This is a genomic window from Amycolatopsis sp. WAC 01375 (assembly GCF_003947325.1).
GTDB lineage: Bacteria > Actinomycetota > Actinomycetes > Mycobacteriales > Pseudonocardiaceae > Amycolatopsis.
This window is the reverse complement of the sequence record NZ_QHHW01000020.1, coordinates 1-55,076: the sequence shown is the minus strand read 5'-3', so window position 1 is coordinate 55,076 and position 55,076 is coordinate 1. Positions and strand designations below refer to the sequence as shown.

Genomic DNA, 55,076 nt, shown 5'->3' with positions numbered 1-55,076 from the left:
TGCATGCCCAGCCGGGGGAGGGCGACACGGTCAACGGGGGGGCCCATTTGTAACACCGGCCCCCCGCCCGCCGCGCGCAGCCTGTCGCCAAGCCACTCCACGCGGCTCTCGGACAGGGTGAGCATGGCGAAGTCCTCGTCGACCCGACAGGACAACTCGTACCAGGCGCCCGCGTCGTCGAGTTCGGCGGTGATCTCGGCGAGCCGGTCCGGCGGGGTGCGGGCGAAGGATTGGGTCACGGCGTCGGCGTGCTCGACGGCGAAGTACTCCTTGAGGCAGCGGGCGAACTCGGCGGTCAGCCAGACCGCGTCGGAGGTCGACAGCGCCCCGGAGTAGGCGGCGGCCGCCTTGCCGCCGAAGCTGGGGCCGGTGCAGTAGTCCGGACTGACGCCGAACTCGCTCTCCGCCCAGGCCGCCATCGCCAGACAGTTGACCAGAAAGGCGATCTGGGCTTCGGTGCTGTAGTCGCCGTCGGCTTCGGAGAACCGGTCCACCAGCGAGTAGCCGAGCCGGTCGTCGGCGACGGCGACCAGGTCCCGGGCGCTGGGATGGACCACCATGAACCTGGCGACATCGGCGAACCTGGTCGGTCCCATACCGGGGAAGACGAACGCTGCGCGGTCGGTTGCCATGCTCGTCAGTGTCGGCCGCGCGCGCGTGCTCGGACACCCCTACCGGTCCCTAAGTGGTCACCACTGAGCCTTTCACCCCAGTCCCTTCAGGTACTCCAGCATCACCTCGGTGAACCGCTCGGGCTCCTCCAGGTGGGGAAGGTGGCTGGACTCCTCGAAGAGCTCCCACCGGACGTCCGGGATCAGCTCGGCATACGGGCGCACGGTGACGGGGGTGGCCTCGTCGTGCCTACCGGAGAGCACCAGGGCCGGCACAGCGATCTCGGGCAGCTTGTCGACCACGCCCCAGTCCTTGAGCGTGCCGTTGACGTGAAACTCGCTGGGGCCGTTCATGGTGAAGTAGACGGTCGGGTCGTTGTAGATCTCGTAGAAGGACGCCTGGTAGTCGCGCGGCCATGGGGTGAGCCTGCATACGTGGCGCTCGTAGAAGACGCGCATCGCCTCGTGGTACTCGTCGCTGCTGGTCGTGCCGGCCGCCTCGTGCTCGCGCAGCGTCTTCTCGACGCCTTCGGGCAAGGCTGCGCGGAGAACGTCCATCTCCGCGAGCCACAGCGGGTAGGACGCGGGCGCGTTGGCGACGACGATGCCTTTGAGGCCGACCGGTTTCGCGGCGGCATGCTCGGCGACGAGGAGGCCACCCCATGACTGTCCGAAGAGGACATAGTTGTCGGCGATGCCGAGCGCTCGCAGGAGATTGTCGAGTTCGGCCAGAAACAGCTGGACGGTCCAGAAGTCGGCGCCCCGGTCGGGCAGGTGAGTCGATCCGCCGTTGCCGATCTGGTCGTAGTGCACGACCGGCCAGCCGTGCTCGGCCAGGTCGGCCATCGACAGCAGGTAGTCGTGGGTGCTTCCCGGACCGCCGTGGACGACCACGATCGGCGGCGGGCCCGCGGTCAGGTCGCCGGTGACCCGGTACCACGTCTTGTGCTCGCCGAAGGCAATCCGGCCTTTCTTGCTGGCGGCGACGGTCATGTGCTCCTCTTCCCGATCCAGTCCTCGATCACCCGGGCGGTCGCCTCGGCGTCTTCCTCGACGATGGTGAAGTGCGTTGCGGGGACCGTGCGCAGCTCGTGCGCCGGGTCCCACGGCAGCGCGCGCCAATCGTCGCCCGCGTCGCCGGGCACGAACGAGCGGCCCGCGCCGACGAACAGGACGGGCGCGGCGACGGGGTCGAGGGTGAAGTGGGGCAGCAGGTCGAAGTAGCGGGTCATCGCCGACAGGCTCGCGGTGTCGAACAGCCCGAACTCCGAGTCGCGCGCGACGAGCGCGCGGCTCATCTCATCGAAGACTCCTGAGCTGACTCCACCACCGTCGACGCGGTAGGAGTCGATCAGCACCAAACCGTCCGGGCCGGCACCTTCGCGTTCGAGCCGCGCGGTGATCGCGTTGGCCATGAGACCGCCCGATGAATAGGCGAGCAGCACGTACGGCTCGCCGTCGGCGGCGCGCAGGATGGCGTCGGCGAGCACCTCGACGACCGTTTCGGCCGACTCGGGCAGGGCGTCGCCCTCGGTGAATCCCGGTGTCGGCAGGGTGATCACCGGGCGGACACCGCGCAGCGGCGCGGCGAGCCGGGCGTGCTGATGCACGCCGCCGGTGGCCATCGGGGTGCTGAGGCAGACGAGTTTGGGGTGGGCCGGGCCGTCGGCGAGGTGGACGGGTCGCAATCCCAGGTCGGCATCGGAGGTGAATTGGGGGCGTAGGTCGGCGACCGCGCGCAAGAGGGCAAAGCCCGCCGTCGAGCGGCCTTCGAGGATGGCCTGGCGAAACAGGGCGCTCACAAGGTCTTCAGTGGACGGTCGCGGTGTCGGCTCGCCGTCGGTGAAAGCGCCTGCCAGCCACGTGGCCAGGCCCGCGGGCGCCTTGGTGTCGAACACGACCATGGGCGGGAGGGTCAGGCCGGTCGCCGAGGCCAAGGCGGTGCGCAGTTCCATCGCGCTCAGCGAGTCGAAGCCCGCCTCGAGGAAGTCGCGCTCGGCATCGACGGCGTCCGCGTCGGGATGGCCGAGGACGGTGGCGGCGCGGCGCAAGACCAGGTCGAGCAGTTCGCGTTCGCGATCGCCGTCGCTGAGTGCGGCCAGGCGTCGGCGAAGCTGGATCGGGTCCTCGCCCGGGGTGCGCGCCGGGCGGGCACGGACGATGCCGCGCCACAGCGGGGGCAGATCGTCAACGCGGGCCAGTGCGGCGAAGTCCAGGCCCATCGGGACCACGGCGGGCAGGTCGACGGCGATGGCGCGGTCGAACAGCGCCACTCCTTCGGGCTCCGCCAGCACACGGCCACCGCTTCCGGTGATCCGGTCGTTGTCGGTCTCGGTCAGGTGGTCCGCCATGCCGTCGGCCCAGAGTCCCCACGCCAGCGAGTGAGCGGGCCGGCCGTTGGCGCGGCGATGGGCGGCCAAGGCGTCGAGGAAGGCGTTGGCGGCGGCGTAGTTGGCCTGGCCGGGGTTGCCGAGCACGCCCGCGGCGGAGGAGAACAGCACGAACGCGTCGAGGTCGGTGGTGAGCTCGTGCAGGGCCATGGCGGCGTCGACCTTGGGCCGCAGCACGCGGTCCAGGCGATCCGGGGTGAGTGCGGGCAGGGTGGCGTCGTCGAGGACGCCTGCGGCGTGGACGACCACCCGCAGCGGGTGGGCCGGGTCGATGGCGGCCAGGGTGGCGGCGAGGGCGTCGCGGTCGGCGACGTCGCAGGCGGCCGCCGTGGCTTTCGCGCCGAGTTCGGACAGCTCCGCCAGCAGTTCGGGCATACCGTCGGCGTCCGGGCCACGCCTGCTGACCAGCAGCAGGTGGCGGACGCCGTGGGTGGTGACCAGGTGGCGGGCGAAGAGCTTGCCGAGGGCGCCTGCGGCGCCGGTGAGGAGCGTGGTCGCCGCCGGATCGAACGTCGGGATGTCGGCGGGGACGCTGGGCACCCGGGCGAGCCGGGCGGCATGGGCCTTGCCGTCGCGGACGACGACCTGCGGTTCGCCGGTGGCGACGGCGATGGCGATTCCGGCGAGTTCGTCGACGTCGGCGAGGACGAACCGCCCCGGGTTCTCCGACTGGGCCGAGCGGACGAGGCCCCAGACGGCCGCGCCTGCCAGATCGGTGACGTCCTCGCCGACCGCGCCGCTGGTGACCACGACGAGCGGTACGGGGTCGTCGTAATGCTGGAGGTGGGCGAGCACGGAGTGAAGGGTGGTGTGGACGTCGCCGGGTTCGACGATCAGCACCCGGTGGTCTCCTGCCGCGCCGATCGGCTCGACCGGGGTGAAGACGACGTGGAACAGGGAGTCCGGGGCCGCCGGGTGGATGCGGCGCAGGGCCAGGCCGTCGACGGTCGCCAGCGGTTGGCCGTCGCGGCCGGCGATGGCCAGGGATACCGCGCCGTCGCCGGTCCGGCGAATCCGGACGCGAGCGGCGGTGGCGCCGGCGGCGTGCGCGGTGACGCCGGTCCAGGAAAAGGGCACGCGGGGTTGCCTGCCTTCGGGGCCAAGGGCGATCGCGTGCAGGCAGGCGTCGATGAGGGCGGGGTGGAGGGTGAAGCCGTCGACGTCGACGTCGTCGGGGAGCTCGACTTCGGCGTACACGTCCTGGCCGGACCGCCAGGCGGAGCGCAGGCCACGGAAGGCTGGACCGTAGTCGAGGCCGTCGGCCGCGAGGTCGTCGTAGAGGGTGTGAAGGTCGATGGGGTCAGCGGCGGGGGGCCAGTCGGTCAGGGGCTCGCCGGTGGCGGTGGCCGTGGTGAGGAGGCCGGTCGCGTGGCAGGTCCAGGGCGCGTCGGGCTCCGGTCGGGAGTGGATGGTGACCGTCCGGCCAGGTGTGGTGACGACGCGGAGGAAGACGGTGCCGCGCTCGGGCAGGATCAGCGGGGCGTCGAGGGTCAGCTCCTGGATCGTGTCGCCGGCGGTGATGGCGAGGTCGACCAGGGCGGCGCCGGGGACGAGGACCGTGCCGCCGAGGGCGTGGTCGGCCAGCCACGGGTGGGTGGCGAGGGAGAGTGCGCCGGTGTGGACGACTGTGCCGTCTTCCGGAGCGACGACTTCAGCGCCCAGCAGCGGATGGCGTGCCGGGTCGACGCCGATCGCGGCGAGGCCGCCGATGTCGGCGCCCAGCCAGGAGTCGGCGAGGAAGCCGACCGGGTCCAGCCAGTAGCGCCGGCGTTGGAAGGCGTACGTCGGCAGGGGGGTCAGTGCCGCGTCGGTGAACAGGGGGCTCCAGTCGACAGCGGCACCTGCGGTGTGGAGGTGGCCGAGCGCGGTCAGGAAGGTCGCGGGCTCCGGCCGGTCCCGGCGCATTGTCGGCGTGCTGACATTCGCTTCGACGGTCTGCGACGCCATCGCGGTGAGCACGCCGTCGGGGCCGAGTTCGAGGAAGCGGGTGGCCCCGGCGTCGCGCAGAGCGCGGACAGCGTCGGCGAAGCGGACGGGCTCGCGCACCTGGCGGACCCAGTAGGCCGGGTCGAGCAGTTCCTCACCCGCGCGCTCGCCGGTCACCGTGGAGACGAGCGGCCGGTTGGCGGGGCTGAGTGTGACGCGGGCCAGGACGGCGCGGAAGTCGGCCAGCATCGGGTCCATCAGCGGCGAGTGGAACGCGTGCGACACCGCGAGCGTGGTCGTCTTGCGGTCGGCGAAGTGAGCCACCAGGTCGGCCACGGCGTCCGCATGGCCGGAGACGACGACAGCGGCGGGACCGTTCACCGCGGCGATGACCACGCGGTCTGAGCAGTGGGGGGCGACTTCGTCCTCAGTGGCCTGGATGGCCGCCATCGCGCCGCCCTCCGGGAGGGCACGCATCAGCCTGCCCCGGGCGGTCACGACCGCGGCGGCGTCGGCCAGGGTGAACACCCCGGCGACGTGCGCGGCGGCGAGCTCGCCGATGGAGTGCCCGGCCAGGAAGGCTGGGGTGACGCCGAAGGATTCGACCAGCCGGTACAGCGCGACCTCGACGGCGAACAGGCATGGTTGGGCGTAGCCGGTGTCGTCGAGCAGCGCCTGGTCATCGCCCCAGATGACGTCCCGAAGCCCGCGGTCCATGTGTTTGTCCAGTTCGGACACGACACTGTCCAGCGCGGCGGCGAACACGGGGAACGAGTCGGCGAGCCCCCGTCCCATGCCGATCCGCTGGGCGCCCTGGCCGGTGAACAGGAACGCGATCGCGCCGCCGGAGCGGGCCGGGACCGACTCGCCGAGCGCGGTCAGGCCACGGACGAGTTCGTCTCGGTCGGCCCCGACGACGACAGCGCGGTGGTCGAGCCGGGCTCGGCCGGACAAGGTGTAGGCGACGTCGGTCAGCATCGGATCAGCCGAAGAAGTGGGGTATGCGGGCCTGACCCCTCGGCCACCCGGCGCGCGGTCGTCGAGCGCGGGGTCCGCGTCGGTCACGGTCAGGTCCGACGACGACAGGTGAACGGCGAGACGGTTCGCCTGGGCGCGGAGCGCGGTCGCGTCCTTTCCGGACAGCAGCAGGGGAACGACGGGCAGTGGCCGGGTGGGCGCGCGCTCGGTGTGCGGCGCCTGTTCGAGGATCACATGCGCGTTGGTGCCGCTGATCCCGAACGACGACACCCCCGCCCTGCGCCGGCCGTCGGGCCATGGCAGGGCTTCCGTCGCGAGTCGGACCTTGCCTGCCGTCCAGTCCACGTGCGAGGTCGGCTCGTCCACGTGCAGTGTGGGCGGAACGATGCCCTTCCCGATGGCCTGGACCATCTTGATCACCCCGGCCACCCCCGCCGCCGCCTGGGTGTGACCCATGTTCGACTTCACCGAGCCCAGCCACAGTGGTGCGGATCGGTCCTGGCCGTAGGTGGCGAGCAGGGCCTGCGCCTCGATCGGGTCACCGAGAGTGGTCGCCGTTCCATGAGCCTCGACAACGTCCACCTCGGAGGCGACAAGGCCCGCGTTCCGCAGTGCCGCGCGGATCACCCGCTGCTGCGCGGGGCCGCTCGGGGCCGTCAAGCCATTCGACGCGCCATCCTGGTTGACCGCGGAGCCGCGGACGACAGCGAGTACGGGGTGGCCGAGACGCTGGGCGTCGGAGAGGCGTTCGACCAGCAGGACGCCCGCCCCTTCGCCCCAGCCGGTGCCGTTCGCGCCCGCCGCGAATGAGCGGCAGAGACCGTCTGGGGACAATCCGCGCTGACGGCTGAACTCCACGAACGTCTCCGGGGTGGCCATGACGGTCACGCCGCCGACCAACGCGAGAGTGCACTCCCCCGCCCGCAGCGAGCGGGCCGCGAGGTGCATGGCCACCAGCGATGACGAGCACGCGGTGTCGAGGGTGACCGATGGACCGGTCAGTCCGTACACATAGGACAGCCGGCCTGCCACGACCGAGCCGGTGTTCGCGTTGGCCGGGTAGTCGTGGTACATGACGCCGGCGAACACGCCGGTGTCGGTCCCCCGCAAGGAGAGGGGGTCGATGCCCGCGCGCTCGAAGGCCTCCCAGGAGACCTCCAACAGCAGCCGCTGCTGCGGGTCCATGATCCGGGCCTCGTTGGGGCTGATGCCGAACAGTCCGGCGTCGAAATCGGCGGCGTCGTGCAGGAAGCCGCCTCGGCGCACGTAGGTCGTGTTGGGCCGCTCACCCGTCGGGTCGAATAGGCGTTCGACCTCCCAGCCGCGGTCGGAGGGAAAGTCGGAGACGACGTCGACGCCGCCGGCCACGACACGCCACAGGTCTTCCGGCGAGGCGATCCCGCCCGGGTAGCGGCAGCCCATGGCCACGATGGCGATGGGCTCGGCAGCCGCGTCGGTCAGCTCGCGGTTGCGAACGCGCAGCCGCTCGGTCTCCTTCAGCGAGGCCCGCAGTGCCTCGACCAGCCGATCGTCAGCGGTCACGACCCGATCACCCTTCCTGCAAGCCGAGTTCGGAGTCGATGAAGGCCAGCACATCGTCGGCGGAGGCCGACGCGAGGTCGACATCGACGGGCGCGGCGAGGGAGTCGGCCAGCGCGCGCAAGCGGGCGGCGATGCGGTCCTGCTCCCCCGCCGCCGGCGGGGACTCCGCCAGCCGCTGCCGCATCCGGTCGAGTTCACCGTCGAGATCGATGGCGTCGTCCTCGGCCAGTCGGGCGGACAGGAACCCGGCCAGGGCGGTCGGGTTGGCGTGGTCGAAGACCAGCGTGCTGGGCAGGCTGAGCCCGGTGGCCGAGCCGAGCCGCCCGCGCAGGTCGACCGCGGCGACGGAGTCGAACCCCAGGTCGGTGAAGGACCTGGCGGTGTCCAGCGCGCTCGGGTCGTCGTAGCCAAGGAGGGCGGCGACGTTGGTGCGCACCAGGTCCAGCACGGTCCGCTCCCGGTCGGCGGGGCTCAGCCCGGCCAGGCCCGGGTCGACGGCGGGCTTGTCGTCGGCGACGGCCGCCTCGGGGATGCCGTCCAGCAGCGGGTGCGGGCGGGACATGCGGAACGTCGGCGCGAACCGGGACCACTCGAAGTCGGCGACCACCAGGTCGGTCTCGTCGTGATCGAGCGCCTGCCGCAGCGCGCGGACCGCGAGCCGGGGCGACATCGGCGGAGCGCCGACCCGCCGGGCGGCCGCCGCCACCGCGGCGTCGACCATGCCGCCCTCCCACGGACCCCAGGCGATCGCGGTCGCGGTCAGGCCGCGGGCGCGGCGCGAGTGGGCAAGGGCGTCAAGGCAGGCGTTGGCGCTGGCGTACGCGGCCTGGCCGCCGCTTCCCCACACCGCGGCGCCGGAGGAGAACAGTACGAACGCCGACAGCGGGCGGTCGCCGAGCAGGTCGTCGAGCAGCAGCGCTCCGCCGACCTTCGCGGCAGCGACGTCAGCGAACTCGTCGATGCTCTGCCCTGTCACCGGTCCCAGGTGCTGCATGACGCCCGCGGCGTGGAAGACGGCGGTCGGCGGCTCGGGTAGCCCGTCCAGGAGTGCGGCGACGGACGCGCGGTCGGCCATGTCGCAGGCCGCGACGGTCACCTTCGCGCCGAGCCCGGTCAGCTCGGTGACCAGTTCGTCGTCGGCGAGGCCGCGCCTGCTGACCAGCATCAGGTGGTCCGCGCCGGCGGCGGCCAGGTCACGGGCAACGTGGGCGCCGAGTCCGCCGGTGCCGCCGGTGATCAGGGTCAGGCCGTCGGGGGTCCACGTCCGGACCGGGGGTGCGCCGTCGAGCGGGGCGCGCTCCATGCGGCGGGCGTACAACCCGGACGCGCGCACGGCGACCTGGTCCTGGGTCCCGTCGGCGATGGCCGCGAGCACGCGGGCAAGGGTGTCCGGGCACGTGGCCGCGGGCAGGTCGACGAGGCCGCCCCAGGTGTCGGGGTGGTCGAGCGCCAAGCCCACGCCGAGGCCCCACAGTCCCGCGCGGCGCGGGTCGACGGGCTCGTCGGTGCGCTCGGCCGCGACCGCGTCCTGGGTGAGGCACCACAGGCGCGCGGTGATCCCGGTGTCCGCGAGGGCCTGCACGAGGGCGACCGTGCGCAGGGTTCCGGTCGCCACGCCGGGGCGGTCGGCGGCGTGCTCGAGAGCGAGCAGGGACAGCACACCCGCGAACGGCCCGGACGGCAAGGCGATCGCGGACCGATCGGCGGTGTCGACTGAAACGACCACAGTGGACAACCCGCGAAGGCCGTCGACGAACTCACGGGGAAGCCCGGGCGGGACGACCACGAGCCAGGTCCCGTCCGGCGTGGCGGGCGCTTCGGGAACCGGACGCCACACCACCCGGTACCGCCAGCCGTCCACAGTCGACTCTTCTCGATGCCGTTCTCGCCACCGCGTCAGCGCGGGCAGCACCGCCCGCCACGCCTCGGGAGCGACGTCGAACCGCTCGGCGAGCACGTCCGCGTCGGCGAGGGCCACGGCCGACCAGAACGAGCCGTCGACCGGATCGGCGGTGGCGGGCGAGGTCTCCCAGAAGTGCCACGAGCGCTGGAAGGGATACGTGGGCAGTTCGACCCGCCTCCCGGGGCACGCGGCGGCCCAGTCGACCCGGGTGCCCGCGACGTGGGCGGCGGAGAGGGCGGTCATCAGCTGCGCCGCCTCGGCGTGGTCGCGGCGCATCAGCGGGGCGACCACGGCGCCGGGAGCGCAGTCGGGCACCGTGGCCGAGAGCGCGGCGTCCGGGCCGACCTCGATGAACGTGCCGACGCCCTGCTCGGCCAGCCACGCGGCCGCATCGCCGAAGCGGACGGCGGCGCGGGCCTGCCGCACCCAGTGCTCCGGCGATGCCAGGTCGGCGGACCGGTCCCCGGTGACCGTGGAGACGACCGGGATGACCGGCTCGGCGTAGGTCAGGCTCGCGGCGAGCCGGGCGAACTCGGCCAGCATCGGCTCGATCCGCGCGGAGTGGAAAGCGTGGGACACGGCGAGCCGCTTGGTCTTGGCCCCGTCCGCGTCGAAGTGCGCTTTCACGGCGAGCACGGCGTCGACGTCGCCGGAGACCACTGTGGACATCGGACCGTTGACGCCTGCGACGGTGGCCCCGTCGACCAGCACGGAAAGCACCTCGTCCTCGCCTGCCTGGATCGCGACCATCGCGCCGCCCTCGGGCAGTGCCTGCATCAGCCTGCCGCGGGCGGCGACGAGCGCGGCCGCGTCTGCGAGGCCGAGCACCCCGGCGGCGTGCGCGGCGGCGAGTTCGCCGACCGAGTGGCCCGCGAGGTAGTCCGGCCGCACGCCCCACGCGGACAGCAGCCGGAACAGGGCCACCTCGACGGCGAACAGCGCGCACTGGGCGTATCCGGTCTGGTTCAACCGCTCCGCGGCCTCGCCCCAGATCACCTCGCGCAGCGGACGGTCGAGATGCGGGTCTATCGCCGCGAGTGCGTCGTCGAACGCGGCGGCGAACTCGGGGTAGGCCCGGTGCAGCTCGCGGCCCATGCCGATCCGCTGCGCGCCCTGGCCGGTGAACAGGAACGCGGTCAGCCCGTCCGGCTGGACGACCCCGCGCGCCAGGCCCGGTGCGGGCCCGTCGGCGGCGAGCGCGGTCAGCCCACGCACCAAGTGGTCGCGGTCGGCCGCGATGACGACGCCACGATATTCCATCTCCGCGCGAGTGGTGGCCAGCGAGTACGCGATGTCCTCCAGTTCGACATCGCGGCCGGCACGGTCGGCGAGGTGGGCGAGCAGCCGCTCGGCCTGCGCCCGCAGCGCGGCCGGACTCCGGGCGTGCAACGGGAAGGCCAGCGTGGCGCACGACCGGGGTTCGCGCTCGGACACCGGCTCCGCTTCAGGCGCCTGCTCCAGGATGACGTGGGCGTTGGTTCCGCTGAGCCCGAACGACGACACGCCCGCGCGGCGCGGGCGCCCTCGGTCCGGCCACGGGATCGAGGTGTCGAGCAGCCGGATGCCGCCGGCCGTCCAGTCCACTTTGGACGTTGGTGCGTCCAGGTGCAGGGTCCGGGGCAGCACGCCATGGCGCAGCGCGCCGACCATCTTGATGATGCCGGACACGCCCGCCGCTGCCTGCGCGTGCCCGATGTTCGACTTGACCGACCCCAGCCACAACGGCTGGTCGGCGGGCCTGCCCTGGCCGTAGGTGGCCAGCAGCGCCTGCGCCTCGATGGGGTCGCCGAGCACAGTGCCGGTGCCGTGGCCCTCGACCGCGTCGACCTCGGCCGCGGCCAGCCGCGCGTCGGCCAGCGCGGCTTCGATGACCCGCCGCTGGGACGGACCGTTGGGTGCGGAGATGCCGTTGGACGCGCCGTCGGAATTGACGGCGGTGCCGCGCACGACCGCGAGCACGGTGCGGCCCTCGCGCAGGGCGTCGGTGAGGCGTTCGACCAGCAGCAGGCCGACGCCCTCGCCCCAGCCGGTGCCGTTGGCGGCCGCGGCGAAGGATTTACACCGGCCGTCCGGGGCGAGACCGCGGTCCTGGCTGAAGCCGACGAAGGCGTCCGGTGTGCTCATGACGGTGACCCCGCCGACCAGGGCGAGGTCGCAGTCGCCCGCGCGCAGCGACCGGGCGGCGGTGTGCAGGGCGACCAAGGAGGACGAACAGGCCGTGTCGATGGTGACCGCCGGGCCCTCCAGGCCCAGTGCGTAGGCCACGCGTCCGGAGACGACACTGCCGAGGGCGCCGATGCCGCGCTCGCCGTAGGGCGCGCGACCCGCGTAGTCGTGGTAGGCGACGCCCGCGAACACCCCGGTCCGGCTTCCCATGAGGGAGGTCGGATCGATGCCCGCGCGCTCGACGGTCTCCCACGCGACCTCCAGCAGCAGGCGCTGCTGCGGGTCGGTCTCGCGAGCCTCGCGCGGGCTCATCCGGAAGAAGTCGGCGTCGAACTCGCCCGCCTGGTGCAGGAATCCGCCGTTGACGGAGTACGTGCGGCCAGGCGTGGCGGGCTCTGGGTGAAACAGCGCGGCGGCGTTCCAGCCGCGGTTCTCCGGGAACGCGCTGATCGCGTCCCCACCGGAGTCGACCAGCGCCCACAGGTCCTCGGGAGTCTCCACACCGCCCGGGAACCGGCAGCCCATCGCGACCACCGCGATCGGCTCGTGGGCACGCTCCTCCGCCTCCCGCAGCCGCAGCCGGGTCTGCCGGAGGTCGGCCGTCGCGCGCTTCAGGTAGTCCCTGAGCTTGTCGTCGGCGTCGCTTGTCATGGGAAGAACCACCGTTTCCTTCAGGACAGGCCGAATTCGCGATCGAGGGCGTCGAACAGCTCGTCGTCGGTGGCGCTCGCCAGGTCCGCGTCGGGTTCGGCGGGAGCGCCGCGGTCGTCGCGAAAGCGACGCAGCATCGCCTCAAGGCGGGCGGCCACCCGGTCGTGGTCGCCGTCGACCGGGGTCAGCGTGGCGAGCGCGGCGTCGAGGCGGTCCATCTCCGTCAGCACGGACCGCATCGGGTCGGTCGGGGCGATGAGCCCGTCGGCGACCACCCCGGCGACCGCGCGGGCGGTCGGGTGGTCGAAGACGAGCGTGGCGGGCAGGTCGAGGCCGGTCGCCTCGGACAGCCGCTTGCGCAGTTCGACCGCGGCGAGCGAGTCGAAACCAAGATCGGTGAACGGGTCGTCCGTGCCGACCGCGTGCGGGCCGTCGTGGCCGAGGATGTCGGCGACCTGCCCGCGCACGGCGTCCAGCACGACGCGGTCACGTTCGCCGTCGGTCAAGCCGTCGAGCCGGTCCCGCAACGACACCGGAGCCGGGGCGCTCGGTACCTCGGCGCGGGCGGCGATCTGGTCCAGTACCAGCGGCATGAGCACCGGGTCGGGCCTGCGGACCGCATCGTCGAAGACGGCGAGCGCCTGGGCGGGGGCAAGTCCGGGCGAGCCGTCGACGCTCCACGGGCCGAGCGCCAGCGACAGGCCGGGTAGCCCGGCGGCGGCGCGGTGGCGGACGAGCGCGTCTTGGAAGACGTTCGCCGCGGCGTATACGGGCTGGGCCGGGCCGGGGAGCAGACCGGCGGCGCTGTAGACGAGGACGAACGCCGACAGGTCCATGTCCCGGGTCAGCTCGTGCAGCCGCCAGGCCCGCTCGGCGCGCGGAAGCACCACGGTGTCGACGACCGCGTCGTCGGCCGCTGGGTCGGCCGCCCCGTCGGTGTGGATGACGCCCGCCAGGTCGGGCAGCTCCGGAAGATCGTCGGAGATGCGGACTTCGGCGCCCGCGGCGGTCAGTTCCGCCACGAGGTCCGGGGCGGGCGGGCCGGTGAGGATCAGCTTGCGTACTCCGTGCGCGGCTACGAGGTGTCGGGCGATCAGCGCGCCTGGACCGGTTGCGCCGCCGGTGATGAGGACCGTGCCGCCCGTGCGCCAGGGCGCGGGGTTCGCGTTGTCGGGCGCGGGAAGCAGGCGCGGGGCGAAAACACGGCCTTCCCGCAGGCCCGCCACCGGCATGCCGGTCATGGCGACGGCGGAGAGCAGGGCGTCGCTCTTGTCGTCGGTGTCGAGCAGCATGAACCGGCCGGGGTTGGCGTCCTGTGCTGACCAGCAGAGACCCCAGAGCGGCCCCTGCGCCAAGGTGATCGGGCTGTCCTCGATAACGACGCCGCGGTCGGTGGCGATGACGAGCTTGGCGTGGGCGTAGCGGGGGTCCGACAGCCACTCGTCCAGCACCTCGTGCACCTCGCGGGCCACCGCGGTCGCGGCTTCCGCGGGCGTCCCGTCCGCGTGGGGGCAACGGTAGATGACGACGGCAGGCACGGTGTCGAGCCCGCGTGCCTCCTCGATGGTGACCAAGTGCGTGCCGTCCGGGGCGGGCGGGTCGGCGAGGACCTCCCACCGCAGGCCGAACAGGGACGGGGCGGGCGAGTCGTCGGGCACGGCGACCTCCTCGGGGGTGACCGGGCCGGACACCACGGATTCCACGGTGAGCACGGGCGAGCCCGTGGCGTCGAACACGGCGACGCCCACACCGTCGTCGGGCGGCGAACTCCTCCGAACCCGGGCCGGATGTGCGCCCGGGGAGTGCAGGACGACCCGGCGCCAGCGACGAGCGATGACGCCGTCCCCGGCGAGCACGGCGTCGAGCACGGCGGGGTGTAGCCCGTACCCCGACGGGTCGATGCCGTCGGGAACGTCCACGTCCTCGCCGGTCAGGTCGACGGGCGCGTCGTCCGCGGCGGCGAGCGTGCCCACGGCGTTGCGCACCCATGACCCGCCTTCGCGGCGGGAGTGCAGGGAGACCGGCCGGACGCCGCTTTCCCCTGCCGCTCCGACCGCGACCTGGACCGAGACCAGGTGGGCGGTGACGAGCGGCCGCTCGACGGTCAGCTCGGCGAGCATGGGAGTGTCCACATAGGAACCCGCGTGCAGGGCCAGCTCGACCAGGCCTGCCGACGGGAACACGGGCACGCCGTGCACGGTGTGGTCGGCCAGCCACGGCTGGTTGGCGACGCCCAGCCTGCCGGTCAGCACGACCCCGCCGGTCTCCGGCAGGGTGACGACCGCGGCGAGCAGCGGGTGCACGGCGGCCGTCTGCCCGACGGCGGTCGCGTCGCCTGCCGCTTGCGCCTCCAGCCAGAACTCCCGGTGCCCGAACGCGTAGGTGGGCAGGTCGACGCGGCGGGCGCCGCGGCCTGCGAAGAACGCCTGCCAGTCGACGGCGTGACCGCGGGTGTGCACGGCGCCCACGGCGGTCACGACAGCGCGTTCCTCACCGCGGTCGCGGCGCAGGGCGGCGATGAATCCGCCCAGGTTCGAGTCGGCGCCCATCGCCGTGAGGACCGCATCCGGTCCCAGTTCGAAGCCGGTGCCCGTGCCGAGACGGTCCACGGCGGACAAGGCGTCGGCGAACCGCACGGGCTCGCGGACCTGGCGAACCCAGTAGCCCGGGTCGTTCCAGTCCTTGAGCAGGTCACCGGTCACCGTCGAGACGATCGGCACGGCGGGCTCGGCGAACTCCACGCCCGCGAGGACGGCGGCGAACTCGTCGAGCATCGGCTCCATCAGCGGCGAATGGAAGGCGTGCGAGACCGCGAGCCGCTTGGCCTTGCGGCCGTCGGCGACGAACCGTGCAGTGATCTCGGCGATCGCGCCGGCCTGCCCGGACAGCACGACGGAGGCTGGCCCGTTCACCGCGGCGACGCTCACCTGGTCGGTACACAGCGTCAGGGCCTCGGCCTCGGTCGCGGTCAGCGCGACCATGGCACCGCCCGGCGGCAGCGCCTGCATCAGCCTGCCGCGGGCGGCCACGACGCGGGCGGCGTCCGGCAGCGTCCAGACACCCGCGACGTGCGCGGCGGCCAGCTCGCCGATGGAATGCCCGGCCAGCAGGTCCGGCGTCACGCCCCAGGACCGGAACAACCGGTACAGCGCGACCTCGATGGCGAACAGGGCGGGCTGGGCGAACTCGGTGCGGTCGAGGGTGTCCTGGTCGTCGCCCCACACGACGTCGCGCAGCGGCCGGTCCAGATGGCGGTCCAGCTCGGCGACGACGGCGTCGAACGCCTCGGCGAACACCGGGAACACGGCCGCCAGCTCCCGTCCCATGCCCAGGCGTTGGGCGCCTTGGCCGGTGAAGAAGAACGCGAGCCCGCCGGTCGTGACCGGCTCCCCCGTCGTGACCGCGTCGAGGCCACGCGACAACTCCTCCCGGTCCGCGCCGACGACGACGGCACGGTGGCGCATCGGAGTGCGGGTGGTCGCCGCGGCGAACGCGACATCGAGCGGACGGTTCTCGGCCAGCGGCTCGCGGAGTGCGGCGGCCTGGCCGGCGAGCGTGTCCGCGGTCCGTGCCGAGATGACCAGTGGCACGACGTCACCCACTGGGTGGGCCTGCAGGCCCAGGAGAGTGAACGCGGTGTCGAGCGCCTGCGGGTCGCGGCTGCTGACGGCCGGGACGAAGACGCCGTTTTCCACGCTGGCGGGTCCCGCCGCGGACAGTACGGCTTCGGGCCCCAGCTCGACGAAGCGGGACACGCCCTCGGCGGCGAGGGTGCGCAGGGCGCCGGCGAAGCGGACGGTGGCGCGGACTTGGCGCACCCAGTAGTCGGGGTCGCACAGGTCGGTGGCGATCCTGCCGGTGACCGTCGACACCATCGGGATGCGCGGCTCATGGAAGGTCATCGACCGCGCGACCTCGGCGAGATCGGCGAGCATCGGCTCCATGAGGGCGGAGTGGAAGGCGTGCGACACGGCGAGGCGCTTGGTCTTGTGGTCCTTGAGCGCCGCGCGCGCCGCCTCGACGGCCGCTTCGGCGCCCGCCAAGACGACGGCGTCGGGGCCGTTGACGGCGGCGAGCGCGAGGTCCGGTCCGCACAGGTGCGCCACATCGGCCTCGCTCGCCTGGACCGCCAGCATCGCGCCACCCGGCGGGAGCGCGCCCATGAGTCGTCCACGCGCGGCGACGAGGCGGGCGGCGTCGGGCAAGGTCAGCACTCCGGCCACGTGCGCGGCGGCCAGCTCGCCGATCGAGTGCCCGGCCAGGAAGTCCGGCGCGGCGCCGCGCGACTCCAGCAGCCGGTAGAGCGCGACCTCGATCGCGAAGATGGCGGGCTGCGCGTACTCGGTGCGGCCGAGGGCGGAGTCGTCGTCGCCCCACATGACGTCGAGCAGCGGGGTCGCGAGGTGGTCGTCCAGTTCGGACACCGCCGCCGTGAACGCGGACGCGAACTCCGGGTACCGGTGGTACAGGTCGCGGCCCATGCCAAGGCGCTGGGCGCCCTGCCCGTTGAACAGCAGCGCGATCCGGTCGAGGGCGTCGGCCTGCTCGATGATGACATGGGCGTTGGTGCCGCTGATCCCGAAGGACGACACCCCCGCGCGCCTGGCCCGGTCGACGTGGGGCCATGGCTGTGGCTCGGCGAGCAGGGCGACCGCGCCCGATGTCCAGTCGACCTCGGGGGTGGGCTCGGTCAGGTGCAGGGTGCGCGGCAGGGCGCGGCGGCGGATGGCCTCGACCATCTTGATCACACCGGCGACCCCGGCGGCGGCCTGGGTGTGGCCGATGTTCGACTTGATCGAACCGAGCCAGAGTGGCTCGGTCCGGTTTTGGCCGTAGGTGGCGAGCAGGGCCTGTGCCTCGATCGGGTCGCCGAGGGTCGTCGCGGTGCCGTGCGCCTCCACAGCGTCCACATCGGAGGGTTCGAGCCCGGCGTCGGCCAGCGCCTGAGTGAGCACCCGCTGCTGCGCGGAGCCGTTGGGGGCGGTGAGCCCGTTGGACGCGCCGTCGGAGTTGACGGCGGTGCCGCGGACGATCGCGAGGATCGGGTGGCCGTGCCGCCGGGCGTCGGAGAGGCGTTCGATCAGCAGCAGGCCCGCGCCCTCGCCCCAGCCGGTGCCGTCGGCGGCGGCGTCGAAGGAGCGGCAGCGGCCATCCGAGGAAAGCCCGCGCTGGCGGCTGAACTCGATGAATGTGTCCATGGTGGCCATGACGGTCGCACCGCCGACGACCGCGAGCGAGCACTCGCCAGACCGCAGCGAACGAACCGCGAGGTGCAGCGCGACCAGCGACGACGAGCACGCCGTGTCCAGCGAGATCGCGGGCCCCTCCAGGCCGTAGTTGTAGGCGAGGCGGCCGGAGACGATCGAGCCGATCGCACTCGCCAGCGGGTAGTCGTGGTACATGACGCCGGTGAAGACACCGGTGTCACTGCCTCGCAGCGTGGCCGGGTCGACACCCGCCCGCTCGAACAGCTCCCAGGACAGCTCCAGCAGCAGCCGCTGCTGCGGGTCCATGCCGATCGCCTCGGCGGGCGAGATGCCGAAGAAGGCGGGGTCGAAGGCGCCGGCGTCGTGCAGGAACGCGCCGCGGCGGGTGTAGGTGCGGCCGGGGGTGCCGGGCTCGGGGTGGTAGCGGCCGTCGACGTCCCAGCCACGATTCGCCGGAAACGGGGAGGTCGCGTCGACACCATCGTCGACCAGGCGCCAGAGGTCTTCCGGCGAGCGCACGCCGCCCGGGTAGCGGCACGCCATCGCGACGATGGCGATCGGCTCGTCGGTCTTGGCGGTCACGACGGCCTGGCGGGCGACTGGAGGCGCGCTGATCCGGTCGCGTAGGTGCTCGGCGACGGCGCGGGAGCTCGGATGGTCGAACACGAGGGTGGCGGCCAGCCGCTCCCCCGTGTCCGTCTGGAGGCGGTTGCGCAGTTCGACTGCGGCGAGGGAGTCGAAGCCCAATTCGGAGAACGCGCGATCGGGCTCGACGGCGTCCGTGGTCTCATGTCCCAGCACGGTGGCGACATGGGCGCGGACGATGTCGAGCAGAGCCCGGTCGCGGTCGGCGCCGGTCAGCCCGGTCAGCCTGCGGGCCAGGTCGGAGTCGGCGGTCTGGGTCTGGCGGGCCCGGACCAGGTCACGGAGCACCGGCTGACTCGCTCCGTCGGCGCGCAGTGCCGGAATGTCGAGCTTGAGCGCGAGGACGACCGGGGTGTCGGCACGCAGAGCGCCATCGAAGAGCGCCAGACCATCCTCTTGGGACAGTGCGGGGAAGCCCTGGCGGCGCAGCCTGCTCAAGTCGGTCTCGGTCAGGTGCGCGCCCATGCCGTCGCCCGCCCAGAGACCCCAGGCGATGGCGGTGCAGGGCAGGCCCTGTGCGCGACGGTGCGCGGCGAGGGCGTCGAGGAATACGTTCGCGGTGGCGTAGTTGGCCTGGCCCGCCGCGCCGAGGACGCCGGCAGCCGAGGAGAAGACCGCGAAGACGGCGAGGTTCTCGGTGAGTTCGTGCAGGTGCCAGGCGGCGTCGGCCTTGGCGGCCAGCACGGTGTCGAGCCGTTCGGGTGTCATCGACTCGATCACCCCGTCATCGAGGACGCCCGAGCAGTGCACGACGCCGGTCAGCCGGTCGATGCCGCCTAGCAGCGCGGCGACCGCGTCCCGGTCGGCGAGATCGGCGGCGGCGATGGTGACCTCCGCGCCGAGCGCGGTCAGGTCGTCGCGGAGTTGGCCGGCACCGGGGGCGGCGGGGCCGCGGCGGGAGACCAGGTGCAGCCGTGTCACACCGTGCGCGGCGACGAGGTGGCGGGCGACGACCGCGCCGAGTCCGCCGGTGCCACCCGTGACGAGAATGGTGCCGTCAGGGTCGAGCCGTGGGGCCGAGCCGGTGGGCGCGCGGCGGGCTGCCCTTGGCACCCGGACCTCGCCCGCGCGCAGGGCGAACTCGGGCTCCCCGAGCGCCAAGGCGTCGTGCAGGGCGGCGGTGGACTCGGCGGAGCTGTCGGTGTCGACGAGGACGAACCGGCCGGGGTGTTCGGCTTCGGCGGCGCGGACGAGTCCCCAGATGGGCGCAAGGGCGGGGTCACCGGACTCGGCGGGGCCGGCCGCCATGGCCTCGGCGGTGATGACGACGAGACGGGCGGCGTGATCTTCGGCCAGCCAGCGCTGGACGAGCTCGAGAACGCGGGCGGCGCTCGCCCGGACGGCGTCGGGGACAGCACCGCCGGACCGGGTGATGGGACAGAGGACAAGCTCGGCGTCCGGGACCTCGGTGTAGCCGGGGAGTTCGAAGGGGTTCGCCTCGTTCAGCGAGGCCAGGCGGAGGGAAGCGGCGGGCTCAGGCAGGGGGACGGGGTTCCAGACCAGGCCCAACGGGGCGGTGGTGGAGCGGCCCGCGGCGATTCGGTCGGCGGTGACCGGGCGGGCCGACAGCGAGGTCACCGACAGGACCGGGCGGTCCGCCTCGTCCACCGCTGTGATCTCGGTCTTGTCCTGCCCAGCCGGGGCGAGGCGCACGCGCAGAGTGGTCGCGCCGGTCGAGTGGGCGGTCACGCCGTGCCAGGCGAACGGCAGGACCGGCCCGCTGTCCGGGCCCGCGACCAGGTCGGCGTGGAGGGCGGCGTCGAGCAAGGCCGGGTGCAGCACGCACCGGACCGCGTCGGGGTGGGTCCACTCGGGGAGGGAGACCTCGGCGAACAGAACATCGTCCTGTCGCCACAGGGCGCGCAGGCCCTGGAATGTGGCGCCGTAGGCGTAGCCACGCTCGCGCAGCAGGTCGTAGGCGTCGGCGAGGTCGAGGCGCTCGCCGCCGGGCGGGGGCCAGGCCATCGCGGCGGGGACGTCGGCGGAGCGGGAGGTCAGGGTGCCGACGGCGTGGCGTACCCACGCACCGTCCGCGACGCGGGAGTGGATGGCGACGGTGCGGCCACCGTCGGGCTCTGGGGCGCCCACCATCACCTGTAATCGGACGGACGTCACGGCGGGCACCGGCAGCGGCGCCTCCAGGGTCAGCTCCGCGAGCGTGCCCGCGTCGAGGCGTTCGCCCGCGCACAAGGCCAGTTCGACGAAGGCGGTGCCTGGGAGCAGCACCGTGCCCAGCGCGGCGTGGTCGGCCAGCCATGGGTGGGTTCGCGTCGCGATGTCGCCGACGAAGAGGTGGCCCGCGCCGTCGGCCAGCTCGGCGACGGTGGCAAGCAGCGGGTGGTCGATCGAGTCCGCCCCGTTGACGGCACGGTCGCCGCGCGTCGCGTCCATCCAGTAGCGCTTGCGCTGAAATGCGTACGTCGGAAGGTCGACCGGCACCGCGTCGGCGCCCGCGAACCAGGCCGGCCAGTTCACGGCGACGCCCTTCACCCACGCCTCGGCAAGCCCGGTGAGCAGGTCGGAGCCTGCTCCGATGACCAGGTCGGCACGGGCTTCGGCCAACGCGTCCGCCCGGCGGGACGGCTCGTGCAGGCCGCGGTACCAGTGGTCGGCGTCGAGGGTGGCCTTCTCCTCCCCTGCCAGCCCGGAGTACAGCGGAATCCGGCCTGTCGTCGTCCGCACCTGGCCCAGCAGCACCGACATCGCCTCGCGCACCGCGACCGTGGCACCCGCGCCCGCGGCGACCATCTTCGACCGCACGACCGCGATCCGCGCACCGTCCGAGAGGGACAGAAGGCCGGCGACACAAGCGGCGGCGACCTCACCGGAACGGTCGCCAAGGACGGCGTCGGGGACGACACCGAACGACCGCCACAGTTCAGCCAGCGCGACCTGGACGGCCCACGTGGCGACGCCGGCCACGTCCGGGGAGTCCGCGCCCGACCGCAGCACCCGCTCCAGATCCCAGTCGACGACGTCGGCCAGTGCCCGTCCGCACTCGGCGATCCGCGTGGCGAACGCCGGGTATGCGTCGAGCAGCGCACCCGCGTTCACCGGTTCCCCGTCGGAGTAGTCGATGAGGACCCGAGGACGGTCTGCCACGACGCCGGCGATGACGCCGGGCCGGCCGGCGGCCACCGCGTCCAGCGAGGCCAGCATTTCCTCCGGATCGGACCCGATCACCGTGGCGCGGTGCCGCAGCGCCGACCGGCTGGTCAGCGTGAGCCCGACATCGACCGGACGGAAGATGTCGCCGGTGAGGTGCTCCCGCAGCCGGGCGGCCTGCCCGCGCAGCGCAGCCGCACCCGCCCCTGACACCACCCAGGGAAACCGGTCACCGCCCACGGGGCACCCCCTTGGCATTCATTGGAAAGTGGACAACCGGAAACGTCACAGAAGGTCGCCGAACTCCGGGAAGTTCGCGACGGCGGCCTCGGCGGTCAGCGGCGCCGCGGTCGGCCCGCGCTCGATCAGCTCCAGCAGGCGGGGCGTCATCATCTCCGCCTGCGGCGTGATGAGCGTGTAGACGCCGAACAGGGCGTTGGCGACCTCGGGCTCGCTGAGCGCGGTCTGCGCCATCCGGGCCAGGAAGTCCAGTTCCTGCTGACTCGGCGGCGGCGACGGCCGCCGATTGGTGCGCACGTCGGGGAAGGCGAGGTCCTGATCCCCCGCCATCGCCCACGGCGTCTCCACCCGGGCGGCTATCGCGGCCTGCGCGGCGGCGGCCAGCCCTGGCTTGACGCCGATACTGTCCAGCTCGTCGCGCAGCGCCAAGGCTTCCTGGGCCGCAACGGACATGCCGTGCGCGTACACCGGGTTCAGCGCGGCCAGCGCGTCGCCGAGCACCACGAAGCCCTCCGGGCCATCGATCCGCTCGAAGTGGCGCCGCCGGTTGACGGTGCCGCGGTAGGGCGCCACGTCGGTGATCGGCTCGGCCTTGGCGAACAGCTCGGCGATGAGCGGGCTCGGCAGCGACCGGGCGAACTCGACGAAACCCGCGTCGTCGGTCGGTGGCTCGCCGCCGCGGGTGCCGGTCATCGTGACAATCCACCGGTCGCCCTCGATGGGGAACAGCGTGCCGCCCCGGCCGGGCTCGCCGGTCCCGGCGCGCGGCTGCACCAGCACAGCGGGTAGTTCCGGGCTGGTGCCCTTCGGCGCGGTGAACAGCCTGGTCGCGTAGGCCAGGCCGGAGTCGACGAACTCCTCGTCGACCGTGTCCACCCCCAGCTCGGCCAGCCACTCCGGCGCCTTGGAGCGCCTGCCGGTCGCGTCGACGACGAAGTCGGCGGGCAGCGCCCGCTCCACGTCGTCCGCCCCGGACACGCGGGCACCGGTCACCCGTGCGCTGTCGCCCGTGAGGCCGACGACGCGGGTGGCGGGGACGAGGCTGATCTTGGGGTCGCGCAGCACCCGGTCGCGCACCACGTGGTCGATCAGGTCGCGGCTGCACACCACGATGTACGAGGGGCCCTCGTGGCGGGGGAACCAGCCACCCGCGGAAAGGGTGAGCATGGCCCACGGCATCCCGCGCCGGTTCGCGCCTCCGGCGACGAGCGCGTCGACCGCGCCCGGCACGAGCGCGTTGAGCGCTTCCACGCCGCCCGCCATGAACATGTGGCTGTGCTTGCCCTGCGGCAGGCCGCGACGCGGCGCGGGCTCGGCGGGAAACGTGTCGCCGTCGACGACGGTGACGGTGTCGCAGTGGCGGGCCAGCGCCGCGGCGGCGAGCATCCCCGCCAGTCCACCGCCCAGCACGACGGATCCGGTCATGGTCGGGCTCCCTCTGATTCGGCCGCGCCGCGCAGCAGGATCGCCGCGACGGGGCACACGTCGACCGCCTCTTCGACGGCCTCACGCTGGTCTTCGCCGGGATGGTTGTCCCGCACGACGACCCGTCCGTCCACTTCGGACTGACTGAACACCTCGGGGGCGGCGAACACGCAGGAGCCGGTGCCGACGCACCGCTCGCGGTCCACCTCCAGGTGCGGCCGGCTCACCAGGTCACCGGCAACGCGTACATGCCATAGACGAGCGCGTCTTCCTTGAACGACAGCTCATCGAACGGCGCCGCGAGGCGCAGCCCGGGGATTCGGGCGAACAGCGTGTTGAAGACGATCTCCAACTCCAGCCGGACCAGGCTCGCGCCTGGGCACTGGTGCACGCCGCCGCCGAAGGCGACATGGCCGCGGGTGTCGCGGTGGATGTCGAAGGTGTCGCCGTCGGGGAACACGTCCTCGTCGCGGTTGGCCGAGCCGTAGAGCAGCACGACGCCCTCGCCCTCGCGGATCAGCACGTCACCGATCTTCGTGTCGGCGGTGGCGACCCGGCCGCTGGCGGAATCGTTGATGCTCAGGTAACGCAGCAGCTCGCCGATCGCCTTCGGGGTGAGCGACGGGTCGCGCTTGATCTGGTCCAGCTGGTCGGGATGGCGCAGCAGGGTGAGCGTGCCAAGGGAGATCATGTTGGCGGCGGTGTCGAAGCCGCCGAACATGAGCATGCGGGCGATGGCGACCATCTCGTGGTGCTGGAGTTCGCCGTCCTCCCTGTTCTTGCCGATGATGCGGCTGAGCAGGTCGTCAGTGGGGTGGCTTGCCTTCTCGGTGACCAGCTTGTCCAGGTGCGCTTCCATGCGCGTCTGGAGGTGGTCGAGGGCTTCGGCGTCGATGCCGCGGGTCATGGTGGCTTCGGCGTGCCGCCGGAACATGGCCGAATCCTCAGGCGGGGCGCCCATCAGCTCGGCGAACAGCAGGGTGGGGACGGGGACGGCGAGGGCCTGGACCAGGTCGATCGGGCCGCCGTCGGCCAGCATCGCGTCGATGCGGTCGTCGACGATCTGCTGCATGCGGGGGCGGAGGTCCTGCATGCGCTTGACGGTGAACTCCGGGATCAGCAGGCGCCTGCGGACCGTGTGGGCTGGGGCGTCGAGGGCGAGCAGGGGGAGTTCCACGTTGGCGAGGAAGTCCTCGGAGAGGGGGACTTGGTGGGGGTAGCCGGGGTTCTTCCAGCTGGAGCTCATGGTGGGGCTGTTGAGGACGTCCTTCACCAGGTCATGGCGGGCCACCACCCAAGCGGGCTTGCCGGTGACCGGCATGCGGACTCGCTTGACCGGCTCTTCGGCGCGGAGGCGGTCGTACTCCGGGGTGCCGCTGAATGGGCACTTGCGGGCCAGCGGGAAGGTAGGCAGATCGCTGATGCTGGGATCGACGTTGGCGAGATCAGTCATCGTTGCCTTCTCAGTCAGGGATTCCCGGTGTGTGCGAGCCATGAACGACGCTATTCGCGTAGTGGCGGTGTCCCCACCCCTAAGTGCCCCTAGGGCCTCCGCTTGGCGTGGCGCGGGCGCGTCGCTCGGGTGGTGATTCGGCGTGGCGCCGAAGGATCTTGTTTCTTGTTTCGTGCGGTGACGATGCCGGCTGAGGCCGCGAGCATTTCGCTGACTTCAAGGTAGCCAGGAAGCCTTCATGGCGAGGTTCCGGACCGCCACGGGAGCCGGCCCCGTGCGGAGTGTCCAAGGACAGGGGGCCGCTGGGTGGTCGTGAGTGTCATGTGTCGTTCTAACGCAATGCCACTCAGCTTGAGTTGATCATGAGCGGGGATCTTCAGCGGCCGCAGGTCAAGCGCTCGGTTGCCCTGCCTGACGGGAGCTGCCACGCCGAGCGTCCATTGTGGACACATTTCCTTGACTGAATGTCCGATTGATGACGAAATGGGGGGTTCTGCCAAGGGGTCGTGAGTGGCAAAGGTCGCTCTAACGCTCATTGTCACTCACGACCCCTGCACGCAGCCGCGCAAAGCACCCAAATCGGGCACACGGATCCCGATCGGTGTCCCGTGTGGACAGTCGCACGCCGGGTCCGCTGCCGGTGACTTATCCGACTTGATCAAGCAGACCGGCGGCCACTGAAGACCCCCGCTCATGATCAACTCAAGCTGAGTGGCATTGCGTTCTAACGACCCGAAACACTCACGACCACCCAGCGGCCGCGTCGCGAAAGCCACTTTCAGGACATCAGGCGTCGCGAAAGTGGCTTTCGCGACACACCTTGGCATCACGCCACCTTCGCCTTACCCCTCACTAGAACGCTCATTAACCCGGACCAGGCGCGAAACAGCCGGATATCGATACGGACTCACGGCGCGAATTCCGATGCAGGACCCTAGGGCCTCCGCTTGGCGTGGGTCGCGCACTCGGGTGGTTACGTTGCCTTCATATGCGGATTGTCTTGCCGTGCCTTGCTTTCTCTTGCCGGTCAGTTGTCGCCGAGGGCCATGGCGATCAAGTCCTCCGCGGCCAAGGTGTCCAGGTCCGCGGTGCTGGCCCCGGGGAAGGTGTCCGCAGTCGGCGGCTCGGTCGCCAAGGACAGCAGACGGTCGATGAGGCCCTCGGCGCGCAAACGTTCGATCGGGACCGAGTGCAGCAACCTGCGGATGCGGTCGTCGTCCTCCGACACCGGTTCGGACTGGGCCAGAATGGTGGCCAGTTCGTCGGCAAGCGCGTTGGCGTTGGGGTAGTCGAACACCATTGTCGCGGACAGGCGCAGACCGCTCGCCCTGTGCACCGCGTTGCGGAACTCCACCGCGGTCAGGGAGTCGAAGCCCAGTTCGCTGAACGCGCGGTCAGGTTCGATCCGTTCGGCGTCGGCGTGGCCGAGGACGATGGCCGCTTGGCCGCGGACGAAGTCGACCAACGCCGCGTGCAGGTCCGAACCTGACAGGCCCGCGATACGGGACGACAGGTCAGCGACGGCGGCCGTCTTGCGACGGGTGGGGCCGAGGGCCAGCGAACCGAGCACAGGGGGCAGGTTCTCGACAGCCGCCAGCTTCACTGGATCGACGCGCATCGGGACCACAGCGGCGCGGTCGGTCGGAGCATCGAGCAGGGCAAGGGCCTGCTCCGTGGTCAGGCTGACGATGCCGGACTCGGCCAGCCGACGGCGGTCGGTGTCGGCGAGCGCGTCCGCCATCCCCGCCGCGTCCCACGGGCCCCATGCCAGGGACCGCGCCGCCAGGCCGTGCGCCCGGCGGTGCACGGCGAGGGCGTCGAGGAAGCTGTTCGCCGCCGCGTAGTTGCCCTGGCCCGCGTTGCCGAGAACGCCTGCCGCCGAGGAGAACAGGACGAACTCGTCCAGGTCCTCGGTCAGTTCGTGCAGGACAAGCGCGGCGTCGACCTTGGGGCGCAGGACGGCCTCCACCCGCGATGGGGTGAGGCCGGTCACCAGGCCATCGTCCAGCACACCCGCCGCGTGGACGACGGCGCGCAGGTCGTCGATGCCCGCCAGCACCGCGGCCATCGCCTCGCGGTCGGCGGCGTCGCAGGCGGCGACAGTGACCGACGCGCCGAGGCCGGACAGGTCGGCGACCAACTCGGCCATGCCGGGCGCCTGGCCACCTCGCCTGCTCACCAGTACGAGGTCACGGACTCCGTGCGCGGCCACCAGGTGCCGGGCCACCAGCCCGCCGAGGGCGCCCGTCGCGCCGGTCACCAGGGTGGTGCCTGCGAAGCGCGGGGCCTCCCCGCCCGGGGCGACACGGGTCAGCCGTGGGACCCACACCGCTCCGTCTCGGACGGCGCCCTGGGGTTCGCCGGAGGCGACGACCAGGCCGACGTCCTCGGGGGCGCAGTCGGCGAGGACGAAGCGGCCGGGGTTCTCCGCCTGCGCGGACCGGATGAGACCCCAGACAGCGGCTCCGGCGAGGTCGGTGATGTCCTCGCCGTCCAACGACACCGCACCGCGGGTTCGAATGACCAAGGCGCCGCGTTCGTCGGACAGCCAGTCGCGCACGTGCTCGACCGCGCGGTGCACGGCGTCGTGCACGCCGGGTTCGATGTCCACTACCGCGGCGGGTTCGGCTCGGCTCCTGACGTCGACTTTGGACCAGGTGATCGCGTGCAGGGAGTCGACGCGCCGGGCGAGGGCGGGTGGCCGGCGCAGGACCAGCGAATCGACGCTCAGGACCGACTGTCCTGTGTGGTCGGTGACGGTCACGGCGACCTTGTCGCCGTCGACCCTCAGCCTGGCCCGGACGTCGGTGGCTGCCGTGGCGTGCGCGGACACACCGGTCCAGGCGAACGGCAGCCGCACCGAGTCCTGGTCCAGCCCCAGCGCGTGCAGACAGGCGTCGATCAGGGCGGGATGCGCCAGGAAGCCGCCTGTGACCGGCAGGGAGACCTCGGCGTAGATCTCGTCCCCGCTGCGCCAAGCCGCTCGGAGGCCCTGGAACGTCTGCCCGTAGCGCAGACCCGCTTCGGCGACCGTCTCGTAGAAGCCGCCGAGGTCGATGGGCTCGCCGGGCGGGGGCCAGCGCAGCGGGTCTGCCGTGCCGAGTGCGTCGCCGAGCATTCCGCTCGCGTGCAGGGTCCAGTCAGGTTCGCCGTCGAGCCGGGAGTGCACGGTGATCGAGCGGTCTTCGGCGACCACGACGCGCAGTGCCGCAGCACCGGTCTCGGACAGGGCGAGCGGGGCGTGCTGGGTCAGTTCGGCGAGCGCGGCGGCGCCGACTTGGCTTGCCGCGGTCAGTGCCAGGTCTACGAAACCGGTGCCAGGGAACAGGATTGTGTCGCCGAGCGCGTGGTCGCGCAGCCAGGGCTGGGCCGCGACGGAGATCTGGCCGGTCATGATCGTCTCGTCGGAACCGGGCAGTTCGACCACCGCGGTGAGCAGCGGGTGGGCGATCGGGTCCAGTCCGGCGGACGCCGCGTCGCCGAGGCCTGCCGCGCTGCCCGCCCACGCCTCACGCCAGTAGTCCTGGGCGCTCATCCAGTACCGGGAGCGCTGGAAGGCGTAGGTGGGGAGGTCGACCCGTGTCGCGCCGCGGCCCGCGAAGAACGCCTGCCAGTCGACTGCGACCCCGCGGGTGTGCGCCGTCGCCGCGGCCGTTACGACGGTGGCCGGCTCTGGCCGGTCGCGGCGCTGGACGGGCACGAAGGCCGCGTCAACGCAGGCCGAGCCGAGTCCACTGAGGACACTGTCCGGCCCGATCTCCAGGTGCGTGCGGACTCCCGCGGCGGCGGCCGTCGTTACGGCGTCGGCGAAGCGCACAGTGGCGCGGACCTGCCGAACCCAATAATCGGGATCGGCCCAGTCCACCGAACGCTCGCCGCTCACCGTCGAGATGACGGGAAGAACGGGCGCGGCCAGGGTGACTTTACCGAGCACCGCGGCGAACTCGTCGAGCATCGGGTCCATGAGCGCCGAGTGGAAGGCGTGTGAGACGGCGAGTCTCGATGTCTTGCGCCCGAGTGCGGCGAAACGCTCCTGTGCGTCCGCGATCGCCGACTCGGGGCCGGACAGCACGACGGCGCCCGGACCGTTGACCGCGGCGATGTCCACCGGACCGTCGATCTCGTCCTCGTCGGCGGCTACCGCGAGCATGGCCCCGCCATCGGGCAGCGACTGCATCAGTCTGCCCCGGGCGGCCACCACGGTGGCGGCGTCGGACAGGGTGAACACCCCGGCGACGTGCGCGGCGGCCAGTTCGCCGATCGAGTGCCCGACCACGAAGTCCGGGCGCAGGCCCCAGGACTCGACCAGCCGGTAGAGCGCCACCTCGAAGGCGAAGAGCGCGGGCTGCGCGAACTCGGTGCGATTGAGCGCGGCCTGCGCGCCACCCCACATCACCTCGCGCAGCGGTGTGTCCAGATGTTCGTCCAGTTCGGACACCGCGGCGTCGAAGGCGGCGGCGAACACCGGGAAGGTCGCGAACAGCTCTTGGCCCATGCCGACGCGCTGGGCGCCTTGTCCGGTGAACAGGAACGCGGTGCCGCCGATCTCCCTGGCGAGCCCGGTCACGACGTGCGGGGTGGTCTCACCGGCTGCCACCGCGGCCAGTCCGGCCAGCAGGCCATCGCGGTCCTCGGCGACGACGGCTGCCCGGTAGTCGTGGGCGGACCGGTGCGCCGCGGCCGTGTAGGCGAGGTCGAGCAGCGCGGTGTCACCAGCGACAGCCAGCCGCTGGGCCTGCTCGCGCAGGGCTGCCGCGGTCTTGCCTGACACGACAACCGGTACAGCCGGAAGTGGCAGCACCTCAGCGCCGGCGATGTCCTTGGCAGGCGGCTGTTCGACGATGACGTGCGCGTTGGTGCCGCTGATCCCGAATGAGGAGATCCCGGCCCGGCGCGGCCGGTCGACCGCGGGCCAGTCCCTGGGCTCGGTGAGAAGCCGCACCTGCCCGTCGGACCAGTCGACGTGCGGCGTCGGCTCGTCCACGTGCAGGGTCTGGGGCAACGTCCCGTGCGAGATGGCCTGCACCATCTTGATCACTCCGGCGACACCGGCCGCGGCCTGGGTGTGACCCATGTTCGACTTGACCGATCCCAGCCACAGCGGCTCGGACCGATCCTGCCCATACGCGCTCAGCAGTGCCCGCGCCTCGATCGGATCGCCCAGCGTCGTGGCCGTCCCGTGCGCCTCGACAGCGTCCACTTCGGACGGAGTGAGACCGCCGTCCGCCAGTGCAGCGGCGATCACCCGCTCCTGGGCGGGACCGCTCGGCGCGGTCAGCCCATTCGACGCGCCATCCTGGTTCACGGCGGTGCCCCGGACGATGGCCACCACCGGATGACCGAGGCGACGCGCATCCGAGAGCCGCTCCACCAGCAGCACGCCCGCGCCCTCGCCCCAGCCCGTGCCGTCCGCGCCCGCCGCGAACGTCCGGCAGCGTCCGTCCGGGGACAGTCCGCGCTGGCGGCTGAACTCGACGAACATCTCCGGCGTCGCCAGTACCGACACACCGCCGGCGATGGCCAGCGAGCACTCCCCGTCCCGCAGCGACCGGACAGCCAGGTGTAGTGCCACCAGCGACGACGAGCACGCCGTGTCGACGGTGATCGCCGGGCCCTGCAGACCGAACACATAGGACATCCGGCCGGACGCGATCGCGCCGGTGCTGCTGTTGGCGGCGTAGTCGTGCGACATCAGGCCCGCGAACACGCCGGTGTCGCTGCCGCGCAGGGACACCGGGTCGATGCCTGCCCGCTCGAACGCCTCCCACGCGACCTCCAGCAGCAGCCGCTGCTGCGGGTCCATGGCGCGGGCCTCGTTGGGGCTGATGCCGAAGAAGTCCGCGTCGAAGTCGGCCGCGTCGTGCAGGAACCCGCCCTGGCGCACGTAGCTGGTGTTGGGCCGCTCTCCGGTGGGGTCGTAGAGCCGCTCGACGTCCCAGCCGCGGTCGGCCGGGAAGTCCGAGACCACATCGACGCCGCCTGCCACCATCCGCCACAGGTCCTCGGGCGAGGTCGTCCCACCCGGGTAGCGGCAGGCCATCGCCACGATCGCGATCGGTTCGTCGGCGGCCGAACCGCCGGTGGTGGCCGGCCGCCCGGCGACCGCCGTTCCGGTCGACTCGGCGACGAGGTGCCGGGCCAGCGCGCGCGGGGTCGGATGATCGAACACCAGGGTGACAGGCAGCCGTCTGCCCAACGCCTCGCCGAGGTGGTTGCGGAACTCCACGGCGCTGAGCGAGTCGAAGCCCAACTCACGGAAGGCCCGCTCGGGGTCCACCGCGGAACCGGAGCCGTAGCCGAGGACCACGGCCACCCGGCCCAGCACCAGGTCCAGCGCGGCGGCGACCTGATCGGCCTCGGGCAGCCGGGCGATCGTCTCAGCGAACGAGCCACCGGTTGCCGAGCCACCCGCGGCCGTGCGGCGCACGGCAGGAACCAGCCCGCGCAGCACCGACTGCGGTGGCTCGCCGCGGGCGCGCAGACCCGCCAGGTCCAGCCTGGCGGGCACCGCGACGGCCACGCCCGCGCCGAGCGCGGCGTCGAACAGGGCCAATCCCTGCGTGGCGGCCAGCCCGAGCAAACCGTTGCGGGACATGCGGTCGCGGTCGGCGGCGTCAAGGTCGCCGGTCATGTCACCTGCCTGCTCCCAGAATCCCCACGCCAGGGCGAGTGCGGGCAGCCCGAGAGCGTGCCGGTATGCGGCCAGCCCGTCGAGGAAAGCGTTCGCGGCGGCGTAGTTGCCCTGACCGGGAGCGCCGAGGACGCCCGCCGCGGAGGAGAACAGGATGAAAGCGTCGAGGTTCAGCTCGGCTGTCAGCTCGTGCAGGACCAGCGCGGCGTCGACCTTCGACCGGAACACCGCGTCGACGCGCTCGGGGGTCAGCGAGGACACGACTCCGTCGTCACGTACGCCCGCCGCGTGCACTACGGCGCCCAGGTCGTCGATGCCTGCCAGGACCTCGGCCACCGCGGACCGGTCGGCGACATCGCAGGCCACGACCGACACCTCCGCGCCCGACGCGGCAAGGTCCGTGGTCAGCCCGGGTATGCCTGCCGCGTCCGCGCCGCGCCTGCCGAGCAGGACCAGCTTTCGGACGCCGTGCTCGCTGACGAGGTGCCGGGCGAGCAGGCCGCCGAGCAGCCCGGTCGCGCCCGTGATCAACACGGTGCGGTCGGCGTTCAGCTGCCCCGCCACACCGGGCAGGCGGGCGAGCCGGGCCGCGCGGATCTCTCCGTCCCGCACCGCCACCTGCGGCTCACCGGAGGCGAGGACGGCAGGCAGCACAGCGTCCACGTCCGTGCCCGGCTCGATGTCGATGAGGACGAACCGACCGGGGTTCTCCGACTGGGCTGAGCGAACCAGGCCCCACACGGCCGCGCCCGCCAGGTCGGTGATGTCCTCGCCGCGCACCGCGACCGCGCCATCGGTCACGATGACCACGGTGGACTCGTCGTCCGCGATCGGCTTCTGCAGCAGGGCCAGCGCCCGGTGGGCCGCGGCGTGGACCGACTCGGCATCGGTGCCCGGCGCGGAACGGAAGACCTCGAGGGCGACCGCGTCCGAGGACACCGGAGGGACCGGGACCCAGCCGAGATGGAACAAGGCGTCGTGGTGGGCGGGGCGGGCTCCCGCGGCGTCGGCCGCGGGCCGCAGTGCCAGTGTCTCGATGGTGGCGACCGGCGCGCCGGTCGCGTCGGACACCGCCACCCGCGCGACGCCCTCACGCAGTGGCGTCAGCCGTACCCGCAAGCTGCTCGCCCCGACCGCGTGCAGGGCCACGCGGGACCAGGCGAACGGCAGGGCAGCGGCATTGCCGACGACGTCGGTCAGCGCGACGGTGTGCAGGGCGGCGTCCAGCAGCGCCGGATGCAGGCCGAACCGGGCGGCCTGGTCGGCGGCGGCCGGAGGCAGCACGACCTCGGCGAGCACGTCGCCGCCGTCGCGCCAGGCCGCGGTCAGCCCCTGGAACACCGGGCCGTAGGCCAAGCCCGCGGCGGCGAGGTCGTCGTAGATGCCGTCGACCGGCAACGCGGTCGCGCCCGGCGGCGGCCACACCGTGTCTTCCGTGGCGGGGGCCGTCGCGCCGGTCGTGAGCACGCCGTCGGCGTGCTGGGTCCAGGGCAGGTCGTCGGGGGCGTCCTCGGCGCGGGAGTACACGGCGACCCGCCGCGCGCTGCCCTCCGGCTCGGCCACGACGACCTGTACGCGCACGGCCCCGCGCCGGGGCAGCTCGAGCGGCGCGGACAGCGTCAGTTCCTCGACCAGGTCACACCCGGCCTGGTCACCCGCGCGCAGCGCGAGTTCGACGAAGCCCGTGCCCGGAAAGAACACGTTGTCGCCCACTTGGTGGTCGGCGAGCCAGGGGTGCGTGGCGAGGGAGAGCCGCCCGGTCATGGCGATTCCCCCGCCCGGCGCCGACAGGACGGCGCCGAGAAGCGGGTGGCCTGCCGCCGCCAGTCCCGCCCCGGCCACGTCGGCGACGGCGCCGGGAACCGGCTCCAGCCAGTGGCGGTCGCGGCGGAACGGGTACGTCGGCAGATCCACCCGCCGGCCGGGGCGGAGGGCGACGAGTCGAGTCCAGTCGACGCGGGCACCCCGCACCCAAGCCTCGGCCAACGCCGCGGCGAAGCGATCCAACCCGCCTTCGCCACGGCGCAGCGATCCGATCGCCGCGCCCTGGGCGCCGAGGTCGGCGAAGGTTTCCTCAAGACCGACCCGGAGCCCCGGGTGCGGGCTCGACTCGACGAATACGCCGTACCCGTCGGCGACCAACGCGCGGGTGGCGTCCTCGAACAGCACGGTCTGACGGAGGTTGCGGTACCAGTAGTCGGCGTCCAGCGAGGCGGTGTCGATCGGCGCTCCCGCCACCGTCGAGTAAAACGCCACGGCCGCGGTGCGCGGCCGCACCGGGGCCAGCACATCGAGCAGGCGCTCGCGGATGCCCTCGACGAACATCGAGTGTGACGCGTAGTCCACCGGGATCACCCGGGCCCGCACGCCGTCGGCCTCCAACCGGTCGCGCAGCTCGTGCAGGGCGTCGACGTGCCCGCAGACCACGGCGGAACCGGGACCGTTGACCGCGGCCATCGACAGCCGGTCGGCGTAGGCCGCCAACCGCTCGCGAGTGTCCGAAGCAGACAGTGCGACGGACATCATCCCGCCGAGCCCGGCCAGTTCCTCGGCGATCACCTGGCTGCGCAGCGCGACGACGCGTGCGCCGTCGGACAGGGTGAGTGCGCCGGCGACACAGGCCGCGGCGATCTCGCCCTGCGAGTGGCCGACGACAGCCTCCGGCGCGACGCCGAAGTGCTCCCACAGCGCGGACAACGAGACCATGACCGCCCAGAGGGCGGGTTGCACGACGTCCACCCGGTCGTAGCCGGGGGCCCCGTCGAGCCCGCGGATGACGTCGATCAGGTCCCAGTCGACGAACTCGCGCAGCGCGTCCGCGCACTCGGCCATGCGGCGGGCGAAGGTGGGCGCGGTGTCCAGCAGGTCCACCGCCATGCCCGCCCACTGCGAGCCCTGGCCGGGAAAGACGAACGCGACGCGGTTCGCGTTCGGGCGATGCACCGAGCCGCGCACGACGCTCGGGGCGACCGCGTCCGCGGCCAAGGCGTCGAGCCCGGCGCGCAGGTCGGCGGTGGTGGCGCCGAGCACGACGGCGCGGTGGTCAAGGCCCGCCCGGGTGGTGGCCAGCGCGTGGGCGACGTCGGTGGGGTCGGCGTCGACGGTCGCCAACGCACTTGCCTGCGCCCGCAGGCCGTCGGCGTCGCGGCCGGACAGCGGCCACGGCACTACCGGAGTCGCGACCGGGTCCGGGTCCGAGTCGGCGGGCACGTCCACCGCGAGCTGTGCCTGTTCGATGATCACATGCGCATTGGTGCCGCTGACGCCGAAGGAGGACACGCCCGCGCGGCGCGGCCGATCGGCCTCCCACAGACGGGACTCGGTCAGCAGCCGCACCGCGCCTGCCGTCCAGTCCACATGCGACGATGGCTCGGTGACATGCAGGGTGGGCGGCATGACCCCGGCGCGCAGGGCCATCACGGTCTTGATGACCGCGCCAACGCCCGCCGCGGCTTGGGTGTGGCCGATGTTGGACTTGAGCGAACCCAGCCACAGCGGCTGGTCGGCGGCGCGCCCCTGACCGTAGGTGGCAAGCAGTGCCTGTGCCTCGATCGGGTCGCCCAGGGTGGTGCCGGTGCCGTGTGCTTCGACCAAGTCGACGTCGCCGGCCTCAAGACCCGCGTTGGCCAGCGCATGGCGAATCACCCGCTGCTGGGACGGCCCGTTCGGCGCGGTGAGCCCGTTGGACGCGCCGTCGGAGTTGACCGCCGAGCCGCGCAGCACGGCCAGCACCTGGTGGCCGTTGCGCTCGGCCTCGGAGAGCCGCTCCAGCACCAGCAGACCGGCGCCTTCGCCCCAGCCGGTGCCGTCGGCGGTGTCGGAAAACGCTTTGCAGCGCCCGTCCCGGGCCAGCGCGCTCTGCTTGGAGAAAGCGACGAAGACCCCGGGTGTGCTGATCACCGTCGCACCGCCGGCCAGCGCCAGGGTGCACTCCCGCTGGCGCAGCGCCTGCGCCGCCAGGTGCAAGGAGACAAGCGACGATGAGCAGGCGGTGTCGACGGTGACCGACGGGCCCTCGAGGCCGAGGGTGTAGGAGATCCGTCCAGAAAGGACGGCGGCGGCGGTCGCGGTCGCGCCGTAGGCCGCCGTGCCCTCCGGGTCACGCTCGTGCAGGTACTCGTAGTCCTGCGCGCCCGTGCCGACGAACACGCCGACGCGCTCGCCGCGCAGCGCGTCCGGCGGGATGGCGGCTCGCTCGCATGCCTCCCACGCCAACTCCAGCAGCATCCGCTGCTGCGGGTCCATGGCCACGGCTTCGCGCGGGGAGATGCCGAAGAAGCCGGCGTCGAAGCTGCCCGCGTCGGCGAGGAACCCGCCTTCGCGCACATAGCTCGATCGCGACGGGTCGTCGGAGAACAGCGCGTCGAGGTCCCAGCCGCGGTCGTCCGGGAAGGAGCCGATGGCGTCGCCGCCCTCGGCCACCAGCCGCCACAGGTCCTCCGGCGAGCGGACGCCGCCGGGGTAGCGGCAGCTCATCCCGACGATCGCGATCGGCTCCCTTTCGGCGCCCTCGGCCGCGCGCAGCCGCGCGCGAGCCTGGTGCAGTTCCGCGCTGACCTTTTTCAGGTAGTCGAGCAGCTTCGCGTCTGTCGCCATGGTCATCACCCAATCGCGGGAAGTGGGGCGTCAGCGGATTCCGGCGGTTTCCAGGACTAGGCGCATCCGGTGCTCGGCGAGGTCCGCGTCGGGGAACAGGCCCAGGCCGTCGGCCAGGCGGTACGCCTTCGCCAGGTGCGGCACCGATCGGGCGGACTGCTCGCCCCAGATCATCCGGAAGTGTTCCTGGTGCCCGGAAAGCCAGGCAAGGAAGACGAAATCGGTCTTGAAGAAGCGCATCGACAGCGCGTCGCCTTCGAACAGGTGCTGGGCCAGCGGCAGCGTCGACTTCAGCTCGGCGCGGTAGGTCTCGGTGTCCCCGGCGTCCAGCGCGCGGAATCCCCCGGCGATCACCGGGGCCAGCGGCCCGAACACCGATGCCAGCGCGTCGGAGTGGCCCTGCTCGTCGCCCTCGATCAGCTCGGGGAAGTCGGTGATGTCGCCGTTGTAGACGTGTACACCCTCGGGCATCACCCGGCGCAGCTGGATCTCCCGCTCACGCGAGACCGGCCAGACTTTGACCCCGTCCACCTTGTCCACATTGGACTTCACAACGGCGGCGAAGGCGTCGAGCGCGGCGTCCCAGTCGGTGTGGCCCCAGTAGCCGGTAAGGCGGGGGTCGGACTCGGGCAGGACCCAGTGCAGGATCACCGGCGTCGTGGCCTGGGCCAAGAGATGCCGGTAAACGGCGGCGTAGTCGTCGGGACTCGCCGCGGTCTGGGCCAGCTGCGGACTCGCCATGATGATCGTCTGCGCGCCAACGCCCTCGACGAACTCGATCTGCTCCTCGTAGGCGGCGGTGATGTCGGCGATGCTGTGTGGGCGCATGGGGTCCAGCTGATCGGTCCATACCCCACCCGCGATCCGGCCCCCCACCGCGTGGGCCTCCTGGGCGCTGCGGCGGATCAGCTCGGCCGACGCGCTCCAGTCCAGCCCCATCGCGCGGTTCTGTGTGTCCAACGCCTCGGCGACGGCGAACCCTTGCGCCCACAGGTGACCGCGGAACGCGATCGTGGCGTCCCAGTCGATCGCGGGCGGGCGGAATGGCTCGAAACCGAGCAGCAGCGTGGTGTTCGCTGCCATCGGATCGGCCACGACATGTGCGGTGGAGAACACCACGCGGCTGGTGAACGGCGCGTTGCTCGGGGTGAACCCACGCGGGACGGTGGACGGCTCGTACGGCGCCAGTGTGCCGTCCGGCTCCGGAAGTTCGATCACGACATCAGCTCCAGGGCTCGGGTTCGCCGGACTCGGCGGACGACGGCGCAAAGGGGGGCTTCGCCATTGAAGGGCCGCGGCGACCGAGCCACCACGGCTACCGGCCCCTAAGCCGTCGGGACGGCCCCTACTGGCGGCCGGCAACCCGAGCCGAAGCTGCGTGCTTTTACGAAACAGGCCTCGTCCGGTAAAGTATTCATACGTACAATTCATACGAACGAGTGAATAGCGAGGTTCGATCGATGGCCTTAGCCGACCGGCGCCCCGCCCCGCACCAAGCGCTCGACCCCGCCGACCAGCTCCCCACCGGGAGGCCGTGGTGCTTCACCAGGGCCGCCGACCCGGTCGAACTGCGGCTGACCCCGTTCGAGCAGCGGATCGCGACCCTCGCCGCCCGAGGCCACACGGCCGACGCCATCGGCGCCCGGGCACGCGCCACCGGCGCCGAGATCACCTCGGACCTGGTGGACATCCTGCGTAAGCTCCACGACCTCCCGTGCGACCAGCCACCGGTCGAACTGGCGGTCAAGCGCGTATATCTGCCATAGGACGCGCCTGGTGAACTCATGGTGGGCGGGATCAGCAGAAGGGACGGCATCCGTGCTGACCCACCAGACTCCTCATCCGGGCAGGCCGACCCGGCGGGCCGCGATATCCCACAGCCTGCCGGCCACGTCGGCATCCTCGGCGCTGCGGCCCGCGTCGGTGCGCCGGGAGTCGGCGTAGTAGTCGCCGCGCAGCGGGGACTGGGTCTCGGCGAGGTGGATCATCGTCTTCGCCCCCTCCTCCGCCGTGCTGACGAAGAACTCCACCACGTGCCGCATCGGAGGCATGGCGAGGACGCGCTGCATCGGCAGCTCCCGGGCCAGTCCGGCGACGTACACCCCCGGGTGGAAGTCGGCGATCGGCAGCTCCGGGTAACGCCGGGCGAACTCCCGGGTCAGCAGCGCGAGCGCCAGCTTGCTCAGCGAGTATGCCTCGTACGGCTCGTACTCGCCCGACACGTCGAGGTCGTCGAGGTCGATCTGCTTGCGGTCCTCGACCGTCTGGGATGAGGTGTTGATGACCCTCCCACCACTGGCGAGCACCCGGTCGAGCAGCAGCCGGGTCAGCAGGTACGGTGCCAGCGCGTTGACCTGGAACGACTTCTCGTTTCCGTCTTCGGTCATGATCCGCCGGGGCCAGATCCCCGCCGCGTTGTTCACCAGGACGTCGATCTTTGGACATCGGTCGAGCAGCGTCGCGGCGAGGCCGCGGACCTCGGCGAGATGGGCGAAGTCCGCCGTCAGGGGCTCGACGCCCAGGTCGACGGCCACGGCCTGGGCCTTGCGCGGTGACCGGCCGATCGGGACGACGACGGCGCCACGGCGCGCGAACTCGCGCGCCGCGGTCTCGCCGAGCCCGGAACTGGCACCGGTCACCACGATGGTCTTCCCCGACAGGCTCATCAAGCTCTCCCCAACTCCCAAGATGGATCTGTACGGAAGTACTATACGCGCGTACCTGACATATGTATAGTTTTGTCATGCCTCCTACTGCAGCCAAGGCGGGGTGCAAGGCGTGGATCGGGCTTGCGGTCCTGATCCTGCCCGTACTCCTCGTCTCCATGGACATCACGGTTCTGTACTTCGCCCTTCCGTCCATCAATGCCGACCTTCATCCGACCAGCACCCAGCAACTGTGGATGATCGACATCTACGGCTTCATCCTCGCCGCGCTGCTCATCACCATGGGAGGTATCGGCGATCGGATCGGCAGGCGCCGCCTGCTGATCATCGGCACCATCCTCTTCGGCGCCGCGTCCGTGCTGGCCGCATTCTCCGGAAGTCCGGAGACCCTGATCATCGCTCGTGCGCTGCAGGGCGTCGGCGGTGCGACGCTGATGCCGTCGACCCTCGGCCTGATCCGCAGCATGTTCAACGACGCCAAGCAGCGCCGCACCGCCATCGCGGTGTGGACGATCGGCATGGGCGCCGGCTCCGCGCTGGGGCCGGTGTTCTCCGGTCTGCTGCTCAACTGGTTCTGGTGGGGCTCGATCTTCCTGGTCAACCTGCCGTTCGTGATTCTGTTGCTGCTGCTCGCGCCTGCGTTCGTGCCGGAGTACCGGGCGGAGGGGGCGCGGCTGAACTTCGTCTCGGCCCTGCTCTCGCTGACCGCCGTGCTGCCGATCGTCTGGGGCTGCAAGGAACTGGCCGTGCACGGAGCCTCACTCGGTTCCATCGCGGCTATCGCGGTCGGTCTCGTGCTGGGGGCGATGTTCCTGCGACGCCAGGTCACCCACCCCGATCCGATGATCGACCTGAATCTGTTCCGCACCCGCGGCTTCGGCCCAGCGATCAGCATGAACCTGGTCGTGTACTTCACGATGGTCGGTTTCGGCATCTACATGACGCAGTACCTCATGGAGGTGCTGCGGATGAGCCCGCTGGAAGCCGCACTGTGGACGATGGCCAGTCCGATCGGCATCACCATCACCGGGCCACTGGTGGCGTACATGGTCGGTCGGATGCGACCCGCCTACGTCATCGCGATCGGTTTCGCGATCGCGGCGAGCGGGTGTTTCATGATGACGCGGCTGACGCTGGAGAAGGACCTGCCACTGATCGTCGCGGCCGCGGTCTGTATGGGCTGCGGTGTGGTGATGGCCAGCACCGTGGTCACAGACTGGATCGTGGGCACCGCGCCGGCGGCGCAGTCCGGTCGGATCTCGGCGCTGCTGCAGACCGCGCAGGAACTCGGGGCCGCGCTCGGCATCGCCGTGTTGGGCACCATCGGCGCCGCGGTGTTCGGCCGCACGTTGGCCGCGTCTATCCCTTCCGGACTCCCGCAAGGGACCGTCGACGCGGCTCAGCAGACGCTGGGTGGCGCGCTGAACTCCGCCGTCACGCTCCCTGAGCCGGAGCGCGGCGAGTTGGTGCGGGCGGCGCAGGAGGCGTTCGTGGCCTCGCTGAGCCCAGCGTTGTTCACCGCGGCGGGCGTGCTGATCGCCGCGGCGATCTTCGCGCTGGTCCGGCTGCACCACATCACCGACGTCCCGACCGATGCGGACGCCGACGACGAGGTCGAGCCTCCCGCCGAGACCGGGCCGGCCGCGGCGGCCGCGCAGAACGTCGCCGGCGGAACTTCCGCGCCCACCCATTGAGCCCGGAAAAAGGGGAACACGGTCAGTCGACAGCCGTGTTCCCCTTTTTTGTGACCGACCCGGAGGCACTTCCGGAAAACACGAACGGCCTGGCCGGATCTCCGGCCAGGCCGTTCGTGTTTTCGGCTTCTTTCAGGACTGGCTGTCGTGCTCCTCTTTCAGAAAACGCGCCAGGCTCGCCAGGCCGGTGCGAATCTCATCCTCGTTCACCGCACTGATCGAGATACGGATCTGATTGCGCGGGACGCCGTCGCCGTAGAAATGGTGCATCGGCGTCCACAGCACGTCGTGGTCGCGGCCGCAGCGGGCCAGCATCTCGTCGGTGACGGCGAACGGCACGGTCAAGATCACGAAGAACCCGCCCCTTGGCACATTCCAGGTGACCTCCGGGGTCGAGCCGTCCGGGAACAGCTCGGTCAGCGTCTTCAGCGCGACCTCCAGGTTGCCCAGGTAGATGCGAGTCTCGCGGACGTTGGCCGCGCGCAGGCTGAAGTCGTTCTCGATCAGCTTGCCGCCGATGACGGCCTGCGCGATCGGCGAGGTGTTGACCGTGAGCATGCTCTTGATCCGGGCCAGCTGGTCCGACAGCGTCTCCGCGCCCTGCTTGCCGCCGGTGACGACCTGGTCGGCGATCACGTAGCCGACGCGGGCGGCCGGGATACCGGACTTGGCGAACGAGCTGCAGTAGACGACGCGGCGGTTGGTGTCCATCGCCTTGAGGGTGCGCGGCTGTTCCGGGTCGTCGGTGAGCAGACCGTACGGGTTGTCCTCGATGATGAGGAAGTCGTGCTCGTCGGCCAGGGCGAGCAACTTCTCCCGGACCGGCGCCGGGATGGTGGTGCCGGTCGGGTTGGCGAAGTCGGGCACCAGATACAGCGCGCGCGGCCGCAGGCCGTCGGCCTTGGCCTTGGTCACGACCGCGACCAGGTCGTCGACATCGACGCCGTCGGCGGAGTCCTTGACCGCCAGGACCGGCATGTCCGCCAGCTCCGCGGCCCCGGAGACGCCGAAGTAGCAAGGGAAGACGGCGAGCAGCGCGTCCTTCTCGGTGCGGCGCAGCGCGCGGACGGTGAGGTAGAGGGCCTCCTGGCAGCCGACTGTCACCACTATGGTCTCGGGATCGACAGTGATCTTTTCGTCGATCTCGAGGTGCTTGGCGATGAGGTCGTGGATGACGCCCTTGGTCCGGCCGTACTGCAGCAGGGTGCGATTGACCCAATACTCGTTGCCCTTGAACACGGCGCGCAGGTGCTCGCGGAACGTCTCGATGTAGCGGGGCAGCACGGCGGGGTCGAAGAAGCCCTCGTGCGGACGGCCCGCGGCCAGCGAGATGGAGTGCAGGTACCGGTAGGAGACTTCGTTGAGCAGGTTCATCGACTCGGTGAACGGGGTGTCCAGCGAACCGTGCAATTCGTGGAGCGCCAGTTCCACGGCTTTCTGATCGGTCGTCATAACTGCCTTCCGTCAGGGATGTCGGGCACACCTGGCCACGTCGTGAAAACAATGGCCGAACGGACGCGGTAAATCCGACCGCACACCGTCATGAACGAAACGGACCGGCCCGTTTCCAAAAACTGCGGCCAGCCTAATGACGGCCTTCCGTCCCGGTCAACGCGCATACCGGCGGAAGCACCCCAGAGCGCGCGCTTGCTCACCCCTAATCGGCCGGCCGTACCCCTACATTCGAAACCGGACCCGCCAGAGTGCTGCGCGCACAGGTCCTCGGATGAAATCATTTGCTGAACACCCGCGGCCGCCCAAGCCGGTCTGCCACCTCGACATCGACACGGTAACGGGTGCCATGCCCGTCTGACGTGCGTATAGGACATGAGGTAGGTTGAGCCGATGGGACATCGCGAGGATCTCCTGGCAGGCGCCAAGCGCTGCCTCATCGAGAAGGGGTACGCCCGTACCACCGCCCGCGACATCGTGGCGGCGTCCGGAGCCAACCTGGCCTCCATCGGCTACCACTTCGGCTCCAAAGAGGCGCTGCTCAACGAGGCGCTGATCCAGTCGAACAGCGAGTGGGGCGAGGCCCTTGACCAGGCGATGGCCGCCGGGGTGAACATCGACGGCGGCGCGGCGTCCCTGGAGCACTTCGAGGCCGTGTGGACCAGGATCGTGGAGCTGTTCGCCACGCACCGGCAAATGTGGGCCGCCAATTTCGAGACCTTCGCCCAGATCCAGCACGTTCCCGAGGTCCGCGCCGTCCTCGCAAGCGGTCTCGACGAAGCCCGCCTCGGCATGGCCGACACGTTCCTCGACCGGCGCCCGGAAAACGACGACGTCACCGTCCGCGCCGTCGGCTCGTTCTACCAGGCCCTGCTGACCGGCGTGATGGCCCAGTGGCTCATCGACCCGGAGAACGCGCCGACGGGCAAGGACCTGGCCATCGCGGCGCGCACGATCGTCGGCGGGATCACGACGGCGGCACTGCACCGCTGATCTTGCCGCACATACGTACGTATTGCTAACGACCCAGGACCCTAGGCCGTGTCCTGCATGCTCTCTTGCGCGGTGACCGTGTGGATATAGGGACACTCAACGTCCCTATATCCACACACCGCTCCCGCGACACCAAAGGTCCCCCGCTCCCTTTCCGCAGTTCAGCACGCCAGGCGAAACTCACAGGACACGGCCTAGGGGCCGCTAGGGGAAGTGGCGTCTCTCGGACCGGTCTAGCGTCGAAGCCGCACCGCATCGCCCGCGCCGACAAGGAGCGCAATGACCCGGCCATTCAAGCTAGTGAACACACTGCACCCGCGACTGCTCGTCGACGACTTCGCCGCCGTGTTCCGCTTCTACGACACTGTGCTGCCCCAGGTGATCGGCGCCAAGCTTGCCGAGGGCTCGGCGGAGGGCCCATACGCCCGCTGGGACACCGATCTGGACAGGCAGCCCGCTATCGCCGTCCTCGACCGCGCCGCAATGACCGGTATGCTCGCGGAGACCACGGGATCCACCGGCGACCAATCCATCATCGTCCTCCGACTGGCCGACGTGGACATCGCGCAGAACGTCTTCACCGCCGCAGGCGCCACGATCGTGAGCGCGGCGGCCGCCCGCCCGGAGTGGGGCTCTGACGTCCGGATCGCGTACCTGCGGGATCCGGCGGGGACCCTGGTGGAGCTACAGGCCTCTCCGGACTGAGTGACCTATTCCCAGGGGGCGCCCAAAAGCCGATTTGTGACGGCAAACGCCGGATGCCCTCGCGACGGCGCTGCGCGTCAAAGTGGATGGCCTGCTGAAGCAGTCGGGCGTTTGGGCGGCATCGGGTTGATCGACCTCGGTCGGACACTGAAGAGCCCTGACGACAGAAACCTTGGAGAGCCCGGTGTTCGGCGAGCGGTCTGAGGAAACGGATCAAGAGCAATCTCGATACCGGGCCTCAGACCGACTCGTCCGTGCCGATCGGGTTCGCGTCGACCGGTGCGAAGGCCGGCGAACATCAGGCCCCGTCCGGATAACTTCCACAACGACCCCACGCTGACCGGCCGGGCCAGACCATCATCGGGATGAGAACTACTTCGGTGGCGAGTCCGAGGCGTTACTGGCCGATGCCGGTTCTTCGATGATCACATGGGCGTTCGTCCCACTGATCCCGAACGACGACACCGCGGCTCGTCGCGGCCGCTCCTTCCGCGGCCACGGACAAGGCTCGGTGAGCAGTGAGACGGCACCGGATTCCCAGTCCACCTGGGGCGTCGGCTGATCAACGTGCAGCGTCTTCGGCAACTTTCCGTGTCGCATCGCCATGATCATCTTGATGACCCCGGCGACACCAGCGGCTGCCTGCGTGTGACCCAGGTTCGACTTGATGGATCCCACCATGAGCGGATCGGCCCGCCGATCCCGCCCGTACGTGGCCAACAACGCTTGCGCCTCGATCGGATCGCCAAGGCGGGTGCCGGTGCCGTGGGCTTCGACGGCGTCGACGTCGGCGCCGGTCAGGCCGGCATCGGACAATGCTTGGCGGATGACACGCTGCTGGGAAGGGCCGTTCGGTGCCGTCATACCGCTGGACGCGCCATCCTGGTTCGTGGCCGACGAGCGCACCAGTGCCAGCACCCGCCTGCCATTACGGACAGCGTCGGAAAGCCGTTCCAGCAGGAGAATCCCGCACCCCTCTCCCCAGCCGGTCCCATCCGCGGCAGCCGCGAAGGACTTGCACCGCCCGTCTGGAGCCAGGCCACGCTGTTTGCTGAAGTACTGGAACGTCTCCGGCGTGGCCATGACGGTCACCCCGCCCGCCAGCGCCAGCGGACACTCACCCGACCGCAGCGCCTGCACCGCCAGGTGCAGTGCCACCAGTGACGAGGAACAAGCGGTATCCACCGACACCGCGGGCCCTTCCAGCCCGAACGTGAACGCGACCCGCCCGCTGACCAAGCTGCCGCCGCCATCGGCGCCGGTGTAGTCGTGGTACATCACACCGGTGAAGACCCCGACCCGACTCCCCTGCAGCCCCAACGGATCGATCCGGGCACTCTCGAACGTCTGCCAGGCTGTCTCCAACAACACCCGCTGCTGCGGATCCATCTCCCGCGCTTCGCGCGGCGAGATGCCGAACAGCTCGTTGTCGAAGTCGGCGGCGTCGTGCAGGAACGCTCCTTCCCGAGTGATGATCTTGCCCGGCTTGCCCGGCTCCGGGTCATAGAGCGTCCCGATATCCCAACCGCGGTCGGTGGGGAACTCGGTCACCGCGTCACGGCCGTCAGCGACGAGCTGCCACAGGTCCTCTGGCGACTCGACACCGCCAGGGAAACGGCAGGCCATCCCGACCACTGCGATGGGCTCGGTCAGCCGGGTCGTCTGCTCGCGCAGCCGTTCGTTGTCCGCGACGGACTTGCGCAGCGCCTCGACGATCTGGTCGACAGACGCGTCCATGTGCTTGCCTCCCAGACCAGTCATCGAATCGGTGGTGCGAGGGCGGGCACGGCGGACCACTCCTCGTCGTCAAGGCACTCGCTCAGCGCCGCGATGATCTCGTCCACGGTCACTCCGTCGCCGCGAGCGCCGCGCGGACCAGGTCGTCGATGCTGCCTTCGGCAGGCTGCGGCGACGCGGGGCCGGCGAGGCCGAGCAGGGCGTCGAGCAGGCCCGCCGCCCGCAGCCGCTCCAGCGGAATCTCCCGCAGCACAGCGCGGATCTCGGTCTCGCCCATGGGGTCGTCCTCGGCCGCTTCCGGCAGTTCGTCGGCTAGTTCGTCGAGCAGGTACCGAGCCAGAGCGGCGGCGGTCGGGTAGTCGAACATGAGCGTGGCGGGCAGGCGAAGACCGGTGGTCTCGGCGAGCCGGTTGCGCAGTTCGATGGCTGCCAGCGAGTCCAAACCCAGCTCCGTGAAGCCACGATCGTGGTCGATCGGGCCGGACTGGTGCCGGACGCCCGCGACGTGGGCGCACACCACGTCCAGTACCTCCCGCCCCCGCTGATCCGCCGACAGCGGGGCCAGGCGGTCCAGCAAGCCGACCTCGTCGCGCGCCACCGCGACGGTCGCGGCCGCCCGCTCGATCCGGGCCGACCCGCCCGCGACGAGCTCAGACAGCAGGACCGGCGCATCCGACGCCGCGACGGCAGGGAGGTTCAGGCGCATCGGCACCAGCACGGGCGCGTCCAGCGCCATGGCGGCGTCGAAGAGCCGCAGGCCATCGTCGGGCTCGATCTCGGGCGTGCCGCGCCGCCGCTGCCGGTCGACGACCGACCCGTCCAGCCTCGAACCCATGCCCTCGCCCGCCCAAAGGTGCCAGGCCAGCGAATGCGCGGGCAGCCCGGCCGCCCGGCGGTGGCGGGCGAGCGCGTCGAGGAAGACATTCGCCGCGGCGTAGCCTGCCTGGCCCGCGTTGTCGAGGATGCCGGTGGTGGACGAGAACAGCACAAACGCGGTCAGCGCCATACCGTCGGTCAGCTCGTGCAACCGCCAGGCCGCGTCCACCTTCGGCCGCAACACGGTGTCGAGCCGCTCTGGTGTCAACGAGTCGAGCACGCCGTCATCGACAACGCCCGCGGCGTGCACGATGGCGCGCGGGGGATGACAGGCGACCAGGCGGTCCAGCGCCGCCGGGTCGGTCACGTCGCAGGCCACGACGACGACATTCGCGCCCGCCTCGGTCAGTTCGGCGCGCAGGTCGGCCGCGCCGGACGCGTCCGGTCCGCGCCTGCTGGTCAGGACGAGTCGGCGCACGCCGTGCTCGGCGACCAGGTGCCGGGCGACAAGCGCGCCAAGACCGCCGGTGCCGCCGGTGACGAGCACTGTGCCGTCCGGATCCCAGCTGACGTCCTGTACGGACGCTTCGGCGGCGGCCAGCCTTGGCACGGAGGCGACGCCCGTGCGCAGCGCGATCTCCGGCTCGCCGCAGGCCACGGCTCGGCCGATCAGCGCGTCGGACTCCGGGGTCCCATCGGTGTCGACGAGCACGATCCGTCCGGGCCGTTCGGCTTGAGCGGCGCGGACCAGGCCCCACACCGGGGCCTGCACCAGGTCGACCCGTTCGTCGGTTACCACGACCGCGTTGTGGGTCAGTACGACCAGGGTCTCGGCCGGGTCGGTCGCCAGCCAGTCGCGAACCGCGTCAAGGGTGTCGGCGACGACCGCGCGGGCCGCCGACGGGATTTCGCCGTCGGACGCGACCACCTGGTGTACCTCGTGGCCGGTCGCGTCGGCCGGGAGCTCGACCGGTCGCCACGCCACCTCGTACAGCGAGTCGGCGCGAGTAGCGAGCTGCCCGGCGGTCACCGGGCGGGACACCAGGCTCGCGACGGTGGCGACCGGCTTGCCCGCCGCGTCCGCGACGTGCAGGGCGGTCGTCTCGCTGCCGCGCAGCCTGCGCAGCCGCACCCGCAGCCGGGTCGCGCCGATCGCGTGCAGGGTGACGCCGTGCCAGGAGAACGGCAGGATGGTGTCGCCGCCATCGCCCGCGAGCAGGTCGACGTGGCTGGCGGCGTCGAGCAGCGCCGGGTGCAGGCCGTAGCCATCGGGGTCGGTGGTCTCGGGCAGCTCGACCTCGGCGTAGAGGTCGTCGCCGGACCGCCAGGCCGCACGCAGGCACTGGAAAGCCGGGCCGTAGGCGTAGCCGCGACCAAGCAGTCTGCCGTACGGGTCGTCCAGGGGCAGCGGGTCAGCGCCCGCGGGCGGCCACGCGGTCAGCTCATCCCCTTCGATCGCGACGGCGGTCAGGAGCCCGGTCCCGTGCCGGGTCCACTCCCCCGCCGCGTTCTCCGGGCGCGAGTACAGCCGGACCGCCCGCGCGCCGTCGCCACCCACGGCGTCGACCACGATCCGCAGCGCGAGCGCACCCTCCGCGGGCAGCACCATAGGCGCTTCGAGCACGAGTTCGTCGAGCGTGCCGAGGCCGACCTCGTCCCCAGCCCGGGTGGCCAGGTCCACCAGGGCGGCGCCGGGTAGCAGCACGCTGCCGAGAACCGTGTGGTCGGCGACCCACGGGTGGGCGCCGGTGGAGACGCGGCCGGTGAGCACCACCGCCCCGGACTCGGGCAGTTCGACGGTGGCGGTCAGCAGCGGGTGACCGGTGCCCGTGGTGTCGGCGGGCGCGGGCCGCAGCCAGAACGGCCGCCGCTCGAAGGCATATGTCGGCAGGTCGATCCGCCGTGCACCGCGACCGGCGAACACCGAGGACCAGTCGATCTCGGCGCCGGACACGTGCAGCCTGCCCAGCGCGGCCATCAGGGCCGCGGTCTCGGGCACGTCGGCACGCTGTGCCGCGACGAACGTCGCCGACAGCGTCTCCGCGCCCATCGGGGCGAGGACGGCGTCGGGTCCGAGTTCAAGACCGGTGGTGACGCCAGAGGTGTCCAGAGTGGACAGTGCGAGGGCGAAGCGGACCGGCTCGCGCACCTGGCGCGCCCAGTACGCCGGGTCGCCCCACTCGGTGAGCAGCGCACCGGTCACCGTCGACACGATCGGAATCCGGGGCCGCTCGGCGGCAGCACCGGCGACCACCGCCTCGAACTCGGCCAGCATCGGCTCCATGAGCGGCGAGTGGAACGCGTGCGACACCGCGAGCCGCTTGACCTTGCGGCCCCCGGCCCGGAACTGCGCCTCGATCTCGAGGATCGCGCCCTCGGCCCCGGACAGCACGACCGCGGTCGGACCGTTCACGGCCGCCAGCCCGACACGCTCGGTGCACAGCCCGAGGACCTCGTCCTCGGTGCCCGCGACGGCCAGCATCGCACCGCCCGGCGGCAGCGCCTGCATGAGACCGCCGCGCGCGGCCACGATCCTGGCCGCGTCCGGCAGCGACCACACGCCCGCGACGTGCGCGGCGGCCAGTTCGCCGATCGAGTGCCCGACGAGGAAGTCCGGGAGCACGCCCCAGGACTCCATCAAGCCGAACAGGGCGACCTCCACGGCGAAGAGCGCGGGCTGCGCGAACTCCGTGCGGTTGAGCAGATCCTGGTCCTCGCCCCACACGACCTCGCGCAGCGGACGCGGCAGGTGCCGGTCCAGCTCGTCGGCGGCCGCGTCGAACGCGTCAGCGAACACCGGGAACACCGCATGCAGCTCACGACCCATTCCGATCCGCTGCGAGCCCTGTCCGGTGAACAGAACCGCGCTCAGCCCGGTGGACCGGCCGGTTCCGGTGCTGACGCCGGAAGCGGACTCACCGGCGGCAAGAGCGTCCAAAGCAGACAGTGCGGACGCACGGTCGGCGGCGACGATCACCGCCCGGTGCTCCAGCGCGGCACGCGACGTGGCCATCGAGTACGCGGTGTCGATCAGATCCGATCCACGCAGGTGCGCGGCGAGCCGGGCCGCCTGCTCGGGCAGGGCATCGGCGGTGCGCGCGGACACGGTCAGCGGCACGACCGGCAGTGACTCGCCTGCCTCGGAGACCGTCGCCGGCTCCGGCGCCTGCTCCAGGATGATGTGCGCGTTGGTGCCGCTGAGTCCGAAGGACGACACTGCCGCGCGGCGCGGGCGCTCGACGCTCGGCCAGTCCCGCGACTCGGTGAGCAGCCGGACCGCGCCGCTGTCCCAGTCGACGGCCGCGGACGGCTCGTCCACGTGCAGCGTCTTGGGCAGCACGCCGTGGCGCAGTGCCATCACCATCTTGATGACGCCGCTGACACCCGCGGCGGCCTGCGCGTGGCCAAGGTTCGACTTGATGGAGCCCAACCACAGCGGTTCCGCGCGGTCCTGCCCGTACGTGGCAAGCAGTGCCTGCGCCTCGATCGGGTCGCCGAGGCGGGTGCCGGTCCCATGGCCCTCGACTGCGTCCACATCGGACGGAGAGAGTCCGGCGGCGGCCAGCGCCTGTGCGATGACGCGCTGCTGCGACGGCCCGTTCGGCGCGGTGAGCCCGTTGGACGCGCCGTCCTGGTTGATCGCCGAGGACCGTACGGTGGCCAGCACGGTGTGGCCGTGCTCGCGGGCAACGGACAGCCGCTCGACCAGCAGCAGCCCGATGCCCTCCGACCAGCCGGTGCCGTCGGCGGCGGAGGCGAATGCCTTGCACCGGCCGTCGGCGGCGAGCCCGCGCTGCTGGCTGAAGTCGACGAAGATGTCCGGGGTGGGCATTACCGTGACGCCGCCCGCGATCGCCATGCCGACCTCGCCGGACCGCACCGCCTGGCAGGCCATATGCAATGCGACCAGCGACGACGAGCACGCGGTGTCGACGGTGACGGCCGGGCCCTCCAGTCCGAGCGCATAAGCGACGCGACCGGAGGCGATGCTGCCCGCGCTGCCGTTGCCGAGATAGGCGGCCAGGTCGTCGGGCACACGGCCTGCCTGCGCACCGTACTCGTGGTACATCAAGCCGACATAGACGCCGGTCCGGCTGCCGCGCACCGAGAGCGGGTCGATGCCCGCGCGCTCGAAGACCTCCCACGCACCCTGCAGCAGCAGCCGCTGCTGCGGGTCCATGGCCAGCGCCTCACGCGGCATGATCCCGAAGAACTCCGGGTCGAACTCGGCGGCGTCGTGGAGGAATCCGCCGCGCCGAGCATAGGTCTTGCCTGGGGTGCCGGGTTCCGGGTGGTAGATCGCGGCCGGGTCCCAGCCGCGGCCCGCGGGGAAGTCCCCGGTGGCGTCGACGCCATCGGCCACGAGCCGCCAGAGGTCCTCGGGCGAGCCGACCCCGCCGGGGAACCGGCAGCTGATGCCGACGATGACGACCGGGTCGTCGTCCGCGGCGGTCACGGCTTTGGCGGTCACCGCTGCGGGCTTGACCGGCTGGATGCTCCCCGCCACCAGTTCTGCGACCTCGCGCGAGGTCGGGTGGTCGAACACGAGGGTGGCGGGCAGCCGCAATCCGGTCGCGCCGTTCAGGGCGTTGCGCAGTTCGACCGCGGCGAGTGAGTCGAAGCCGAGCGCGGAGAACGCCTTGTCCGGCTCGACCGCGTCCGGCCCACCGTGGCCGAGGACGACCGCCACATGCGTGCGGACGAGGTCGAGCAGCATCCGGTCCCGCTCGGCGGGGGTGAGCCCGGCGACGCGCGCGGCGAGCCCGCCGGGGGCGGCGTCCTCGGTCGCGGCGCGGCGTACCGGCCTGGGGACGAACGCCCGCAGCAGGGCGGGGATCTCATCGGCCCGCGCCCGCAGGGCGGCCGGGTCGACCGGCAGTGGCACGGCCACCGGGTCATCACCGGCGACGGCGGCGTCGAACAGGGCCAGCCCGAGCTCTGCGGACATCGCCGGGGTGCCGAGGCGGCGCATGCGGTCTCGGTCTGCATCGGTGATCGCGCCGAGGCCGGTGTCGACGTCCCACATGCCGAAGGCCAGCGCGGTCGCGGGCAGTCCCTCGGCGCGGCGGCGCTCGGCCAGCGCGTCCAGGAAGAGGTTGGCGGCGGCGTAGTTGGCCTGCCCGGCAGCCAGCACCATGCCGCCCGCCGACGAGAACAGCACGAACGCGGCCAGGTCGAGGTCGCGGGTCAGCTGGTGCAGGTGCCAGGCCGCGTCCGCCTTGGGCGCGAGGACGGTGTCCATCCGCTCGGCCGTCACCTCGGCGACGAGGGCGTTGTCCGCGACCCCCGCCGCGTGCACAACGGCGCGCAGGTCGGGGTGCGCGGCGATCAGCGCGGCGACGGCATCGCGGTCGCTGACGTCGCAGGCCCTGATGGTGACATCCACGCCGAGTTCGAGAAGTTCGGCCATCAGCTTCGTCGCGCCGGGGGCGTCGGATCCGCGCCTGCTGGTCAACACGAGCTTGCGGACCGCGTGCTTGACCACCAGGTGCCGGGCGACGAGCGCGCCGAGTCCGCTGGTGCCGCCGGTGATCAGCACAGCGCCTGTCCAGGGTGCGGCACCGCCGCCGCCGGTTGCCGGCACCAGCCTCGGCACGTGGGCCGTGGTGGAGCGCAGCGCGATCTCCGGCTCGCCGGTCGCCGCGGCCGCGGGGATCAAGGCCGTTGAATCGGCGTCGGTGTCGATCAGCAGGAACCGGCCGGGGTTCTCCGCCTCGGCGGCCCGGATCAGGCCCCATACCGGGGCGTGGGCCAGGCCGGGCGGCTGCGTGCCGACCGCGTCCCGGGTCACGACGGCGAGCCGGGACGCCGCGAACCGCTCGTCGGCCAGCCAGCCGCGCACCGCGGCGAGCACGGTGTCGGCGACCTCGCGCACCGCCTCCGGGACGTCCGCGGAGGTCGGCGCGGGCACGGTGAAGCGGACGACGGCCGGGATGTCAGGGCCGATCTCCGCGAGTTCAGGCACGGCGGACGCGATGTCCGGCAGCGCGGCCGGACGCCACTGGACGCGCAGCGGGACGTCGCGGGCGTCGGGTCGAGCCACGAGCTGCCCTGCCGAGACGGGCCGGGAGACCAGGGAGCGCACGGTGGCGACCGGGCGGCCCGTCTGGTCGGCGACGAATATCGCCGACACCTCGTCGCCTCGGACGCGGCGCAGGTGCACGCGCAGCGCGGTCGCGCCCGCCGCGTGCAGGGACACCCCGTTCCAGGAGAACGGCAGCAGGGTGTCGCCATCGGCGTTGCCGTTCGCATCGAGCAGGTCCGCGTGCATGGCGGCGTCGAGCAGGGCCGGGTGCAGCCCGAACCGGGCGGCCTCCGCGCGGGCGGCCTCCGGGAGGGTGACCTCGGCGAACACGTCCTCGCCCCGGCGCCAGGCCGCGGTGAGGCCCTGGAAGGTCGGTCCGTAGCCGTAGCCGCGGCCGACCAGGCGCTCGTACACGCCGTCGACCGGCAAGGGGGTCGCGTCGGCGGGCGGCCACTGGGTCAGGTCCCCGCCCGGCGCCACGGGTCCAGGCAGCAGCGTGCCTTCCGCGTGCAGCACCCACGGACCGCCCTGAGCGCTGGAGTAGATCGCGACCGTGCGCCTGCCGGCGTCCTCGGCCGCGCCGACGACGACCTGCACCGCGCGTCCGTCGCGTTCGGGCAGGATCATCGGCTGCCGCAGCGTCAACTCCTCGACCGCGGCGCAGTCCACCTCCTCGCCCGCGCGCAGCGCCAGCTCCACGAACCCCGTGCCGGGCATCAGGATCGTGCCGTGCACGCGGTGGTCGGCAACCCAGTGGCCGCCGTCCGCCGACAGCCGACCGGTGAGCACCGACCCGCCGGTGTCCGGCACGGGGACGGACGCGGCGAGCAGCGGGTGCGCGACCGGGGCGAGACCGGCGGCGGCGACATCGCCTGCCGATGTGGTCGCGTCGAGCCAGTAGCGCTTGCGCTGGAAGGCGTAAGTGGGCAGGTCCACCCGGTCGCCGCGCGCCCCGAAATACGCGGGCCAGTCGACCCGGCCACCGCGGGCGTGCACCCGGCCGATCCCGGCGACCACCTCGCGTGCCTCGGGGCGGTCGCGCCGCAGCAGCGCGACGAATCCGGCGTCTTCGGCGCACTCGGCGCCCATGGCGGTGAGGATCGCGTCCGGACCCAGCTCGACGAAGGTCCGCACGCCCTGGGACAGCAGGAACCCGACGCCGTCGGCGAAGCGCACGGTTTCGCGCACATGCCGGACCCAGTATTCGGGCGAGGCCAGCTCATCGGTGAGCGCGCCGGACACGTTCGACACGACCGGGGTCGTCGGCGCGGCGTAGGACACCTCGCGGGCGACGGCGGCGAACTCGGCGAGCATCGGCTCCATGAGCGCGGAGTGGAAAGCATGCGACACCGAAAGCCTGCTGGTCTTGTGCCCGTCGGCGGCGAGCCGGTCGGCCACCGCCGTCACCGCGGCCAGCGGCCCGGACAGCACGACCGACGACGGCGCGTTGACCGCCGCGATGTCGACCCCGTCCGGCAGCAGGTCCGCGACCTCGGCTTCGCTCGCGCGGACCGCGACCATGGCCCCACCGTCGGGCAGTGTCTCCATCAGCCGTCCGCGCGCGGCGACCAGGCGTACGGCGTCGGGCAGGGTCAGCACCCCGGCCGCGTGCGCGGCGGCGAGCTCGCCGATCGAGTGGCCCGCCAGGAAGTCCGGCCGGACGCCCCAGCTCTCCAGCAGCCGGAACAGGGCGACCTCCACGGCGAACAGCGCCACCTGGGCGACACCGGTCCGGTTCAGTGCGGCCTCGTTCTTCCCCCACACGACGTCGCGCAGCGGCCGCTCCAGCCACTTGTCCGCTTCGGACGCGACGGCGTCGAACGCGGCGGCGAAGGCCGGAAAGGTGGAGTGCAGCTCGCGACCCATTCCCAGGCGCTGCGCGCCCTGGCCGGTGAACAAGAACGCCACCTTGCCCTCGCGGACCTTGTCGACCACCACAGGTGCGGCCAGCCCACGCAACAGGTCTTCGCGATCGGCGCCGACCACGACGGCGCGGTGCTCCAGGTGGGCGCGCGCGGTCGCCAGAGTCCGGCCGACCGCGGCCAGCGCGGCTTCGTCCATGGTCTCGACGCTCTCCCGCAGCCGGTCGGCCTGGGCGACCAGGGCCTCGGGGGTATGCGCGGACAACACCCACGGCTCCACCGGGGCCAGCACGCCCGCCACCGCGGGTTCTGCGTCCGGGGCCTGTTCGAGCACCACGTGCGCGTTGGTGCCGCTGATGCCGAACGACGACACGCCCGCGCGGCGCGGACGGCCGTGCTCGGGCCACGGCGTCGTGCCGGTCAGCAGCTCGACCGCGCCGGAATCCCACTCGACCTGCGGCGATGGCTCGTCGATGTGCAGGGTCGCGGGCAGGACGCCGTGCCGCATGGCCAGCAGCATCTTGATCATCCCGGCGACACCCGCGGCGGCCTGGGTGTGGCCCATGTTCGACTTGATGGAGCCCAGCAGCAGCGGCGTGCCCTGCGCGGGCCGTTCCTGCCCATAGGTGGCCAGCAGCGCCTGCGCCTCGATCGGATCGCCGAGCGTCGTGCCGGTCCCGTGCCCCTCCACGGCGTCCACATCGGATGGTCGAAGCCGGGCATCGGCCAGCGCCTGGGTGATCACCCGCTGCTGGGACGGCCCGTTCGGCGCGGTCAGGCCGTTGGACGCGCCATCGGAGTTGACCGCGCTGCCCCGGATGACACCGAGGATCGGGCGGCCGTTGCGGCGCGCGTCGGACAGCCGCTCCAGCAGCAGCACGCCGGCGCCCTCGCTCCAGCCGGTCCCGTCCGCGGCGGAGGCGAAGGACTTGCACCGCCCGTCGGCGGCCAGGCCGCGCTGCCTGCTCATGTCGATGAAGGTGTCCGGTGTGGACATCACGGTCACACCGCCCACCACCGCGAGCCCACATTCGCCGCGCCGCAGCGCCTGCACCGCCCAGTGCGTGGCGACCAGCGACGACGAGCACGCGGTGTCCACGGTGACCGCGGGTCCCTCGAGGCCGAGCGCGTAGGCAACGCGGCCAGAGACGACGCTGGCCAGGCTCCCGTTGCCCAGGTACGCCGCCACGTCGTCGGGGACGTCGGCGAGCCGGGTGCCCCAGTCGTGGTACATGACACCCGCGAACACGCCGGTCCGGCTGCCGCGCAGCGAGTGCGGATCGATACCCGCCCGCTCGAAGACCTCCCACGAGGTCTCCAGCATCAGCCGCTGCTGCGGATCCATCGCCTGCGCTTCGCGCGGGCTGATGCCGAAGAACGCCGGGTCGAAGTCAGCGGCGTCGTACAGGAATCCGCCGGAGCCGGAGTAGCTCTTGCCCGGCTTGCCCGGCTCGGCGTCGTAGAGGTCACCGGGCCAGCCCCGGTCGCCCGGGAACGGGCTGATCACGTCCCGGCCCTCGACCAGGAGCGCCCAGAGCTCCTCGGGTGTGGTGACCCCGCCGGGATAGCGGCACGCCATGCCGACGATCGCGATCGGCTCGTCCTCGGCCGCCGTGACGGTCACCGGCGCGGCCGGGGCGGGGGCGGGGGCCGGGGT

15 protein-coding genes and 3 pseudogenes are annotated in these 55,076 nt (G+C 72.0%); 4 read left to right on the top strand and 14 right to left on the bottom strand.

Annotation, left to right across the window (positions count from 1 at the left end; genetic code table 11):
• The 10 genes and pseudogenes from DL991_RS10060 to DL991_RS09975 all read right to left on the bottom strand — a co-directional run.
• Window positions 1-632 (bottom strand): annotated as a pseudogene (locus DL991_RS10060) (ACP S-malonyltransferase); the annotation flags it as partial.
• 72 nt (window positions 633-704) lie between these two features.
• Window positions 705-1,604 carry a proline iminopeptidase-family hydrolase gene (locus DL991_RS10055; RefSeq protein ID WP_125783296.1) on the bottom strand — a complete coding sequence of 300 codons (900 nt, stop codon included), beginning with the start codon at window positions 1,602-1,604 and terminating at the stop codon, window positions 705-707.
• Window positions 1,601-7,447 carry a type I polyketide synthase gene (locus DL991_RS43870; protein ID WP_125783294.1) on the bottom strand — a complete coding sequence of 1,949 codons (5,847 nt, stop codon included), beginning with the start codon at window positions 7,445-7,447 and terminating at the stop codon, window positions 1,601-1,603. The genes DL991_RS10055 and DL991_RS43870 overlap by 4 nt, the downstream gene beginning before the upstream one ends.
• Before the next feature lie 7 nt (window positions 7,448-7,454).
• On the bottom strand, window positions 7,455-12,167 hold the full coding sequence (locus DL991_RS10045; RefSeq protein WP_125783292.1) for a type I polyketide synthase: 4,713 nt from the start codon (window positions 12,165-12,167) through the stop codon (window positions 7,455-7,457).
• A gap of 20 nt (window positions 12,168-12,187) precedes the next feature.
• On the bottom strand, window positions 12,188-21,364 hold the full coding sequence (locus DL991_RS42575) for a type I polyketide synthase (RefSeq protein ID WP_158634398.1): 9,177 nt from the start codon (window positions 21,362-21,364) through the stop codon (window positions 12,188-12,190).
• A gap of 45 nt (window positions 21,365-21,409) precedes the next feature.
• Window positions 21,410-22,789, bottom strand: coding sequence for an NAD(P)/FAD-dependent oxidoreductase (locus DL991_RS09995; protein WP_125783290.1), 1,380 nt, complete (start codon window positions 22,787-22,789; stop codon window positions 21,410-21,412).
• The gene (locus DL991_RS09990) at window positions 22,786-23,016 is read right to left on the bottom strand and encodes a ferredoxin (protein ID WP_233598764.1); all 231 of its coding nucleotides are present in this window, start codon (window positions 23,014-23,016) and stop codon (window positions 22,786-22,788) included. Before DL991_RS09990 ends, DL991_RS09995 begins: the two co-directional genes overlap by 4 nt.
• On the bottom strand, window positions 23,013-24,242 hold the full coding sequence (locus tag DL991_RS09985) for a cytochrome P450 (RefSeq protein ID WP_125783286.1): 1,230 nt from the start codon (window positions 24,240-24,242) through the stop codon (window positions 23,013-23,015). The genes DL991_RS09990 and DL991_RS09985 overlap by 4 nt, the downstream gene beginning before the upstream one ends.
• A gap of 1,027 nt (window positions 24,243-25,269) precedes the next feature.
• Complete coding sequence (locus tag DL991_RS09980; RefSeq protein ID WP_125783285.1) at window positions 25,270-35,469, bottom strand: type I polyketide synthase; 10,200 nt, start codon at window positions 35,467-35,469, stop codon at window positions 25,270-25,272.
• Between the two features lie 30 nt (window positions 35,470-35,499).
• Window positions 35,500-36,687, bottom strand: coding sequence for a DUF993 family protein (locus tag DL991_RS09975; RefSeq protein ID WP_233598763.1), 1,188 nt, complete (start codon window positions 36,685-36,687; stop codon window positions 35,500-35,502).
• A 242-nt stretch (window positions 36,688-36,929) separates the two neighbouring features.
• Here DL991_RS09975 and DL991_RS09970 point away from each other — a divergent pair, with 242 nt between their 5' ends.
• Window positions 36,930-37,235, top strand: coding sequence for a hypothetical protein (locus DL991_RS09970; RefSeq protein ID WP_125783281.1), 306 nt, complete (start codon window positions 36,930-36,932; stop codon window positions 37,233-37,235).
• A 72-nt stretch (window positions 37,236-37,307) separates the two neighbouring features.
• Here the strand turns inward: DL991_RS09970 and DL991_RS09965 are convergent, their stop codons facing one another.
• A complete protein-coding gene (locus tag DL991_RS09965) occupies window positions 37,308-38,135 on the bottom strand; it encodes an SDR family NAD(P)-dependent oxidoreductase (protein ID WP_125783279.1) in 828 nt (275 codons plus the stop codon).
• 77 nt (window positions 38,136-38,212) lie between these two features.
• Between DL991_RS09965 and DL991_RS09960 the strand changes: the two genes are divergently transcribed.
• Window positions 38,213-39,829: an MFS transporter gene (locus DL991_RS09960; RefSeq protein WP_125783277.1), complete on the top strand. Its 1,617-nt coding sequence runs from the start codon at window positions 38,213-38,215 to the stop codon at window positions 39,827-39,829.
• A gap of 132 nt (window positions 39,830-39,961) precedes the next feature.
• Here the strand turns inward: DL991_RS09960 and DL991_RS09955 are convergent, their stop codons facing one another.
• Complete coding sequence (locus DL991_RS09955) at window positions 39,962-41,281, bottom strand: PLP-dependent aminotransferase family protein (protein ID WP_125783276.1); 1,320 nt, start codon at window positions 41,279-41,281, stop codon at window positions 39,962-39,964.
• A 393-nt stretch (window positions 41,282-41,674) separates the two neighbouring features.
• Between DL991_RS09955 and DL991_RS09950 the strand changes: the two genes are divergently transcribed.
• Both DL991_RS09950 and DL991_RS09945 read left to right on the top strand, forming a co-directional pair.
• On the top strand, window positions 41,675-42,274 hold the full coding sequence (locus DL991_RS09950) for a TetR/AcrR family transcriptional regulator (RefSeq protein ID WP_125783274.1): 600 nt from the start codon (window positions 41,675-41,677) through the stop codon (window positions 42,272-42,274).
• 279 nt (window positions 42,275-42,553) lie between these two features.
• Window positions 42,554-42,979, top strand: a complete 426-nt coding sequence (locus DL991_RS09945) for a VOC family protein (RefSeq protein WP_199753899.1) — start codon at window positions 42,554-42,556, stop codon at window positions 42,977-42,979.
• A 381-nt stretch (window positions 42,980-43,360) separates the two neighbouring features.
• Here DL991_RS09945 and DL991_RS09940 read toward each other — a convergent pair.
• Together DL991_RS09940 and DL991_RS09935 are read right to left on the bottom strand one after the other, a co-directional pair.
• Window positions 43,361-44,776 (bottom strand): annotated as a pseudogene (locus tag DL991_RS09940) (type I polyketide synthase); the annotation flags it as partial.
• A 49-nt stretch (window positions 44,777-44,825) separates the two neighbouring features.
• Window positions 44,826-55,043, bottom strand: a pseudogene (locus DL991_RS09935) (SDR family NAD(P)-dependent oxidoreductase); the annotation flags it as partial.
• Window positions 55,044-55,076: the final 33 nt, after the last annotated feature.

Bases quoted from the DNA above. Each gene is read 5' to 3' on its own strand.
- DL991_RS09945 (WP_199753899.1), top strand. From the start codon at position 42,554: ATGACCCGGCCATTCAAGCTAGTGAACACACTGCACCCGCGACTGCTC.
- DL991_RS09960 (WP_125783277.1), top strand. From the start codon at position 38,213: ATGCCTCCTACTGCAGCCAAGGCGGGGTGCAAGGCGTGGATCGGGCTT.
- DL991_RS09970 (WP_125783281.1), top strand. From the start codon at position 36,930: ATGGCCTTAGCCGACCGGCGCCCCGCCCCGCACCAAGCGCTCGACCCC.
- DL991_RS09965 (WP_125783279.1), bottom strand. From the start codon at position 38,135: ATGAGCCTGTCGGGGAAGACCATCGTGGTGACCGGTGCCAGTTCCGGG.
- DL991_RS09955 (WP_125783276.1), bottom strand. From the start codon at position 41,281: ATGACGACCGATCAGAAAGCCGTGGAACTGGCGCTCCACGAATTGCAC.
- DL991_RS10055 (WP_125783296.1), bottom strand. From the start codon at position 1,604: ATGACCGTCGCCGCCAGCAAGAAAGGCCGGATTGCCTTCGGCGAGCAC.
- DL991_RS10045 (WP_125783292.1), bottom strand. From the start codon at position 12,167: ATGACAAGCGACGCCGACGACAAGCTCAGGGACTACCTGAAGCGCGCG.
- DL991_RS09980 (WP_125783285.1), bottom strand. From the start codon at position 35,469: ATGGCGACAGACGCGAAGCTGCTCGACTACCTGAAAAAGGTCAGCGCG.
- DL991_RS09995 (WP_125783290.1), bottom strand. From the start codon at position 22,789: ATGACCGGATCCGTCGTGCTGGGCGGTGGACTGGCGGGGATGCTCGCC.
- DL991_RS09985 (WP_125783286.1), bottom strand. From the start codon at position 24,242: ATGACTGATCTCGCCAACGTCGATCCCAGCATCAGCGATCTGCCTACC.
- DL991_RS09950 (WP_125783274.1), top strand. From the start codon at position 41,675: ATGGGACATCGCGAGGATCTCCTGGCAGGCGCCAAGCGCTGCCTCATC.